At 62.9% G+C, this 56,904-nt stretch carries 55 protein-coding genes (2 of these 55 only partly in view); 33 read left to right on the top strand and 22 right to left on the bottom strand.

Features of this window, described 5'->3' with window-relative positions; translation table 11 throughout:
- Positions 1-202, top strand: the 3' end of a protein-coding gene (locus AC50X5_RS03185; RefSeq protein WP_494974687.1) for an MFS transporter. Its footprint begins 1,052 nt before the window's first position; only the last 202 of its 1,254 coding nucleotides appear in the window; the start codon falls outside the window, past its left edge; it ends in the stop codon at positions 200-202.
- Positions 203-205: 3 nt separating this feature from the next.
- On the opposite strand, the gene AC50X5_RS03180 is transcribed toward AC50X5_RS03185, so the two are convergent.
- Together AC50X5_RS03180 and AC50X5_RS03175 are read right to left on the bottom strand one after the other, a co-directional pair.
- Entirely contained in the window at positions 206-727 is a 522-nt protein-coding gene (locus AC50X5_RS03180) for an Lrp/AsnC family transcriptional regulator (protein WP_494974686.1), read from the bottom strand.
- A 30-nt stretch (positions 728-757) separates the two neighbouring features.
- Positions 758-1,981 carry an MFS transporter gene (locus AC50X5_RS03175; protein WP_494974685.1) on the bottom strand — a complete coding sequence of 408 codons (1,224 nt, stop codon included), beginning with the start codon at positions 1,979-1,981 and terminating at the stop codon, positions 758-760.
- A 94-nt stretch (positions 1,982-2,075) separates the two neighbouring features.
- Here AC50X5_RS03175 and AC50X5_RS03170 point away from each other — a divergent pair, with 94 nt between their 5' ends.
- The gene (locus tag AC50X5_RS03170) at positions 2,076-3,038 is read left to right on the top strand and encodes an N-acetylglucosamine kinase (RefSeq protein ID WP_494974684.1); all 963 of its coding nucleotides are present in this window, start codon (positions 2,076-2,078) and stop codon (positions 3,036-3,038) included.
- A 52-nt stretch (positions 3,039-3,090) separates the two neighbouring features.
- On the opposite strand, the gene AC50X5_RS03165 is transcribed toward AC50X5_RS03170, so the two are convergent.
- Positions 3,091-4,131 (bottom strand): pirin family protein, encoded by a 1,041-nt coding sequence (locus AC50X5_RS03165; protein ID WP_494974683.1) that lies wholly within the window; start codon positions 4,129-4,131, stop codon positions 3,091-3,093.
- A gap of 154 nt (positions 4,132-4,285) precedes the next feature.
- Between AC50X5_RS03165 and AC50X5_RS03160 the strand changes: the two genes are divergently transcribed.
- The 6 genes from AC50X5_RS03160 to AC50X5_RS03135 are packed head-to-tail and all read left to right on the top strand — an operon-like array spanning position 4,286 to position 10,010.
- Positions 4,286-5,398, top strand: coding sequence for an ABC transporter ATP-binding protein (locus tag AC50X5_RS03160; protein WP_494974682.1), 1,113 nt, complete (start codon positions 4,286-4,288; stop codon positions 5,396-5,398).
- Entirely contained in the window at positions 5,398-6,120 is a 723-nt protein-coding gene (locus AC50X5_RS03155; protein ID WP_494974681.1) for an ABC transporter permease, read from the top strand. The genes AC50X5_RS03160 and AC50X5_RS03155 overlap by 1 nt, the downstream gene beginning before the upstream one ends.
- The gene (locus AC50X5_RS03150; RefSeq protein ID WP_494974680.1) at positions 6,120-6,869 is read left to right on the top strand and encodes an ABC transporter permease; all 750 of its coding nucleotides are present in this window, start codon (positions 6,120-6,122) and stop codon (positions 6,867-6,869) included. The genes AC50X5_RS03155 and AC50X5_RS03150 overlap by 1 nt, the downstream gene beginning before the upstream one ends.
- Complete coding sequence (locus AC50X5_RS03145; RefSeq protein WP_494974679.1) at positions 6,866-7,825, top strand: ABC transporter substrate-binding protein; 960 nt, start codon at positions 6,866-6,868, stop codon at positions 7,823-7,825. Before AC50X5_RS03150 ends, AC50X5_RS03145 begins: the two co-directional genes overlap by 4 nt.
- Before the next feature lie 53 nt (positions 7,826-7,878).
- Complete coding sequence (locus AC50X5_RS03140) at positions 7,879-9,099, top strand: pyridoxal phosphate-dependent aminotransferase (protein WP_494974678.1); 1,221 nt, start codon at positions 7,879-7,881, stop codon at positions 9,097-9,099.
- A gap of 56 nt (positions 9,100-9,155) precedes the next feature.
- Positions 9,156-10,010 (top strand): polyphosphate kinase 2 family protein, encoded by an 855-nt coding sequence (locus AC50X5_RS03135; RefSeq protein ID WP_494974677.1) that lies wholly within the window; start codon positions 9,156-9,158, stop codon positions 10,008-10,010.
- Between the two features lie 29 nt (positions 10,011-10,039).
- Here AC50X5_RS03135 and AC50X5_RS03130 read toward each other — a convergent pair whose 3' ends face one another.
- Positions 10,040-10,252: an exodeoxyribonuclease VII small subunit gene (locus tag AC50X5_RS03130; protein WP_494974676.1), complete on the bottom strand. Its 213-nt coding sequence runs from the start codon at positions 10,250-10,252 to the stop codon at positions 10,040-10,042.
- 99 nt (positions 10,253-10,351) lie between these two features.
- A complete protein-coding gene (gene xseA / locus AC50X5_RS03125) occupies positions 10,352-11,602 on the bottom strand; it encodes an exodeoxyribonuclease VII large subunit (RefSeq protein ID WP_494975219.1) in 1,251 nt (416 codons plus the stop codon).
- A gap of 348 nt (positions 11,603-11,950) precedes the next feature.
- Between xseA and AC50X5_RS03120 the strand changes: the two genes are divergently transcribed.
- Positions 11,951-13,048: a 4-hydroxy-3-methylbut-2-enyl diphosphate reductase gene (locus tag AC50X5_RS03120; RefSeq protein WP_494974675.1), complete on the top strand. Its 1,098-nt coding sequence runs from the start codon at positions 11,951-11,953 to the stop codon at positions 13,046-13,048.
- Here AC50X5_RS03120 and AC50X5_RS03115 read toward each other — a convergent pair.
- On the bottom strand, positions 13,045-14,304 hold the full coding sequence (locus AC50X5_RS03115; RefSeq protein ID WP_494974674.1) for a DNA recombination protein RmuC: 1,260 nt from the start codon (positions 14,302-14,304) through the stop codon (positions 13,045-13,047). The genes AC50X5_RS03120 and AC50X5_RS03115 overlap by 4 nt on opposite strands.
- A gap of 100 nt (positions 14,305-14,404) precedes the next feature.
- On the opposite strand from AC50X5_RS03115, the gene ychF reads away from it, so the two are divergent.
- The 8 genes from ychF to typA all read left to right on the top strand — a co-directional run bounded on the left by ychF (position 14,405) and on the right by typA (position 26,885).
- On the top strand, positions 14,405-15,490 hold the full coding sequence (ychF, locus tag AC50X5_RS03110) for a redox-regulated ATPase YchF (protein ID WP_494974673.1): 1,086 nt from the start codon (positions 14,405-14,407) through the stop codon (positions 15,488-15,490).
- A gap of 72 nt (positions 15,491-15,562) precedes the next feature.
- Entirely contained in the window at positions 15,563-17,119 is a 1,557-nt protein-coding gene (locus AC50X5_RS03105; protein ID WP_494974672.1) for a hypothetical protein, read from the top strand.
- Positions 17,120-17,241: 122 nt separating this feature from the next.
- Complete coding sequence (locus AC50X5_RS03100; protein WP_494974671.1) at positions 17,242-18,987, top strand: ABC transporter family substrate-binding protein; 1,746 nt, start codon at positions 17,242-17,244, stop codon at positions 18,985-18,987.
- A gap of 266 nt (positions 18,988-19,253) precedes the next feature.
- Positions 19,254-20,933, top strand: coding sequence for a peptide ABC transporter substrate-binding protein (locus AC50X5_RS03095; protein WP_494974670.1), 1,680 nt, complete (start codon positions 19,254-19,256; stop codon positions 20,931-20,933).
- 126 nt (positions 20,934-21,059) lie between these two features.
- Positions 21,060-21,989, top strand: coding sequence for an ABC transporter permease (locus AC50X5_RS03090; protein ID WP_494974669.1), 930 nt, complete (start codon positions 21,060-21,062; stop codon positions 21,987-21,989).
- Entirely contained in the window at positions 21,979-22,923 is a 945-nt protein-coding gene (locus AC50X5_RS03085) for an ABC transporter permease (RefSeq protein ID WP_494974668.1), read from the top strand. The genes AC50X5_RS03090 and AC50X5_RS03085 overlap by 11 nt, the downstream gene beginning before the upstream one ends.
- 11 nt (positions 22,924-22,934) lie before the next feature.
- Complete coding sequence (locus AC50X5_RS03080; RefSeq protein WP_494974667.1) at positions 22,935-24,644, top strand: dipeptide ABC transporter ATP-binding protein; 1,710 nt, start codon at positions 22,935-22,937, stop codon at positions 24,642-24,644.
- A gap of 312 nt (positions 24,645-24,956) precedes the next feature.
- Positions 24,957-26,885, top strand: coding sequence for a translational GTPase TypA (gene typA / locus AC50X5_RS03075; protein ID WP_494974666.1), 1,929 nt, complete (start codon positions 24,957-24,959; stop codon positions 26,883-26,885).
- A 114-nt stretch (positions 26,886-26,999) separates the two neighbouring features.
- Here typA and AC50X5_RS03070 read toward each other — a convergent pair whose 3' ends face one another.
- A complete protein-coding gene (locus AC50X5_RS03070; RefSeq protein WP_494974665.1) occupies positions 27,000-27,248 on the bottom strand; it encodes a putative acetyltransferase in 249 nt (82 codons plus the stop codon).
- Positions 27,249-27,399: 151 nt separating this feature from the next.
- On the opposite strand from AC50X5_RS03070, the gene fdxA reads away from it, so the two are divergent.
- The 3 genes from fdxA to AC50X5_RS03055 all read left to right on the top strand — a co-directional run bounded on the left by fdxA (position 27,400) and on the right by AC50X5_RS03055 (position 30,295).
- Positions 27,400-27,726 (top strand): ferredoxin, encoded by a 327-nt coding sequence (fdxA, locus tag AC50X5_RS03065; RefSeq protein ID WP_463934555.1) that lies wholly within the window; start codon positions 27,400-27,402, stop codon positions 27,724-27,726.
- A gap of 6 nt (positions 27,727-27,732) precedes the next feature.
- Positions 27,733-28,887, top strand: a complete 1,155-nt coding sequence (gene dapC / locus AC50X5_RS03060; protein ID WP_494974664.1) for a succinyldiaminopimelate transaminase — start codon at positions 27,733-27,735, stop codon at positions 28,885-28,887.
- A gap of 124 nt (positions 28,888-29,011) precedes the next feature.
- Positions 29,012-30,295, top strand: a complete 1,284-nt coding sequence (locus AC50X5_RS03055) for a citrate synthase (RefSeq protein ID WP_463934553.1) — start codon at positions 29,012-29,014, stop codon at positions 30,293-30,295.
- A 118-nt stretch (positions 30,296-30,413) separates the two neighbouring features.
- Here the strand turns inward: AC50X5_RS03055 and galE are convergent, their stop codons facing one another.
- On the bottom strand, positions 30,414-31,427 hold the full coding sequence (gene galE, locus AC50X5_RS03050) for a UDP-glucose 4-epimerase GalE (protein ID WP_494974663.1): 1,014 nt from the start codon (positions 31,425-31,427) through the stop codon (positions 30,414-30,416).
- A 97-nt stretch (positions 31,428-31,524) separates the two neighbouring features.
- On the opposite strand from galE, the gene AC50X5_RS03045 reads away from it, so the two are divergent.
- Positions 31,525-32,145 carry a TetR/AcrR family transcriptional regulator gene (locus tag AC50X5_RS03045; RefSeq protein WP_494974662.1) on the top strand — a complete coding sequence of 207 codons (621 nt, stop codon included), beginning with the start codon at positions 31,525-31,527 and terminating at the stop codon, positions 32,143-32,145.
- A gap of 80 nt (positions 32,146-32,225) precedes the next feature.
- Positions 32,226-32,837: a hypothetical protein gene (locus AC50X5_RS03040; RefSeq protein WP_494975218.1), complete on the top strand. Its 612-nt coding sequence runs from the start codon at positions 32,226-32,228 to the stop codon at positions 32,835-32,837.
- Here the strand turns inward: AC50X5_RS03040 and AC50X5_RS03035 are convergent.
- Both AC50X5_RS03035 and dapD read right to left on the bottom strand, forming a co-directional pair.
- On the bottom strand, positions 32,834-33,688 hold the full coding sequence (locus AC50X5_RS03035) for a hypothetical protein (protein WP_494974661.1): 855 nt from the start codon (positions 33,686-33,688) through the stop codon (positions 32,834-32,836). The genes AC50X5_RS03040 and AC50X5_RS03035 overlap by 4 nt on opposite strands.
- Positions 33,689-33,692: 4 nt before the next feature.
- The gene (gene dapD, locus AC50X5_RS03030; protein WP_494974660.1) at positions 33,693-34,733 is read right to left on the bottom strand and encodes a 2,3,4,5-tetrahydropyridine-2,6-dicarboxylate N-succinyltransferase; all 1,041 of its coding nucleotides are present in this window, start codon (positions 34,731-34,733) and stop codon (positions 33,693-33,695) included.
- A gap of 50 nt (positions 34,734-34,783) precedes the next feature.
- On the opposite strand from dapD, the gene dapE reads away from it, so the two are divergent.
- Positions 34,784-35,938 (top strand): succinyl-diaminopimelate desuccinylase, encoded by a 1,155-nt coding sequence (dapE, locus tag AC50X5_RS03025; RefSeq protein WP_494974659.1) that lies wholly within the window; start codon positions 34,784-34,786, stop codon positions 35,936-35,938.
- 105 nt (positions 35,939-36,043) lie between these two features.
- On the opposite strand, the gene AC50X5_RS03020 is transcribed toward dapE, so the two are convergent.
- The 4 genes from AC50X5_RS03020 to AC50X5_RS03005 form a co-directional block, all read right to left on the bottom strand.
- A complete protein-coding gene (locus tag AC50X5_RS03020) occupies positions 36,044-36,895 on the bottom strand; it encodes an amino acid ABC transporter permease (RefSeq protein ID WP_494974658.1) in 852 nt (283 codons plus the stop codon).
- Positions 36,892-37,542, bottom strand: a complete 651-nt coding sequence (locus AC50X5_RS03015; protein WP_494974657.1) for an amino acid ABC transporter permease — start codon at positions 37,540-37,542, stop codon at positions 36,892-36,894. Before AC50X5_RS03015 ends, AC50X5_RS03020 begins: the two co-directional genes overlap by 4 nt.
- Positions 37,543-37,630: 88 nt before the next feature.
- Positions 37,631-38,515 carry a glutamate ABC transporter substrate-binding protein gene (locus AC50X5_RS03010; protein ID WP_494974656.1) on the bottom strand — a complete coding sequence of 295 codons (885 nt, stop codon included), beginning with the start codon at positions 38,513-38,515 and terminating at the stop codon, positions 37,631-37,633.
- Between the two features lie 63 nt (positions 38,516-38,578).
- Entirely contained in the window at positions 38,579-39,334 is a 756-nt protein-coding gene (locus AC50X5_RS03005) for an amino acid ABC transporter ATP-binding protein (protein WP_494974655.1), read from the bottom strand.
- A 116-nt stretch (positions 39,335-39,450) separates the two neighbouring features.
- On the opposite strand from AC50X5_RS03005, the gene AC50X5_RS03000 reads away from it, so the two are divergent.
- The 4 genes from AC50X5_RS03000 (at position 39,451) to AC50X5_RS02985 (ending at position 42,264) form a co-directional block, all read left to right on the top strand.
- Positions 39,451-40,236, top strand: a complete 786-nt coding sequence (locus AC50X5_RS03000) for an LOG family protein (RefSeq protein WP_494974654.1) — start codon at positions 39,451-39,453, stop codon at positions 40,234-40,236.
- A gap of 45 nt (positions 40,237-40,281) precedes the next feature.
- Entirely contained in the window at positions 40,282-40,632 is a 351-nt protein-coding gene (locus AC50X5_RS02995) for a DivIVA domain-containing protein (protein ID WP_494974653.1), read from the top strand.
- 19 nt (positions 40,633-40,651) lie between these two features.
- Positions 40,652-41,869 (top strand): putative hexosyltransferase, encoded by a 1,218-nt coding sequence (locus AC50X5_RS02990; RefSeq protein WP_494975217.1) that lies wholly within the window; start codon positions 40,652-40,654, stop codon positions 41,867-41,869.
- A gap of 227 nt (positions 41,870-42,096) precedes the next feature.
- Entirely contained in the window at positions 42,097-42,264 is a 168-nt protein-coding gene (locus AC50X5_RS02985) for a DUF3117 domain-containing protein (RefSeq protein WP_009357720.1), read from the top strand.
- A gap of 72 nt (positions 42,265-42,336) precedes the next feature.
- Here the strand turns inward: AC50X5_RS02985 and AC50X5_RS02980 are convergent, their stop codons facing one another.
- Positions 42,337-42,969 (bottom strand): O-methyltransferase, encoded by a 633-nt coding sequence (locus tag AC50X5_RS02980; protein ID WP_493984422.1) that lies wholly within the window; start codon positions 42,967-42,969, stop codon positions 42,337-42,339.
- A 243-nt stretch (positions 42,970-43,212) separates the two neighbouring features.
- Here AC50X5_RS02980 and sigE point away from each other — a divergent pair, with 243 nt between their 5' ends.
- From sigE to AC50X5_RS02965, 3 genes are all read left to right on the top strand, one after another.
- Positions 43,213-43,830: an RNA polymerase sigma factor SigE gene (gene sigE / locus AC50X5_RS02975; RefSeq protein ID WP_463934540.1), complete on the top strand. Its 618-nt coding sequence runs from the start codon at positions 43,213-43,215 to the stop codon at positions 43,828-43,830.
- 8 nt (positions 43,831-43,838) lie between these two features.
- Positions 43,839-44,885: a hypothetical protein gene (locus AC50X5_RS02970; RefSeq protein ID WP_494974652.1), complete on the top strand. Its 1,047-nt coding sequence runs from the start codon at positions 43,839-43,841 to the stop codon at positions 44,883-44,885.
- 70 nt (positions 44,886-44,955) lie between these two features.
- The gene (locus tag AC50X5_RS02965; RefSeq protein WP_494974651.1) at positions 44,956-45,357 is read left to right on the top strand and encodes a twin-arginine translocase TatA/TatE family subunit; all 402 of its coding nucleotides are present in this window, start codon (positions 44,956-44,958) and stop codon (positions 45,355-45,357) included.
- A gap of 38 nt (positions 45,358-45,395) precedes the next feature.
- Here AC50X5_RS02965 and AC50X5_RS02960 read toward each other — a convergent pair whose 3' ends face one another.
- Genes AC50X5_RS02960 through AC50X5_RS02950 form a run of 3 tightly spaced genes read right to left on the bottom strand, consistent with a single transcriptional unit; the run spans position 45,396 to position 48,519 of the window.
- On the bottom strand, positions 45,396-46,523 hold the full coding sequence (locus AC50X5_RS02960) for an Mrp/NBP35 family ATP-binding protein (RefSeq protein ID WP_494974650.1): 1,128 nt from the start codon (positions 46,521-46,523) through the stop codon (positions 45,396-45,398).
- A gap of 9 nt (positions 46,524-46,532) precedes the next feature.
- A complete protein-coding gene (locus tag AC50X5_RS02955) occupies positions 46,533-47,243 on the bottom strand; it encodes a DUF1003 domain-containing protein (protein ID WP_494974649.1) in 711 nt (236 codons plus the stop codon).
- Entirely contained in the window at positions 47,236-48,519 is a 1,284-nt protein-coding gene (locus AC50X5_RS02950) for a magnesium transporter MgtE N-terminal domain-containing protein (RefSeq protein WP_463934535.1), read from the bottom strand. The genes AC50X5_RS02955 and AC50X5_RS02950 overlap by 8 nt, the downstream gene beginning before the upstream one ends.
- 78 nt (positions 48,520-48,597) lie before the next feature.
- On the opposite strand from AC50X5_RS02950, the gene AC50X5_RS02945 reads away from it, so the two are divergent.
- Positions 48,598-49,473, top strand: a complete 876-nt coding sequence (locus AC50X5_RS02945; RefSeq protein WP_494974648.1) for a YflT domain-containing protein — start codon at positions 48,598-48,600, stop codon at positions 49,471-49,473.
- Positions 49,474-49,545: 72 nt separating this feature from the next.
- On the opposite strand, the gene AC50X5_RS02940 is transcribed toward AC50X5_RS02945, so the two are convergent.
- Positions 49,546-51,126, bottom strand: a complete 1,581-nt coding sequence (locus AC50X5_RS02940) for an aminopeptidase P family protein (RefSeq protein ID WP_494974647.1) — start codon at positions 51,124-51,126, stop codon at positions 49,546-49,548.
- 70 nt (positions 51,127-51,196) lie between these two features.
- On the opposite strand from AC50X5_RS02940, the gene AC50X5_RS02935 reads away from it, so the two are divergent.
- Positions 51,197-52,042, top strand: a complete 846-nt coding sequence (locus tag AC50X5_RS02935) for a PHP domain-containing protein (RefSeq protein ID WP_494974646.1) — start codon at positions 51,197-51,199, stop codon at positions 52,040-52,042.
- 8 nt (positions 52,043-52,050) lie between these two features.
- Positions 52,051-52,659 (top strand): MarC family protein, encoded by a 609-nt coding sequence (locus tag AC50X5_RS02930; protein WP_494975216.1) that lies wholly within the window; start codon positions 52,051-52,053, stop codon positions 52,657-52,659.
- 22 nt (positions 52,660-52,681) lie between these two features.
- Here AC50X5_RS02930 and AC50X5_RS02925 read toward each other — a convergent pair whose 3' ends face one another.
- The 3 genes from AC50X5_RS02925 to AC50X5_RS02915 form a co-directional block, all read right to left on the bottom strand.
- A complete protein-coding gene (locus tag AC50X5_RS02925; RefSeq protein ID WP_494974645.1) occupies positions 52,682-53,554 on the bottom strand; it encodes a DNA-methyltransferase in 873 nt (290 codons plus the stop codon).
- A gap of 5 nt (positions 53,555-53,559) precedes the next feature.
- Complete coding sequence (locus AC50X5_RS02920) at positions 53,560-55,374, bottom strand: DEAD/DEAH box helicase (protein WP_494974644.1); 1,815 nt, start codon at positions 55,372-55,374, stop codon at positions 53,560-53,562.
- A 288-nt stretch (positions 55,375-55,662) separates the two neighbouring features.
- On the bottom strand, positions 55,663-56,904 hold the 3' portion of the coding sequence (locus tag AC50X5_RS02915; RefSeq protein ID WP_494974643.1) for an RNB domain-containing ribonuclease. It continues 255 nt past the right edge of the window; 1,242 of the gene's 1,497 nt are visible here — the last part of the coding sequence; the start codon falls outside the window, past its right edge; its stop codon occupies positions 55,663-55,665.

The following is a 56,904-nucleotide window of genomic DNA, read 5'->3' as shown; positions in this document are numbered from 1 at the left end:
AGAAGCTGCCAACCACGCCCGGATCATCAGCAGCGTCTACGTCATCACCTACCTGGGCAGCGCCCTCCCGGTGCTTGGCCTGGGCTGGACGGCGGGACTCTTCGGGCTGCCGGCATCGATCAGCGTTTTCGCCGGCCTCTGCGCCGTGTCCGGCCTGGTGCTGGCGGTCATTGCCTGCCGCCGGAACGCATCGCGGATGTAGGCTCTACTCCTGCGCGCTGTGCTCCGGCAGTGGCCCGTGGTTGCCCTGGATGTGCTCGAAGACCAGCGTGGTTTCCGTGTGCCCCACTACAGGATCCGTGGCCAGGTTATCCAGAACCCAGTCACGCAGGTCTTCCGTGGTGGCCACGGCGATGTGCAACAGATAGTCAACGGAACCTGAGGTGTGGAACGTGGACAGCACCGCGGGAAGGTGCGGCACCCGGCCGGTGAAGCGATCGATCTGGTCCCGGTCGTGGGCGCGCAGCCGCACGGCGACCAGTGCCTGCACGGACCGGCCGATGGCGGACAGCCTCAGCTTTGCCTCATAACCCTGGACAATCCCGCGTTCGGTCAGCGCACGGGTCCGCATCAGCGCGGTGGATGGGGCGATTCCCACCAGTTCCGCTAATTGCTTGTTGGAAATCCGAGCGTCCGACACAAGGGCGGCCAGCAGCTTTTCGTCGATGGCATCCAGTGGTTCGTGGTTAACGGACCCCGGTTTGCCAGGCCTCACATTGCCGTTCATGGCTCCTCCTAGGGATCTTCTCTAGTCATCCTAGATGGAAGGGGGACGTGCGGGATGGACGACGGCGGAGATCACCGCGCTGCACGCCGTCAGGGCCAGTACAGTCCATACCAATGCAGCCCAGCCCAACGCCTGAAAGAGCAGGCCGCCCGCCCAGCCCACAACGCTGGAGCCGAGGTAGTACGCAAGGTTGTAGAGCGAGGCGGCCTGCGCGCGGCCGTCTGTGGCGATGGCACCCGTCCATCCCGAGGCGATGCTGTGGGCGGCAAAAAATCCGGCAGTGAACAACACCAGCCCGGCCAGGATGGCCGGCAGCGGCGAAAGCATGGTGATGGCCAGGCCGCCCATCATGAGCCCTGTTCCGGCAAGCAGCACACTGCGGCGGCCGAAACGCAGTGTGAGGGACCCCGCCCAGCGGGAGGAGAGTGTGCCCGAAAGGTAGGCGAGGAAGATCAGGCTGACCACGGTGACGGGCAAGCTGTAGGGCTCAGCTCCCAGCCGGAATCCCAGGTAGTTGTAGACCGCCACGAAGCCTCCCATGAGGAGGAAAGCCTGCAGGTAGATAGCCAGGAGCCGGCGATGATGCAGCTGCCTGCCCAGCAGTGCGAACGCCGATCGCATCCCTCCGGCCGGCGATGCGATGAATCCCCGCGCCCGCGGGATCAGCAGCAGGAAGGCCATTGCTGCTGCCGCCGCCAAAACTGACACGGCAAAGGCAGCCGCCCGCCAGCCCCACAGCTCGCCAACGGGACCTGCCACAATACGTCCGGCCAGCCCGCCGACTGTAGTTCCTGCCACGTAGCCCCCGGCAGCTGCCGCGGCATGGACGCGACTCACCTCCTCGTTAAGGTAGGCGATGGCCAATGCCGGGATTCCGCCCAACGCCATTCCTTCGAGCAGGCGCAGCACCAGCAGGAAAGGCAGGTCCGGAGCAAACGGAACCAGCAGTCCCAAAGCTGTGGCGGCACAAATTGCGAAGGTCATAGCCCTCACCCGGCCGATCCGGTCAGCCAGAAAAGCCCATGGCAGGACGGCGGCAGCGAGTCCCAGCGTTGCGGCCGAGATGCTCAGCCCCGCATCGGCCGCGGAACTCCCCAGGTCTGCGGCCAGAAGCGGCAGGAGGGCCTGCGGCGAATACAGCTGGGTGAAGGTGGCAACCCCTGCACAGGCCAGGGCGGCAAGGATCCGTGCGTAGCCCGCGGAGCCCTTGGCGTGCCCGTCCCAGGCAGAAGGGCTGGCAGGCGGCTGAGGCATGATGACAACACTACTTAAGCCCGTGGGCGGTCCGGCAAAACGTCACGGCCCGCTTCATGCGGTCCCGGGTGGTCTGTTTCAGTAGTCTTGGACCGTGAATATCCAGCAAATTCCCGACGGCGGCACGCAGGCGGCCGGAAAAGTTACCGGTGCCGTGATCGGACTCGACATCGGAGGCACCAAGACCCGCGGCGTCCGCTTCGAAGGGGGCGTCGCCGTCGCCGACGAATCGACCGGCAGCTCCAACGTCCAAAACGTCACCCCTGAACAGGCAGCGGCAAACCTCGCTGAGCTGTTCGGCAGGATCGGCGGCGGCGAAGTTGACCGGGTATATGCCGGGTCAGGGGGGATCGATACCGAAGAGGATGCGGCTGCGCTCGCCACGTTAATCCGGGCGAACGTACCGGACGCCCGCATCACGGTGGTCCACGATTCCCGGCTCCTGCTCGCCGCGGGACGTTCCAGCACTGGTGTGGCCGTCATTGCGGGAACAGGATCAGCGGCCTGGGGAAGAAACGCCCAGGGCGATGAAGCCCGTGCCGGCGGCTGGGGATACCTGTTGGGGGACGAAGGCAGCGGATACTGGCTGGGCAGGGAGGCCGTGCGGCACAGCCTGCGCCGGATGAACCAGGGCGCAGCCCCGGACCAGCTGACGGAAGCGCTGTTGGCTTCGTGTGGGCTGGACGAACCGAACAAGCTCATTGCCCTGTTCCACTCCCCGGATACCGGGCGCCGCTACTGGGCTCAACAGGCCCGCCATGTGGTTGAGGCGGCCGCCGCAGGACACGAAGACAGCCGGCAGCTTCTGCAGCAGGCCGGCAAGGACCTGGCCGGACTGGCCTATGGCACGCTGTCCCAGCTGGGCATCAGGGGACCGGTGATCCTTGGCGGGGGGCTGGGCATGAACGTTGAAGTTCTCCAGGAGGCCTTCCGTGAAGGCCTGGATCATCACGGCATCATCGACGTGCGGATCCTGGACCAGGAACCTGTCTTTGGTGTCCTGGACTTGCTTCGGGCGGAACAGGAAGAAAAAACGGCCGCTGCCGGGCGCCCGTGACCGAGGCCGGAGCCCGGCTGCAGCCATGTACCGGCTGCAGCCCGGTAGCGGTTCAGGTCCGCGGACCCCTGGTGCGGGGCGTCAGGCGGACTCCCGGCAGCGGAGGTGCCGGGATGCGCCCGGCTTCCCTGCCGGCGTCGGGCCCGTGTCCTTCGACGTAACCGAACCGGGCAGCGGCAGCGTGCTGCGCATTGAACTCCGCCTGGCCTTCCCAGTCCAGGCGCGCCTGCTCCACCTCGTCGTGGGTACGGCCCACAAAGTTCCACCACATCAGCAATTCTTCTTCGAATGGTTCACCACCCAGCAGCAGGAACCTGGTGCCCGGCACGGCCTGCGCCTCCATCGAAGTACGGCCGAGGCCGAGGTAGGCGAGCGGTCCCGGCTGGACGTCCTGACCGTCGATAACCAGTGCGCCGTCCAGGACCACCACGGCGTGTTCGAAGTTTTCGGCCAGAGGCAACAAAAAATCACCGTCGGCAACGACGTCCGCGCCGACTATCGGTGAGTACATGGTGGCGGGAGAGGTGACTCCAAGGAGTGTCCCCACGATGACGGTGGCGTGGAACCCGACCCCGGATGCCTCCGGCAGGACCTTGTGCTGTTCGAAGGCAGGTTCGCGGTGGCGCTCGGAGTCCGGAAGCGCTACCCACAGCTGCAGGCCGCGCTGCAGGGGAAGCAGCTCCCCGCCGTCAATGGAAGGCTCGGCAACAGGTGGCAGTACCGCGAATTCGGAGTGGGACACGCCGCGTCCGGCAGTCATAATGTTGAGCTCGCCGGGCCGGACCACCACATCGCTGCCCACGCTGTCGCGATGCCGCACCTTGCCCTCCAGCGGCCAGGTCACGGTTTGCAGCCCGGTGTGCGGATGCGGCAGGACGGACATGGCCGTCCTGGCAGGGCCGAAGCTGTCCAGGAAGCACCACGCACCCACCGTGGGCAGGCCACGCTGCGGCAAGGTGCGCCGGACGTCCATGGCCCGGACTCCGCCCAACGGAACCTGCCGCTCCGGCCACAGTTCGACGCATGGGCCCGTCACGTGAGTGCTCCCGGGAGGGCATACCTGGTGCCGGGGACTGCTTTCCAAATTGGTCATGCCTCAACTCTATGCCGACCCATCCGCCACAGGGCAGGTCTCCGAATGGTTACTGTTGGACTACCCGCTGCACTTTGTCGGGGGTTCTGGCTAGTCTGTCTAAAGCGCTCTGTTGTGTTCCGTCCGATGCCGTCAACAGTTAGGAACGCGGGTAATGGCCCAAGCCATGATTGAGTTCCATGGGGTCACCAAGCGGTACCAGGGTGGCCAGCCTGCCGTCGACGCCTTGACCATTGCTATCGACAAAGGCTCAATCACGGTCTTTGTGGGACCGTCAGGCTGCGGCAAAACCACCTCCTTGCGGATGATCAACAGGATGGTTGAACCGACGTCGGGTTCCATCACCGTGGACGGCAAGGATGCGCTGAGCGTGCCGCCGGCGCAGCTGCGCAGGTCCATGGGTTACGTCATGCAGTCCTCCGGCCTGATGCCACACAGGACGGTATTGGACAACATTGCAACTGTGCCAAGGCTCAATGGCGTACCCAGGCAGGCGGCGCGGAAACGGGCCGCAGAACTGCTCGACGTCGTCGGGCTGGCGTCCGCGCTTGGCAAGCGTTACCCCTCGCAGCTGTCCGGCGGACAGCAGCAGCGGGTCGGTGTGGCCAGGGCGCTCGCCGCCGACCCGCCGGTGCTGCTCATGGATGAGCCGTTCAGTGCCGTGGACCCGGTGGTGCGGGAAGAACTTCAGCAGGAGCTGCTCCGGCTCCAGCGGGAGCTGGCCAAGACTATTGTTTTTGTCACGCACGACATTGATGAAGCCACCATCCTGGGCGATAAGGTGGCAGTCTTCGCCCTGGGCGGGATCCTCGCACAGTACGCCACGCCCGAGGAGATCCTCCGCGCTCCTGCCAATGATTTCGTCGCCTCCTTCGTGGGGCGTGACCGTGGGTTCCGGCGCCTGGGCTTTACCTCCGCAGACGCCGTCACCATCCATCCGGCAGACCTCATCACCCTGCCCGGAGGGGAAAGCTCCGGGGGAGTTCCGTCAACTGAAGTGCCGCCTTCCAGAGCCTGGCGCCTCGCCGTTGATGCTCGACGGCGTCCGCTCGGCTGGGTGCCGCCCGGAACCTCAAAGGTCGTGGCGGGCGGTTCTCTCTTCAGCAAGGGGGACTCCCTGCGCCGTGCACTGGACTCGGCGCTTTCTTCCCCTTCCGGGCTGGGTGTCGCAGTGGATCCGGATGGCGCCTTCGCCGGCGTTATCAAGGCTCCCGAGGTGCTGCAGGCGATTGATGCCGAGCGGCGGCGGCGGGAAGCGACGCTCTGATGGACTGGGCAGACTGGCTGATCGACAACCGCGCACTGGTGCTGGACAGGGCCGTGCAGCACCTGGTGCTGGCCGTGATCCCCATGATGGCGGGACTGCTGGTTTCCGTGCCTCTGGCCCGGCTCGCCCTGACCTCTGCGTCGCTCAGATCCATCATTCTGACGGTCAGTTCGCTGCTGTACACCATTCCTTCCCTTGCCCTGTTCATCATCCTGCCGTCAGTACTCGGGACGCGGATCCTGGACCCCTTGAACGTGGTCGTTGCCCTGACCATCTACGCCATTGCGCTCCTGGTGCGGGCCGCCATCGACGCCCTCGATTCTGTGGACGACGACCTGAGGGAAGCGGCCACAGCCATGGGTTACAGGCCGTTCAGGCGGTTCCTCACGGTAGATCTTCCGCTGTCGCTTCCTGTGCTGTTCGCAGGGTTGCGCGTGGTCTCGGTCAGCAATATCTCGCTGGTCAGCGTCGCCGCCCTTCTGGGGGTCGAGAATTTGGGTCGCCTCTTCACTGACGGTCTTCAGCGGAATTTCCCCGCTGAAGTGGTTATCGGAATCGTCGCCATCGTTCTGCTGGCACTGCTTATGGATGGCGTCCTCGTGGTCCTGGACCGGCTGCTGACCCCCTGGACGCGGGTTTCCGCTGCCAGCAGCAATGCTGCTTCCGGAAAGCCCTCCGCCGCCTACCTTGCCGAAACTCCTGTCCACAGCGGGGCGGGCTGATGAGCAGCATCTTCACGGATACCATCGACTGGCTGGCCGACCCGCTGCATTGGACCGGCAGCGGCAGCATTCCGCTCCGGTTGGGAGAGCATCTCCACTACAGCGCACTGGTGCTACTGATCGCCAGCTTCATTGCCATCCCACTGGGTCTGTACATCGGCCACACGGGCCGGGGGAAGGTTGCTGCCGTAGCTATCGCCGGTGCCCTTCGCGCCCTGCCCACCCTGGGACTGCTGGTCCTGTTTGCGCTGCTGGCAGGCACCGGGTTGATGCCGCCGGTCTGGGCGCTGGTCATCCTTACCGTCCCGCCGCTTCTCGCCGGCACCTACGCGGGAATTTCCAGCGTTGACCCTGCGGTAGTTGATGCTGCCAGGGCTGTGGGCATGACCGAACTGCAGATCCTGGCCACGGTCGAGGTTCCCAACGGACTGCAGGTGATGCTGGGCGGCATCAGGACTGCCGTGCTGCAGGTCATCGGCACCGTGTCCGTCTTTGCCTACCTGCCCCTGGGCGGCTTGGGCCGCTACCTTTTCGATGGCCTGCTGCTGCAGGACTTTCCGCGCATGCTGGCAGGATCGTTGCTGATAGCCGCGCTGGCCATCGCCCTGGACCTGCTGCTGGCATTGCTGCAGCGGCTGGTCATTTCGCCAGGTCTCAGATCGCCAACCAAAGGCCGCCGCCACCAGGCGGCCAACGTCCCACCGGCAGCCACATCAAAGGCAGCCGCTGTCTCAGGAGGAACCCCATGAAATATCCCCACACCGCAACCATCACGCGCCGAGGCCTTGGCGGACTGGCCGCCGGTTTTGGCGTTGCCCTCGCCCTGACCGCCTGCGGCGGCGGGGACCCGCTGTCCACTCCCACCAGCGCGGGAAGCGCTTCATCCTCACCCGGCGCCCCGCTGGTAGTCGGATCGGCAGACTTCCCCGAAAGCCAGATCATCGCCGAGATCTACGCAGGCGCACTTAACGCTGCCGGCGTCACGGCCAGCACCAAGCCGAATATCGGATCCCGGGAGATCTACATCAAGGCGGTCCAGGATGGCTCCGTGGACCTGGTCCCCGACTATTCCGGCAACCTCCTCTCGCACGTGGACCCGGAGGCGGCCGAAGTGTCCGCTGAAGACGTTTTCAAGGCCCTGCCGGACACGATGCCTGAGGGGTTGGCCGTGCTGGAGGCAGCCAAAGCGGAGTCCAAAGATGCCATGGTGGTGACCAAAGCAACGGCCGAGAAGTACAAGGCCAAGTCCATCGAGGACCTCGCCGAGCACTGCCCGGAGCTCACCATGGCCGCGCCGGCCACCTTCGAGACCCGCGCCTACGGGTTGCCGGGGCTGAAAAAGAACTACGGCTGCGAGCTGAAGGAGCTCAAGCCCTTTTCCGATGGCGGTGGTCCCTTGACGCTGCAGGCATTGCTGAGCGATGAGGTCCAGGTTGCAGACATCTACACCACGACCCCGTCCATCGAGGACAACGACCTGGTAGTCCTCGAAGACCCGAAGAACAACTTCAAGGCCCAGCAGGTTCTGCCCCTCTACAACACGGCGAAGATGACCAACGAGGCTAAAGAAGCGCTCAATGGAGTTTCCAGGGTCCTCACCACAGAAGACCTGGTGGACCTCAACCGTGCGGTCAGCGGAAGCCAGAAACAGGATTCCAAGGATGCCGCTGCGGCATGGCTGAAGGAAAAGGGCATCGTGAAGTAATGACGTGAGGCATCTCTCACGGAAGTACATCACCGGTATGGCATATTTGATGGATGGCAGAATTCAGGCAGTCCACCAAGCTCAATAATGTTCTTTACGACATCCGTGGACCCATTCTTCAGGCCGCCCAGCAAATGGAGGCGGAGGGTCACCGGATCCTCAAACTGAACATTGGAAACCCGGCGCCGTTCGGGTTCGAAGCACCTGACGCCATCCTGGTGGACATGATCCGCCACCTGCCGCATGCCCAGGGGTACAGCGATTCCCGCGGTATCTTCTCTGCCCGTACCGCGGTGTCGCAGTACTACCAGACGCGCGGAATCCAGAACATCCACGTCGACGATATCTACCTCGGCAATGGCGTCAGCGAGCTCATCACCATGTCCTTGATGGCGCTGCTCAATGACGGCGATGAAGTCCTGATACCCACCCCGGACTACCCGCTGTGGACGGCGTCGGTGGCCCTTGCCAGCGGCAAACCGGTGCACTATCTATGCGATGAGGAATCCGGCTGGCAACCGGACCTTGAAGATATCGAAGCCAAGATCACGCCCCGAACCAAGGGGATCGTGGTCATCAACCCGAACAACCCCACGGGCGCGGTGTACCCGGAAGAGACACTCCGCAAGATTGTGGCACTGGCGGAAAAGCATGGCCTTATAATCTTCGCGGACGAAATCTACGAGAAGATCCTGTACGAGGACGCTGTTCACATCAACATGGCGGCGCTCACGGGCGACCATGTTCTATGCCTGACATTCAGCGGGTTATCCAAGGCCTACCGGGTTTGTGGCTACCGGGCCGGCTGGATGGCAATTTCGGGGCCAAAGAAGGATGCCTCCGACTACCTTGAAGGCATCAGTCTCCTGGCGAATATGCGCCTTTGCGCGAATGTGCCGGCTCAGCACGCCATACAGACCGCTCTGGGCGGGTACCAGAGCATCAACGATCTGATCCTGCCCGGAGGCCGGCTCCTGGAGCAGCGGAACAAGGCCTATGATCTGCTCAACGCCATTCCGGGCGTCAGCACACAGCAGGCAAGAGGTGCGCTCTATCTCTTCCCGCGGCTGGATCCGGAGGTCTACCACATCCGGGATGACGAAAAGTTTGTTCTGGACCTCTTGAGGGAACAGAAAATTCTTGTCTCGCACGGCCGCGCCTTCAACTGGGTACGCCCCGATCACTTCCGCATGGTCACGCTTCCCAACGTGAAAGACATTGAAGAAGCAATCGGCCGCATGGCGGACTTCCTGAGCAGGTATCAGGGGAACTAACCTTTGTGCACGGGCACACGCCCTGCAACCAGCATTGGCTGAAAGACGAGGAACCCATGACCGAAGTGGTGGAGTTTGCGAAGGACCCGGCCGAAACCCTCCGGGTAGGTGACGGGTTCCAGTTGGCTGCAGTGGACCCCGACTCGACGCCGGGCTACCTGGGAAACAAGGCCGACGGCCGTCTTCTCCTCGGAGCTCTGGACGGAAAACTTACCGAGCTTCAGGAACGTCTTTATGCCCGTGGAAAGTTCGGCGGCCCGGAACGGCTGTTGTTGATCCTCCAGGCCATGGATACAGCGGGTAAAGGCGGAATCGTCAGTCACGTGATGGGTGCCATGGATCCGCAAGGGGTGCAGCTCAAGGCCTTCAAGGCGCCTACGGAGGAAGAAAAGGCCCATGACTTCCTGTGGCGGATTGAGAAGGAGACCCCCGCCGCCGGGATGGTGGGAGTCTTTGACCGCTCGCACTATGAGGATGTGTTGATTCACAAGGTGCGCGGCCTGGCCCCCCAAGAGGAGATTGAACGCCGCTACCGAGCCATCAATGAATTCGAAGAGCGGCTGGTGGAGGCCGGCACCAGGATCATCAAGGTCATGCTGTACATCAGCCGCGACGAACAAAAGGAACGGCTCCTTGCCCGGCTGGACGATCCCGCGAAGCACTGGAAATACAACACCGGGGACCTCAAGGAACGCGCATTTTGGGGCGACTACATGGCCGCATACCAGGCAGCACTCGAGAACACGAACACCCCGGCCGCACCGTGGTACGTGGTCCCCGCCAATAAGAAATGGTACGCGCGCATCGCCGTCCAGCACCTGGTCCTGGACGCCCTGGAGGACATGAAACTTGAGTGGCCGGTCGCCGAATTCGACGTGGCGGCGGAACGCCAGCTAGTGGAGAAGTCCTGACCTAAAGCCCTAATTCCACACGGCTGGGTTCACAACGGCTGGTCGCGGGCGGCGGCCAGGCGCTTCCGGGCGCCCTCCAGCCATTCCTCGCAACGCTTGGCCAGCGCTTCGCCGCGCTCCCAAAGCGCCAGCGAATCCTCAAGGCTGGCGCCGCCTGCTTCGAGCCTGCCCACCACGCTGACCAGTTCCTCCCTGGCTTGTTCGTAGCTCAAATTTCCGATGTCATTGGTTGGTTCAGTCAATGGCCTGATCCTCGCTTTCGTTGCCGCTGCGCTCGGGCTTGCGGTTGGGACTGATGGTTGGAAATTCGCGCTGCTGGCCAACATGCGCCGCAGTGGTGGTCAAGGTTGAGGCGGACGCCCGTGGGACGTTGCAGTGAGGCGTCCCTCAGCCACCCGGATGGCCAAATGCGCACCGCCGGGAGCCTGCCCCGGGTTCCGTACCACGTCCAGGTGCGTGCTGCTGCCCGCAGCAGCTTCCGCAGGCGTCCCCACCAGGACAACCGCGTACCCCCGGTCCAAGGTCTTTTGTGGTGATAATGCGCGGACCTGCGCCTGGAGGTGCTGCAGTTGGTCGCCGGCCCGGGCAACGAGTGCATTGACAGCCGCGGAGGACCGGCGCAGGAGACGTTCGATGTCCTCGGACCGCGCGGTCACCATGCCTTCCGGACTGGCAAGGACGGGGCGGGAATGCAGCGAATGCAGCCTGTCCCTTTCACGCTCAAGTGTTCGTGCCATGGTCCGGCGCAGCTGGTCCCGGCACTGCCGCACCTTGGCCAGTTCCTCGCTGACGTCGGGCACCACGCGCTTTGCGGCATCGGTAGGCGTACTGGCACGGAGGTCAGCGACGTCGTCGAGCAGGGGCCGGTCAGCCTCGTGCCCGATGGCACTCACCACGGGCGTGACCGCCGCCGCCACAGCCCTGATAAGTTCCTCGCTGCTGAACGGCAGCAGATCCTCCAGTGCACCGCCGCCGCGGGCAATCACGATAACGTCGACATCCTCGCGGGCATCAAGTTCCCGCAATGCACGGACGACCTGGGATACGGCAGTGTTTCCCTGGACGGCAACCTCCCGTACCTCGAACTCCACGGCGGGCCAACGCAAGGCGGCGTTACGCAGCACATCCTTCTTGGCATCGGAGTCGCGCCCGGTGATCAGGCCGATGCGGTGCGGGAGGAGGGGAAGCGACTTCTTGCGGGAGTCGGAGAACAACCCCTCCGCACCCAGTGCCTGGCGCAGCCGCTCGATGCGCGCCAGCAGATCGCCCAGCCCCACAGGGCGGATGTCGCGGACCTGCATATTCAGCCGTCCGGTCTTGACCCAGAACTCAGGCTTCAGCAAGGCAACTACGCGGGAACCTCGTTCCAACGGGAGATCCTGCCGGTCAAGGACAGTTGACCACACCGAGGCGGGCAGGGAAATCTCAGCATTGACGTCCCGCAACGTCAGGTAGGAGTTGCCGCCGCGCCGGTTGAACTCAATGACCTGGCCCTCCACCCAGGCTGCCGGAGTCCTGTCGATATGCATCTTCAGCTTTTGGGACAGCAACTGCAGAGGCCAGGGATTATCCGGGGTGGTGTCAGCAGCCATCGCCGGAACCGTAGTGGCTATTGGGCCTGAGGATGCTGACCCGGCATCAGCGACGGCGGAATCGTCGCTGGCTGGAGTCTGAGGCATAGATAGTCCTTTTCGGGCAGGTCTGTTCGGCGTGGTGCTGTTATCTACGTCTACCATGCCACGCCGACATCTCCGGCGGCCAAGCCCTGAATTGGCCCTCAGGCACAACCAGCCGGGGTTACTGACACGCGCACCGCTGGCGTACCCGATGGCAGTGGGCCGCAGCAGCCTTCCTGCCGAACCTCCTGGCCGCCCGCCGCAGTTGCGGGTGCTGCGGCCTTCAGGCCCGGGCGCCTGCGGCAGAGCCGGTAGAATGGAGGAATGACTTCCACAGCTGTTTCCCTGTCGATGCCTATGGTTCCCCGCAAGCGGCGCTCGCCGGAGGAAGTCCAGTCGGCGGCTCCCGTGGCCGGACCCAAAAAGGTCCTCCTGGCGGCACCCCGGGGTTACTGTGCCGGCGTGGACCGGGCCGTCATCGCCGTCGAAAAAGCCCTCGAGCACTACGGGGCACCCGTCTACGTCCGCAAGCAGATTGTGCACAACGTCCATGTAGTCACCTCGCTCGAGGCGCAGGGGGCAATTTTCGTCGAGGAGACGGACGAGGTCCCTGAGGGCGCCCTGGTCATTTTCTCTGCACATGGCGTATCCCCGGCAGTAGTCGAGTCTGCCGAGCAGCGCGGCCTGCGCACCATCGACGCCACGTGCCCGCTGGTCACCAAGGTCCATAAGGAGGCCGTGCGGTTCGCGAAGGACGACTTCGACATCCTGCTGATCGGCCACGATGGTCATGAAGAGGTGGAAGGGACCGCCGGTGAGGCACCCGAGCACATCCAGATCATCAATGGCCCGCACGAGGTGGACAAGGTCACCGTCCGAGATCCCGAAAAGGTCATCTGGCTTTCACAGACCACGCTGAGCGTTGACGAAACCATGGAAACCGTCCGCCTGCTCAAGGAGCGTTTCCCCACCCTGCAGGATCCGCCCAGCGACGACATCTGCTACGCCACCACCAACCGCCAGGTGGCGATCAAGAAGATTTCCCCGCAGGCTGATCTCGTTATTGTTGTTGGCTCGGCAAACTCGTCGAACTCGGTACGCCTGGTTGAGGTCGCCCTCGAATACGGCGCCAAGGCCTCTTACCGCGTGGACTTCGCGAACGAAGTGGACGAGGCCTGGTTTGAAGGCGTAGCCACCGTGGGCGTGACCTCGGGTGCTTCGGTCCCTGAGGTGCTGGTCAAGGATGTCCTGCGGCTGTTGGCTGACTATGGTTATGGTTCGGTTGAGGAAGTGGTCACGGCGGAGGAGGACCTCCTGTTCTCGCTGCCGAAGGAACTTCGCGCCACGCTCAAGCAGGCCGGCGACTCCACCCGCAATCTGGGCGGCCGCCGGTCGCTCAGCGAGGACGCCAAAAAGAACTAAGCTGCGTTCTCAACGTCTTCGGTATCTTCGGGGGCCGTTGCAGTGGCTGGTGTTTTAGCAGCAAGCTGCAGTTCCGGTGCGCTCAGCGATCGGGGAGTGGTCTCTACCTTTGCGGGAACAGCCAGCCCAATTTCTTCGAGGGCGCTGAGCTTGCGTGCCGTTGGCAGGACCCTGGCCTCCAGCGTCCCCACCAGCGAGTTGTAGCGTTCCACTGACGTTTTAAGCGAGGCTCCCAGCTTGCCCACATTCTCGCCGAGAGTGCCCATGCGTTCGTAGAGCTGCTTTGCCAAGGTGAACAGTTCTCGGGCATTGTCCGTCAGGACGTCCTGGCGCCAGGTAAATGCCACAGATTTCAAAACCGCGAGCAGCGTGGCAGGGGAGGCCAGCACCACGCTCCGCGAGAGGGCATGGTCCAGGAGTCCCGGATCAGCCATCAGCGCGGCGGACAGGATGGACTCCGCCGGAACAAAGCAGATCACGAGCTCGGGCGAGTTGCCGGGCACATCCCAGTATTTTTTGGTGCTCAGGGCATCTACGTGTGACTTGAGTGCCTTCGCGTGGGCAGCAAGCAGCGCGTTCTGCTCATTGGCCGGGGTCCAGCGCTGACCCTGGCCCCCTGTGGAGCCGGCTTCCTGGGCCTGCAGGTAGGAGGAGAGAGGAACCTTCGCATCCACTACCAGTTGCTTGTCGCCGGGCAACTTAACCACCAGGTCCGGCCGGACGGTTGATTCCGTGCCGGCACTGTGGAACTGCTCCACGAAATCCACGTGCCGCAGCATCCCGGCAGCTTCTACAACACGCCGAAGCTGAACCTCGCCCCACTGGCCGCGGGCACTGTTGGATCGGAGCGCTGATTCGAGGGAGTGTGTTGAGCGGAGGAGTAGTTCATCGGAGAGCCTGGCTTCCTGGAGTTGCTGGGCCAGTTGCCCGTACTGCTCCACCCGGTCCCGTTCCAGGAGTGAGACCTGCTTCTGGACTGCGGAGAGTTTTTCCGCCACCGGAGCCAGCGCCCGTAATACGTCGGTGTCACCGCGACGGGACTGTTCCAACTCGACGTTGCGCTGGCCCAGGAGCCGCCGTTCGGCGTCCGCGGCGGCCAGTTGGGCGGTCACCTCGGAGAGGCGCGCCGAAACGGCGTCGAAGTCTTCCTCCAACCCCTGGTGGCGGCGGCGGAAGGCGAAGTATGCGGCGGCGGCGCCCAAAAGAGCCCCGACGATCAGCATCAACACCGAAAGAATGATTCCTGTTGCGTCCATGCCTTTACTCTGGCATGACCCTCAGACAATTCCGGTGACCATGCCCCACCAGCCGCAGTCCGCGGCAGTGCGGCCCCTCTTACGGGTAGAATCAATGCTCGTGGCTCTTACTATTGGCATCGTCGGACTGCCCAACGTCGGCAAATCAACTCTCTTCAACGCACTGACCCGCAACTCGGTGCTCGCGGCGAACTATCCGTTCGCCACGATCGAGCCGAATGTCGGCGTCGTGAACCTGCCCGACCCGCGCCTGCAGAAGCTCGCGGAGATCTTCGGTTCCCAGCGCGTGATGCCGGCTGCCGTGGCGTTCGTGGACATCGCAGGCATCGTCAAGGGCGCCTCTGAGGGTGAAGGCCTGGGCAACCAGTTCCTCGCCAACATCCGCGAGGCCGAGGCGATCGCCCAGGTGGTCCGCGTGTTCGATGACCCGGATGTGATCCACGTTGACGGCAAGGTGGACCCGCGCTCAGACATGGAGACCATCAATACAGAGCTGATCCTCGCGGACCTGCAGACCATCGAGAAGGCCATCCCGCGCATCGAAAAAGAAGTCAAGATCAAGAAGCGTGAGGCCGCCGAGCTGAACGCGATCCTGGCTGCGCAGAAGGTCCTGGAGCGCGGCGACACCATTTTTGCCTCGGTTAAGAGCGACAAACTGGAGATGGAGCACCTCAAGGAATTGAGCCTCCTGACCGCCAAGCCGTTTATCTACGTCTTCAATGCGGATGAAGGAATTCTGGGCAGCCCGGAGAAGCAGGAAGAACTGCGTGCACTGGTGGCGCCGGCTGACTCGATTTTCCTGGATGCAAAGCTGGAATCGGACCTCGTGGAACTGGACGAGGAAGAAGCCCGCGAGATGCTGGAAATGAACGGCCAGGATGAATCGGGCCTTGACCAGCTGGCGCGCGTCGGGTTCCACACGCTGGGCCTGCAGACTTACCTCACCGCCGGGCCCAAGGAAACGCGTGCCTGGACCATCCACCGTGGCGATACCGCACCACAGGCCGCCGGTGTCATCCACACGGACTTCCAACGCGGCTTCATCAAGGCCGAGGTGGTCTCGTTCGACGACCTCATTGAGGCCGGCTCCATGGCTGAGGCCAAGGCCCGCGGCAAGGTCAGAATCGAAGGCAAAGAGTACGTGATGTCCGACGGTGACGTGGTGGAGTTCCGCTTCAACGTGTAGCCAACCGCGTCACCGTAAATAAACCCTGAGGGTCTTCGCTTGAGTGCACAACCCGGCAACCCAGGAGGCCCCTTGCCTCGATTTCTGCGTGCGTCGTCCTTCTTTGCGGTGCTGGTGGTTCTGTCGATCCTCCTTGGATATGCAGCGGCAGAGCCGCAAGCAGCGCCTCGCTTCACTGATCCGGTGGCGCTTTATGACTCCTCATCCGCCGTAGTTGCCGTAGCTGCTGCATCCGGCAGTCTGGACTACACCGTAGGTTCCCCAGAGGGTCAGACCGTGAGGACCGGTTCTGTTCCTGTCGTGGCAGGTGCAGCCGCCATCGACCTGGTTGGATTGGGTCCGGGCTATTTCCAACTCACGGTTTCCAACCGTGGCGGCCACAGCAGCACGGCACTGGGGATTGTGGATGACCTGTCGAGGACGCCTGCAGCGTCGCTATTCGGGACTACTACCCACCCGGCCATCCATGACCCCTCGCTGGACCACGCTGCTGCTGCAGGCGCGGTAGGAGCCAACCTTGTCCGTCTCGACTGGAGATGGGAAGACGCAGTAACCGACAACCGCTCGGTCTTTTCCTGGGATCCTGCCACCGAGGGGGAAATCGACCGTCTGTTGGCTCGAGGTATCCGCCCCACCCTGGTGCTGGCGTACCACGGCCGCTGTGATGACGGGCGTACACCATCCTCCAGCGGGTGCATCAATGAATACGTGGAATTCGTAGGCGCTACAGCACGCAAATACGGTGCAAGCGTCCAATACGCGGTCTATAACGAATTCAATGCCAGCACCAATACCGGTAGCTGCGGTACCTCGCCGCATTGCTACCTGTTGCTTCTTCAGCCCGCAGCCCAGGAAATCAGGCGGGTAGCTCCAGGAGCCAGGGTGAGCGGGCCGGCGCTGGGGGGTGTGGACGACTGGTGGACCGTCGGGGGCAGCGCGTATACATGGTTCCAGCAGTTTGTTGCCCTTGGCGGCCACACACTTGTCGATGACATCAGCATCCACAACTACTCGCTGTCCTCCGCTCCTGAGGGGCGCAGCGAACTTGCTGTTGCACACGCCAGGGCGATACTCGGCGCAGCCGGTTCAGCCCAGCCCTTGGTGTTTGAAGAAGGGGGTTACAACACCGTGGCCGGTGGCCACCCCGAATCAGTCCAGGCCGCTTTCCTGGTGCGCGACTCTGCAGCCGTGCTGGCAGCCGGCGCCAACAGGTACATGCATTACAACCTGATAGACAACTGGAATGTGTCCGGCAACCCGGAAGCCAGTTTTGGTCTTTTCCATCATCCGGACACCGGTGGCGGCAGGCTCGAACCAAAGCCTGCCGCGATCGCCCAGGCCGTCCTGTCCCGGTTTCTGGATGGTGCCATTTCGCAGGGAGCGTTTTCCGTGGGCGCGGATGCACGGTCCTCAAGTTTTCAGTTACCGGATGGCTCGTTTGGGCACGTTGTCTGGTCGACCGAGACTCTCCACACGCTCCTGATCCGCGGAGGCGGACCAAGTTCGGCAGTAGACATTTATGGAAAAGCGATTCCCCTCCACTCCGACGGTGATGCCGTCTCGGTAGGAATCGGAGGGGTACCCATCCTCCTCCGCACACAAACCGCCGGTGCCATGAGCATCCTTTAGTCGTCCCGTCGCTATAGGCCGCTCTCCCGTACTCTTGAACCAGGTTCATTGCGTGTTCCCGCTCCTGGAGTGCCGGGGGCGGATGTCGTGCGCCTCTCGATGGGGACGGGAAAGGAGTCAGCATGCGGCTGAGCAGGATCGGGTGGCTGCTGCCAGCGGCCTGCGCCGCGGTGCTTGTCATGGGCGGCTGTTCGCCGGCAGACCTGGGTGCGCCAAGCCAGGATGAAACCAAGTCAGGTGGCAGCGTCACCGTGCTGGAGATGAATGCCCTCTCCTCCTTCAACCCCGCCAGTGCCGCCGGTAACACCGACATCAACGTAAAAGTCGGGCACCTCACGCACGCCGGGTTCTTCACCATTGACGATGCCGCCCGGGTGGTACGAAACGAGCAATTTGGCCGGTTCGAGAGGGTGTCGGAGGACCCGCTGCGGGTCCGCTACACGGTGAACGACGGAGTTCAATGGTCCGACGGCGATCCCGTCGACGCAGGCGACCTCCTCCTGGCGTGGGCAGCCGGCTCAGGCTATTACGACGACGCGGATGCCGCTGCGGGGACCGGAAGCAGATACTTCACCACTGCAGCAGACACCACCGGCCTCCGGTCGACGTCGTTCCCCGAACTGGGGGAGGACGGCCGCTCCATCACGCTCACGTACGCCTCCGGTTTTGCCGACTGGGAAACGGCTTTCGACGTCGGTGTCCCGGCCCACGTCGTGGCACTCAAGGGCGGCCTGACGGACGAGCCTGCCCTGATTCAGCTCCTGGAGGGGCTGCCAAAGGGAGACCCCGTCCGGCCCGTGGTGAAGCCGGACCTGGCACGGGTGGCCAGCTTCTGGAATGCGGGCTTCGAATCCACCACGCTCCCGGAAGACACCTCACTGTATCTTTCCAGCGGGCCTTTTGTGGTCCAGGAAGTCGAACCCGGGGTGTCAGTCCGGTTGGTGCGCAACCGGGCGTTTGCCTGGGGGCCAAAGCCCCACCTTGACGAGGTGATAATCCGGTTCGCGGGTTCTGCCGGCGCCGCCGGAGACGCGCTTGCTGCCGGGCGGGCGGATGTGGCTACGGTCCCGTTCTCCGCAGCGGGACAGTTCAGCAGCCTTGCCTCGGATTCCATGACCGTAACGGAATTCGACCGCTTCGCCTACGAGCACCTTGATCTCGCGTTCCAGGGCGTTTTTGCCGAGGAGAGCGTGCGCCGGGCCTTCCTGAAGACGGTACCGCGGCAGGACATCGCAGATGCGGCGTTGGGCACCGGTGCCAAGCTCCAGGACTCGTATGTGTTCTACCCGTCTTCGGCCAGGTATCCGGATACTGTCGCAGCCAACGGCTCGGCTGGCTACTTAGAGGTTGATATCGACGGCGCCCGTACCCTCCTGGACGGGGCCACCCCCACCGTACGGATCCTGTACAACCGTGACAATCCAGAGCGCGCACGGGCGTTCGAGCTGATCCGGGATTCGGCGGCAGACGCCGGGTTTAACGTCGTCGACGGCGGACTGGCCGGCGCTGAGTGGGGCGCTGCCCTTGGCCGGGGAAGCCATGACGCCGCCCTCTCGGGATGGATCGGAACCGGTGTGGGCGTCAGCCACCTGCCGCAAGTGTTCCGCAGCGGTTCCGGAAGCAACTTCAACAGTTTCTCCAACCGTGATGTTGACCGGCTGCTGGAGCAAGCTGTCAGAAGCACCGACCGCGCAGAACAGGATTCCCTGCTGGCGGAGGCAGACGCTGAGATATGGAAGAGCGCCTACGGCCTGCCACTGTTTCAGGCACGGGGCGTAACTGCCCACATGAACCGGCTCGCCGGTGTCGGCCCCGGCCCCGGCCCGTTGGGGATCTGGTGGAACGTTGCGGACTGGCATCTGACCTGACCTGCTGGCGTGCCCGACACCGGCCGTTGGAGCCCGGCAAACCTGCAAGCATACCAGCGGGTAACATCCGTTTGGCAAGTCAATTCAGGCCCCGTATGGCTGCCGGAAACCTTCTGGTCACGGTTTGGCAACGGCGTACCAGTATTTGGACTTTGTGCGGCTAGGCTACTTGCATATGTAGGCCAAGTCACAGCTAAGCCTGTGGCCAGCCTGCGGGGAAGCAAAAGATTTCCCCTGAAAATCTCCCACAACTCATAGGAGGCGGAATGCGTTTCACGCGCACTTCCAAAGCTTTGGGCATTATGGCAATCGCGGCCGCCCTTGCCCTTTCAGGCTGCGGTGCCGGCGGTGGCACTGACACTGAAGCGTCGGTTGACCCGGCCAAGATCATTAAGGCGTACAGCAACGAGCCGCAGAACCCGCTGCTGCCGGCCAACACCAACGAGGTCTACGGCGGCCGCGTAGTGGAGCTGCTCTTCGAGGGCCTGCGCACGTATGACGCCGACGGCAAGCCGGTCAACTCGCTCGCCGAGTCCATCGAAACCGAGGATTCACAGACCTGGACCATCAAGGTGAAAGACGGCGCAAAGTTCACCAATGGAGAGGCCATCACGGCCAAGACCTTCGTGGACTCCTGGAATTTTGCTGCCCTGAGCACCAACCTCCAGAACAACGGCTTCTTCTTCGAATCGATCGAAGGCTACGCCGACGTCAGTGCTGTCACCACCTCTACGGATGCTGAAGGCAAGTCAGTTGACACTCCGGCTCCTACCGCGGAGACCATGTCCGGCCTGAAGGCAGTCGATGACTCCACCATTGAGGTCAAGCTGAGCCAGCCGGAGGCCGACTGGTCCCTGCGTCTCGGATACTCCGCCTTCTTCCCGCTGCCCTCAGCGGCACTGGCCGATCCCAAGGCGTTCGGCGAGAACCCGATCGGCAACGGCCCGTACAAGATGGCCAAGGAGGGCGCCTGGCAGCACGACAGCCAGATTGAACTCGTCAAGAACGAAGACTACAGCGGCCCCCGCGAAGCCAAGAACGGTGGCGTGACGTTCAAGTTCTACACCGATCCGGGCCCCGCTTACACGGATCTCCAGGGCGACAACCTTGACGTTACGGACGTTCTTCCGTCCAACGCCCTGGCCACCTACACCACCGATTTCGAGGGCCGCAACGCTACCAAGCCCGTTGCCACCAACTCCACCCTGAACATCCCGGGTTACAACCCGAACTTCCAGGGTGAAGCCGGCAAGCTGCGTCGCCAGGCTTTGTCCCACGCCATCAACCGTGAAGAAATCGCCAAGGTAGTCTTCAGCGGTACCCGTACCCCGGCAAAGGCCTTCGCTCCGCCGGTGATCGAGGGATTCACCGAAGACATCCCGGGTGCCGAGGTCCTTAAGTTCGACGCCGCCAAGGCTAAGGATCTGTGGGCCCAGGCTGACGCAATCCAGCCGTACGACGCTTCAAAGCCGCTCCAGATTGCTTCCAACACCGATGGTGGCAACAAGGAATGGATTGAAGCCGTAGCCAACGGTTTCAAGAACAACCTGGGTATCGAAGCCGAGATCCAGCCCTTCGCCAAGTTCGCTGAAGTGCTCAACCTCCGCAAGTCCCAGAGCCTGCCGGGCCTGAGCCGTGCCGGCTGGCAGGGCGACTACCCGTCGCTCTACAACTTCCTCGGTCCGGTCTGGGCAACGGGTGCTTCCTCGAACTACGAGAAGTACTCCAACCCTGAGTTCGATGCCCTCCTGAAGGAAGGCCTCGCTGCCAAGTCGCCGGAAGAGGCCAACGCCAAGTTCAACGAGGCCCAGGCCATCCTCTTCGAGGACCTGCCCGGACTTCCCTTGTGGGATCAGGCACGGCCCATCGTATGGAGCAACAACGTAGTGAGCGCCGAGACCGGCTGGAACGGTGGAGTTCTCTACTACAACATCGAAGCCAAGTAACCTCAGTTATCTGGTTTGCCGATCGGCAAGTGGGGGCCCGGCGTGTGCCGGGCCTCCATTCGTCTGCCCTCGGCAGGAAGGCACTCATGAGATTCCACCGTTTAGCCCCCGGAAGCGGGTGGCCCCGTGCTTAGCTACATTCTTCGCCGGCTCCTCCAGGTAATTCCGGTCTTCCTGGGGACCACCCTCCTTGTTTATTACATGGTTTTTGCCTTGCCGGGCGACCCCATCGCTGCCCTCTTTGGCGACCGGCAGCCTCCGCAGGCCGTTATTGACGCACTGCGGGAGCAATACCACCTCAATGAACCGTTCTGGGTTCAGTACGGGCTCTTCCTGAAGAGCCTCTTTACCTTTGATCTCGGCGTCGATTTCACGCAACAGCCGATTGCCGACACCCTCGCCAGGGTCTTCCCGGTGACGGCCATGCTGGCTGTCGAAGCACTCATTATTCAGGCCGTGTTCGGCGTCCTTTTTGGCGTTTTTGCCGGTCTCCGCAAGGGCAAGTGGTTTGACTCCACAGTGCTGGTTGCCTCGCTGGTGGTCATCGCCGTCCCCACTTTCGTCCTGGGCTTTGTTTTCCAGTTGGTTTTCGGCGTTCAGCTTGGCTGGGCCAAGCCAACGGTAGGGGCGAACGCGGGTTGGGGAGATCTGATCCTTCCAGCCGTCGTTTTGGGCCTTGTCTCCTTCGCGTACGTGCTGCGCCTAACGCGCGCGTCCGTCATTGAGAACATGAATGCAGACTATGTTCGAACTGCCACCGCCAAGGGATTGTCCCGTCCCCGCGTGGTGATCGCCCATATCCTCCGCAACTCCATGATCCCGGTGGTGACGTACCTGGGCGCCAACCTGGGCGGGCTGATGGGCGGCGCCATTGTCACTGAGGGCATCTTCAACGTCCCAGGGGTAGGTAATAAGTTGTTTCAGGCAGTGCTGAGAGGCGAAGGACCCACAGTCGTTGCGATTGTGAGTGTCCTGGTCCTCGTATTCGTCCTGGCCAACCTCCTGGTTGACCTCCTGTACGCCTGGCTTGATCCGAGGATTCGCTATGACCACTAATTCACACCACTTTGTGGCGCCGGTGGAGGAAACCCCTCTGCAAGCCACGGACTCGGCGATCAAAGACCAGGCTCCGCTGAGCCTCTGGGCAGAAGCCTGGAAGAACCTGCGGCGCCGGCCTTTGTTTATCATTTCGTCGATCATGATCCTGATCCTCGTGGTCATCGCCCTGTTCCCGGGCATGTTCACGAACGTGGCCCCGAACGAAAACTGCCAGTTGGCGAACTCTTTAGGGGCCCCTGCACCGGGGCATCCCTTCGGATTCACCTACCAGGGCTGCGATGTCTTTGCGCGTGTCATTTACGGGACGCAGGCCTCTTTGGCCGTGGGTATCCTTTCCGTACTCTGCGTCTTGGTCATCGGTGTGACCTTGGGCGCCTTGGCAGGCTTCTATGGTGGCTGGCTGGACGCCGTCCTTGCCCGCTTGGGCGACATATTCTTCGCACTGCCCCTGATCCTCGGTGCCCTGGTTCTGACCCAGCTGCCTATGTTCCGGGAAAACAAGAGCGTCTGGACCGTTGTGTTGGTGATTTCACTGCTGGCGTGGCCGCAGATGGCACGCATCACCCGTGGCGCCGTCATTGAGGTCCGTAATGCCGACTTCGTCACGGCAGCCCGCGCCCTCGGTGTTTCCAAGTTCGGTTCGCTGCTGCGGCATGTGCTGCCGAACGCCCTTGCTCCGGTCATCGTGCTCGCAACGCTGGAACTCGGCGTCTTCATCGTCGCCGAAGCAACCCTTTCGTTCCTCGGTATTGGCTTGCCGCCAAGCATCATGTCCTGGGGTAACGACATCGCGGGTGCGCAGGTGGCAATCCGCACCAACGTGGCGATCCTGCTGTATCCCGCCGCTGCATTGTCCATCACCGTGCTGAGCTTCATCATGCTTGGCGACGCGGTACGCGATGCCCTGGATCCGAAGGCCCGTCAGCGATGAGAGATAACACCATGACATCTGATATCCGCATCGAAGAGTCCGGTTCGCGGCAGGCAAAGCCGCTCCTTGAAATCCGCGATCTTGCCATCACCTTTAAAACAGGCAGTGGTGAGGTCAAGGCGGTCAAAAACGCCCATCTCACCATCATGCCGGGCGAAACTGTTGCCATTGTGGGTGAATCCGGTTCCGGAAAATCGACGACGGCGCTTGCCGCCATCGGTCTTCTGCCCACCAACGGCAGGGTCTCCGGCGGGCAGATCCTGCTCGACGGCGAGGACATCGCCAACGCCTCCGAGAAGCGCATGATCGAGCTCCGCGGCAACACGATCGGCATGGTCCCGCAGGACCCCATGTCGAACCTCAATCCCGTTTGGAAAATCGGGTACCAGGTCAAGGAAACGCTGCGGGCCAACGGTAAGCCAAGCGGACCGGACGACGTCGCCAGGGTGCTGGCCCAAGCCGGCCTGCCGGACGCGCACCGCCGTGCGAAGCAGTATCCGCATGAGTTTTCCGGCGGTATGCGCCAGCGTGCGCTGATTGCCATTGGCCTGTCCTGCCAGCCGCGCCTCCTGATCGCGGACGAGCCCACCTCGGCACTGGATGTGACAGTCCAGCGGCAGATCCTGGACCACCTGGACACCATGACTACGGAACTGGGCACCTCGGTGTTGCTGATTACCCACGATCTGGGTCTCGCGGCCGAGCGTGCGGACAAGGTCGTAGTGATGTACCAGGGCAACGTGGTTGAAGCCGGACCGTCCCTGGAGCTTCTCCGGAACCCGCAGCACCCCTACACCCAACGCCTGGTGGCTTCGGCGCCGTCGTTGGCCTCGCGCCGAATCCAGGTGGCCAAGGAACAGGGCATCGAAACCGATGAACTGCTGGCGCCGACCGACGGCCAGACCGTGGCCGCTGCGGACGAGGTGCTCAAGATCGAGGACCTCACCAAGGTGTTCAAACTGCGCTCGGGCTTTGGCCGCAGCACCGACTTCACGGCTGTGGACAAGGTGTCCTTCGGCGTCAAGCGGGGAACCACGACGGCGATTGTGGGTGAGTCGGGCTCCGGTAAGTCCACAGTGGCTCAAATGGTGCTGAACCTGCTGCAGCCGACCTCCGGCCGGATCGTCTTCGATGGGGTGGATACGTCCACCCTCGGCAGGAAGGAACTGTTCGCGTTCCGGCGCAGGGTGCAGCCCATCTTCCAGGATCCGTACGGTTCACTGGACCCGATGTACAACATCTTCCGTACCATCGAGGAGCCGCTTCGCACGCACAACGTGGGGAACGGGGCCAGCCGGGAAAAGAAGGTCCGTGAACTCCTGGACCAGGTGGCACTGCCGCAGTCCATGATGCAGCGGTTCCCGAACGAGCTCTCCGGAGGACAGCGGCAGCGTGTGGCCATCGCACGGGCGCTGGCTCTGGACCCGGAGGTCATCATCTGCGATGAGGCCGTGTCGGCGCTGGACGTGCTGGTGCAGGCGCAGGTGCTGAACCTGTTGGCTGAACTCCAGTCCAACCTGGGCCTGACCTACCTGTTCATCACCCACGACCTCGCCGTGGTCCGGCAGATCGCGGACCACGTGTGCGTGATGGAGAAGGGCAAGCTGGTGGAGACAGGTGCCACCGACGATGTTTTCGAGTCCCCGCAGATGGAGTACACGAAGGCCCTGCTCAATGCGATCCCCGGTGCCAGCCTGATGCTGCCGCCTGAGGTCGCCTGACAGTTATCAGCCAGACAACAGTGGAGCCGGTACCCGTCAGGGCGCCGGCTCCACTGCTGTGTTGCTTTGCGGGTCCTAGAGCCGGGATGAGGCCACGGATGCAAAAGAACCAGTGATCTTGATCACTAATTGACGCCATGGTGCAGGAATGGCGCGGGGCAGGAATCCGGCAATTTCTGATTTTTAGGCCAATAATTGCCGTAGCCGTTAGAATGAGGGAAGGTGCCCTGTGCTAAGGGGCCGATCCGTCGTGCGTTCCAGTTGGAAATGTCGCGATACTTTACAGCTGACCCACGAATCGAGTCATTACGCATGTCTGAAACCACCACCAACACCGCCGCAAACACTGCGTCACGCAGTGATTTGCGCAACGTCGCGATCGTGGCCCACGTTGACCACGGCAAGACCACTTTGGTCGACGCCATGCTCAAGCAGACCAACTCCTTCGCCGAGCACAATCACCTTGAGGACCGTGTCATGGACTCCGGTGACCTCGAGCGTGAAAAGGGCATCACCATCCTGGCGAAAAACACCACCGTTGCCTACAACGGACCTTCGTCCAAGGGCGAGACCATCACCATCAACGTGATCGATACCCCGGGCCACGCCGACTTCGGTGGCGAGGTGGAGCGCGGACTGTCAATGGTGGACGGCGTTGTCCTGCTCGTCGACGCTTCTGAGGGCCCGCTGCCGCAGACCCGCTTCGTGCTGCGTAAGGCCCTGGCCGCGCACCTGCCCGTGATCCTGCTGGTCAACAAGACCGACCGTCCCGATGCCCGCATCGAGGAAGTCGTCCACGAGTCCATGGACCTGCTGCTGGGCCTCGCTTCAGACCTCGCCGACGAAGTACCGGACCTCGACCTGGACAAAATCCTTGAAGTTCCTGTTGTCTACGCCGCCGCCAAGGTTGGCCGCGCCTCCCTTGAGCAGCCTGCCGACGGCAGCGCGCCGGAGAACGAGGACCTGGAGCCGCTTTTCAAGACCATCATCGAGCACATCCCGGCGCCCACCTACAACCCGGACGGTGTCCTGCAGGCCCACGTCACCAACCTGGACGCTTCACCGTTCCTGGGCCGCCTTGCGCTGCTCCGCATCTACAACGGAACGCTGCGTAAGGGCCAGACCGTGGCCTGGGCCCGCGCCAACGGTGAACTCAAGAACGTCAAGATCACCGAACTCCTCGCCACCAAGGCCCTGGACCGTGTTCCCACGGAGTCCGCAGGCCCCGGTGAAATTGTCGCCGTCGCCGGTATCGAGGAAATCACCATTGGTGAGACCCTCACCGACGCCGACAACCCGCAGCCGCTGCCGCTGATCACCGTTGATGATCCCGCGATCTCCATGACGATCGGTATCAACACCTCTCCGCTGGCCGGCAAGGTCAAGGGCGCCAAGGTCACCGCCCGTCAGGTCAAAGACCGCCTGGACAAGGAACTGATCGGTAACGTCTCCATCAAGGTTCTGCCCACCGAGCGTCCCGACGCCTGGGAAGTCCAGGGCCGTGGCGAACTGGCCCTCGCCATCCTGGTTGAGCAGATGCGCCGTGAAGGCTTCGAACTGACCGTCGGCAAGCCCCAGGTGGTCACCCGTACCATCGACGGCAAGATCCATGAGCCGATGGAGCACATGACCATCGACGTCCCCGAGGAATACCTCGGTGCCGTGACCCAGCTGATGGCTGCCCGCAAGGGACGTATGACCAACATGGCCAACCACGGAACCGGCTGGTGCCGGATGGAATTCATCGTTCCTGCCCGTGGCCTGATCGGCTTCCGCACCAAGTTCCTCACGGACACCCGCGGCGCCGGCATCGCCTCCTCCATCTCCGAAGGCTACGAGCCGTGGGCCGGCCCCATCGAGTACCGCACCAACGGTTCGATGATTGCCGACCGTGCCGGTGTGGTGACGCCTTTCGCCATGATCAACCTGCAGGAACGCGGCTCCTTCTTCGTCAAGCCCACCTCTGAGGTGTACGAGGGCATGATCGTCGGCGAGAACTCGCGCGCCGACGACATGGACGTCAACATCACCAAGGAAAAGAAGCTCACCAACATGCGAGCCGCTTCCTCGGACACCTTCGAAAACCTGACGCCGCCGCGCGACCTGACCCTCGAAGAGTCCCTCGAATTCGCCCGCGAGGACGAGTGCGTCGAGGTTACCCCGGAAGCTATCCGCATCCGCAAGGTCATCCTGGATACCAACGAGCGCTCCAAGGCCAACCGCCAGCGGGCCAAGGTCTAGCCAGCCACTCAGCAACCCTGAGTAGCTCCAGCTGAAGCTGCCGGAGCGGCAGGCGGATAAGACCCGCCGTCGTTCCGGCAGCTTTTGGCTTTTAATCCGGTTCTATACGCGGAGTCAGGGACGGGGAGCGCGCGGCGCCTGGCGTTCCGGGGGAGGGGGAACCGCTTTGGCGGCCACAACCTCAGAAAGCGCAATGTCGACGTCGGCTTTCCGGGTCTGCACCGTGCAGACGCTGGCATCGCATTTCAACAGGAGGCCCAAGGCGTCCGTGAATCCCTCTCCGAAGCGGTAGCGGACCACCACCCGGGTGCCTGGGGCGGCGGATGCCAGGAAAACGCGGGGGCTCGTGGGGGCAGGATTCACGTGTTTATCCTAAGCCGCGTTCATACTAAGACGCAGGGATGGGTTCGTTGGAACAGACTGGGAGATAATAGGCTCAGTAGGCAAGAATGCGGCGGAAACGCTGGACGAGACAACCGGTCGAAGCCGGAAACAACCTGGAGAGGCAAGGGACGTGACGTACGTAATCGCGCAGCCGTGTGTAGATGTCAAGGACAAGGCCTGTATTGAAGAGTGCCCGGTCGACTGCATCTACGAAGGTGAGCGTTCGCTGTACATCCACCCGGACGAATGCGTTGACTGTGGTGCCTGCGAGCCGGTTTGCCCCGTAGAGGCTATCTACTATGAAGACGACACCCCCGAAGAATGGGCGGACTACTACAAGGCCAACGTGGAGTTCTTCGATGACCTGGGATCGCCCGGTGGCGCGGCCAAGCTTGGCAACACCGGCAAGGACCACCCCATGATTGCCGCCCTCCCGCTGCAGAACCAGGACCACTGAGCCAACATGGCTGAGGCAACCGGGACTGCGTCATTCGGGCTGAACCTGCCGGACTACCCGTGGGAGGCCATGGCACCTTATCTGGCTAAGGCTTCAGACCACCCTGGTGGATTGGTGAACCTGTCCATCGGTACCCCGGTGGATCCGACGCCGGCACTCATCCAGGAAGCCCTCCGTGCCGCGACAGACGCACCCGGGTATCCCACCGTGCACGGCACGCCCACGCTTCGCCAGGTCATCTGCGCCTGGTTTGAACGCCGCCGCGGCGTCCCGAATCTGGATCCGCGCGACGTTATGCCCACTGTCGGTTCGAAAGAACTCGTGGCCTGGCTGCCGCTGCTGCTCGGGCTGGGCAAGGGGGACGTCGTGGTTCGTCCTACCGTCGCTTACCCCACGTACGACATCGGCGCCACGCTTGCGGGGGCTACCTCGGTGGCAGCAGATGACCTCGACTCACTCGATGACGCCACCCGCGCCCGGGTACGGCTTGTATGGGTCAATTCACCTGGAAACCCCACGGGCAGCGTCCGCAACGTTGATTCGCTGAGGGACCTGGTGGCCGGAGCACGGCAGTTGGGTGCTGTGGTTGCCTCGGACGAATGCTATGCGGAACTCGGTTGGGGGGAGTGGGACGTCCAGCGCGGCGGCCAGCCTGTACCCAGCATCCTGGATCCTCGCGTAACCGGCGGTTCCAATGAAGGCCTGCTGGCCGTCTACTCGCTCAGCAAGCAGTCAAACCTGGCAGGTTACCGAGCGTCATTCGTCGCCGGCGCACCGGATCTGATGGCCAACCTGGTCAACAGCCGCAAGCATGCCGGCATGATTGTGCCTTATCCGGTGCAGGAAGCGCTCCGGGTGGCGCTTGGCGACGACATCCATGTGCAGGAGCAGAAGGACTTGTACCGCTCGCGCCGCGAACGCCTGGTTCCCGCACTGGAAACCTTCGGCCTGACCATCCATGAGTCCCACGCCGGTCTGTACCTGTGGTGCACCGCCGGCGAGGATACCTGGACCACAGTCGACCGCCTGGCCTCGCTCGGCATCGTCGTCGGGCCGGGGGTGTTTTATGGCCGCGCCGGCGAGGGGTTTATCCGGGTAGCTCTCACCGGAACTGACGAGCGGATTGATGAGGCCGTAGCGCGGCTGATATCAGCGCAGTAACGAACGTGTGACTCGGGCCACTTCAGCGCGTAGTTTAGATGAATCCGGTGGTTTTGAATTAGTGGACACCTGCACTCGCGCTGTAGTTTAACAGTGACTATCAAAGCCTCATGAAGGGGACTCCATGACTGAGAACAACAGCGCTACCCTGCATCACGCAGGCGGGGAGCTCAAGCTCCCGCGCATCCAGGTTGTAGAAGGAAACGAAGGTTATGACGTTTCCAAGCTGCTGAAGCAGACGGGCGCAGTCACTTTCGACCCCGGCTTTATGAACACCGCAGCAACCACCTCTGCCATCACCTACATCGACGGCGATGCCGGGATCCTGCGGTACCGCGGCTACCCCATCGAGCAGCTGGCCGCAAACTCGAGCTTCCTCGAAGTTTCCTACCTGCTGATTTACGGGAACCTGCCCACCCCCACGGAGCTGGAGGCGTTCGATCAGCGGATCCGCCACCACACCCTCCTGCACGAAGAGCTCAAGGGTTTCTTCAGCGGCTTCCCCCGGGATGCCCACCCGATGCCGGTGCTGTCCTCGGCAGTATCTGCGCTGTCCACGTTCTACCAGGATTCCCTTGATCCCAACAACGCTGAACAGGTAGAGGTTTCCACCATCCGCCTGATGGCCAAGCTGCCGGTCATTGCCGCCTACGCGCACAAGAAGTCCATCGGGCAGCCCATGCTCTACCCGGACAACTCCATGAACCTGGTGGAGAACTTCCTGCGCCTGAGCTTCGGTCTGCCGGCTGAGCAGTATGAGCTGGATCCGGTCGTCGTGAAGGCCCTGGACCTGCTGCTCATCCTGCATGCGGACCACGAGCAGAACTGTTCCACGTCTACGGTCCGCCTGGTTGGGTCCTCCGACGCCAACCTCTTCGCCTCCGTTTCCGCTGGAATCCACGCTCTTTCCGGTCCGGCCCACGGCGGCGCCAACGAAGCCGTCCTGAAGATGCTCCGCCAGATCCAGGCTGAAGGCACCAAGCCCGAATCCTATATGGAAAAGGTTAAGAACAAGGAGGACGGCGTCCGCCTGATGGGCTTCGGCCACCGCGTCTACAAGAACTACGATCCGCGGGCCAAGATCGTCAAGAACACCGCCCATGAAATCCTGAGCAAATTGGGCGGCAACGACGAGCTGCTGGACATTGCCCTGCGCCTGGAAGAGAAGGCGTTGAACGATGACTACTTCATCGAGCGCAAGCTGTACCCGAACGTGGACTTCTACACCGGCCTGATTTACAAGGCGATGGGCTTCCCGGAAAAGATGTTCACTGTTCTCTTCGCCATCGGTCGCCTTCCGGGTTGGATTGCGCAGTGGCGCGAGATGGCCAGCGACCCGCAGACCAAGATCGGCCGCCCCCGCCAGCTTTACGTGGGAGAGCCGGCCCGGGACTACCCGGCGCGCTGACGCCCCGGGTGATCGAGCTTGTCAAGATCCGGTTTCGACAAGCTCAACCACCGGTTGTTACAAAGCGGCCGCCCACCTCCTGGAGGTGGGCGGCCGTTGTTATTGCTGCAAACGTTGGTCAGGACGCATAACCCATCGGGTTGTTTTTCTGCCAGCGCCAGTGGTCCTCGCACATCTGTTCCACCGTTTTGGTGGTGGCCCAACTGAGGTCGGCAAGGGCGGATGAGGCGTCGGCCCAGAAAGCGGGGAGGTCGCCGTCGCGCCGGCCGGTGATCTCGTACGGGATAGATCGACCAACGGCCTTTTCGAACGCGTGCAGCATCTCGAGCACCGAGGTGCCCCTGCCCGAGCCCAGGTTCCAGCGAAAGACGCCACTACGTTCCGCAACGTGGTTGAGGGCTGCTACGTGTCCGTCCGCAAGGTCGACGACGTGAATGTAGTCGCGGAGGCACGTTCCGTCAGGGGTGTCGTAGTCGCCGCCGAAGACCATGAGCTTGTCCCGCCGGCCCACCGCAACCTGGGCGATGAACGGCACCAGGTTGTTGGGGATGCCTTGCGGGTCCTCGCCAATCAGGCCGGAAGGGTGGGCGCCTACCGGATTAAAGTAGCGCAGCAGGGCGATGTGCCAGCGGCTGTCGGCGGCTCCCAGATCGGACAGGACATCTTCGATCTGTTCTTTGGTCCGGCCGTAGGGATTGTCCGCGCCGATCTCCATCTTCTCCACGTAAGGGACGGGGTTGTGTCCGCCGTAGACGGTGGCGGAGGAGCTGAAGACGATGGACCGGACCTGGTGCCGGTCCATAACGCGGAGCAGGTTCAGCGTGCCCACCAGGTTGTTGTAGTAATACTTCAGAGGTTCGCGCACAGACTCACCGACGGCCTTCAGGCCGGCGAAGTGGATGACGGCGTCGATGCCGGCCCCGGCGAAGACCCGCTCCACAGCGGACTCGTCGACGAGATCAACATCGTGGAACTCCGCTGTCTTCCCGGAGAGCTTGGCCACCCGGCGAAGGGATTCCTCGCTTGAGTTCACCAGGTTGTCGAGGACGATGACGTCGTGTCCGGCTTGTTGCAGGGACAAAACGGTGTGCGAGCCGATGTAGCCTGTGCCTCCGGTAACCAGAATCTTCATATCTCAAAACTATCCCATCTGATGGCTGTGATGCCGCCAGGCAAGGGCAGCCGGTGTGGTGCGACGGCTGGAAGCACATTTGTGCTAAAAAAAGGGGGTGCCCAAAATAGTTGATGCCCAGGCCCGCAGGCAGGACGTAGTGGATGCAGTGTGGCGGATCACCGCCAGCGACGGGCTGGAACGGGCATCTTTGCGTGAAGTTGCAGACGAAGCCGGGCTGGCGGTTGGTTCGGTCCGGCATTATTTCACTGGCAGCGAGGAACTGCACCGCTACGCCTTTGCCGCCGTGGTGGACCGTGTCCTTCGTCGGCTCTCCATCGCCGAAGGGGAAGTCCTGGCGCAGAAGCCTGGCAGTGCGGCCCATCGTGAAGCTGTTTTAACACTTCTGGGTGAATTCCTTCCCCTGGATGAGGAACGGGCGATGGATGCCTGTGTATGGATGGCCTTCAAGAGCGCTGCCAGAATCAGGCCAGGCTTAACGGCTGAAGCAGACCGCAGCCACCGGTCGGTCGCGGCCGTGGTGGGCCGGGTCATCCAGAGGCTGCTGCCGGGGGCCGGGTTTGGTGATCGGCTGGTTGTGGAAGCCGAACATCTCCTGGCAGCCCTGGACGGTCTTTGTTTGCACGCACTGCTGCAGCCGGAGTGGATGTCCGCCGCGATGTGCCGTGATGTCCTGGAATCGCATTTGGCAGGAATTGGAGCTCGTTCCAGCGGCTAACCGCCGCCGGGTGGGAATACACTGGGAAGCGCGCGCGGACTGATGAACCCGTCAGGAATCCAGGCGGCCTAGGAGGGATGATGCATCAACGCGAGGGTGAGGGCTGGCGGATCACCATGGATACCTCTGGCCCTATGATGATCGCCCTCTACATACGTGATGTCGCCGGGCTGGAAGGAATTGGCCAGCCTGCCTTGTGCCCTGCTTCGCCAAAAATCCGGGCGGCGGACCACTCCCACCTGACAGCAGACGTCGGCGGGCAGAGCACCCTGCGGACGGAATGGGAGGCTTGGTGGCATCAACTGCTCAAGGCGTACCCGAAGTGCGATCCTGATCTCTCCCCGCCGGACTTCGCTTCATTTGGCAATTCGCCTGCATTGCAACGGGTCCTTAGGGCGCACTTCGGTGCGGCCCTCAGCTGGACGCGGGACCGCCGTAGCGAGTATGCCGAGCTGGAGGCGGAACGTGAGGCAGCGGGAGCCCAACTGCTCCTGGATGACCTGGTTGAGGACAGGCTGATGGAACTTGGCCGTGGCGCGCGCGACTTTCAGCTGGACATCATGGAGCTGCCGTTGAGCGAGCCGCGTGCGTGGTACCTCGAACCTAACCGGATCATCATGAGCCAGGATCTCTTGAACCAGCCTGAACTGTTCCGCAGTTACGTGCAGCCGGTGGTGGAACTGCTCGCCTAGGTGCCTTCGCCGGCAGCCAGGCGAAGGGTGACGGTGCCGGCTCCTACGCCCGCGCCGCTTTGCTGCCAGCCGGTTCTGCTGGCCCGGTCCCAGGTCTGCCCGTCAACGTCCACACCTGTGATGCCAAGGTCCTTGGCACTGGCCACGGCCCATTGCGCCACTGACCAGGCATAGGGCGTCTGAATCTGCAGGGCACCGTCGGCTTCAGTTGCTGTGACGGTGCCGTAACTTGCCTCAAGTGCCTGAATAACCGCGGCAGAATCGCCGGCGGCCTCGGGGGAGCGGAGCGTGCAGCCAACGGAGGCCGGGGCTTGGCCTGTCAGTCCTGATGCGAAGGCCCGGCCCATGCCCTCGTGCTCCGCGTACGCGCTCGGGTAGGCAGAGCGTTGCACGCGCTGCGCGGCCGCGGTGATCGGCAGATCTTCATAACCCGGAATGGTCACGAGGACGTCATAGAAAGCATTGGCCGCGTAGTACGGATCCATCACCTGGGCTTCGGTGCCCCAGCCCTGCGAAGGACGCTGCTGGAACAATCCCCGGGAGTCGGGGCCAACCTTGTCGCCGTAATCGATATTGCGGAGCTTCGATTCCTGCATGGCTGTGGCCAATGCGATCGCGGCCGCCCGGGGCGGCAGGCCTCTTCTCACTGCGACGGCGGAAATCAACGCGGCATTGTGGGCCTGATCGGTGGCGAGCTCCGCTTCGAGGGATCCGACGACGGCGGTGCAGCGCTCCGAGACCCACGTTTCGGAGCGCTGCAAAAAGCTGATGGCGATGTATACCCCGCCGACGGCCAGAACCAGGACGAGGACTAAGATCAGTGCCCGGCGGATGCTACGTCGTAGGGGCACGTGATCAGTTGGCGTGCAGAGCGTCGTTCAACTCGACGGTCTGGCCCTTGCGCGGCAGTGCCTCGACAGCGCCGTTCGTGGAGTTGCGGCGGAAGAGCAGGTTGGGAACGCCGGACAGTTCCACAGCCTTGACGATTTTGGTGGTGTCCTCGCCCACTTCGTCCTTGGGGCCTGGTACGCGGACCCGGGTACCGGCCGTGACGTAGAGGCCGGCTTCCACAACACTGTCGTCACCGATGCTGATTCCGACGCCGGAGTTGGCGCCCAGCAGGACGCGCTCACCGATGACGATCTTTTCCTTGCCACCACCGGACAGGGTGCCCATGATGGAAGCGCCGCCGCCCACATCAGTACCGTCACCGGCGACAACACCGGCGGAGATCCGGCCTTCAACCATGGAAGTGCCGAGGGTGCCGGCGTTGAAGTTCACGAATCCTTCGTGCATCACGGTGGTGCCTTCGGCCAGGTGGGCACCCAGGCGGACGCGGTCGGCATCAGCAATGCGGACGCCGGCAGGGACAACATAGTCCACCATGCGCGGGAACTTGTCTACGCCGTAGACGGTCAGGGCGCCGCGTTTGCGCAACCGGGCACGGGTCAGCTCGAAGCCCTCAACGGCGGCCGGGCCGAAATTGGTCCATACAACGTTGGGGAGCTTGCCGAAGATACCGTCCAGGTTAATGGTGTTCGGCTTGACCAGGCGGTGGGAAAGCAGGTGCAGGCGCAGGTAGGCGTCAGCTGTGTCTGCTGGAGCCTCATCCAGGTTGATCTGGACGAAAACCACTTTCTGCTCTGTGCCGCGGTCGGTGTCGGAACCGGCTGACGCAATCTCCTCCAGGACATTGTCCGCATTCTCTACGCCCCGCAGGCTCTCCGCTGCGACACCGAGGGCAGGCGCCGGGAACCAGACGTCCAGGACCGTCGATTGGGCGGCAGTACCGGTGCCGGTGGTGGCAATGGTGGCCACACCAAAACCGTAGGCGGAGCGGGAATCGGCGGCTGCGGTCTGGTTTTCGGGCACGGTGGAAGCGGCAGTCTCAGTCATGGCATCAGTCTATCGAGAGCCGGTGGCAAGACTCGAACTAGACTGGCAACGTGACTGCCCACGCTGCCCCACTGAATCCTGTTCCGAACCGCCCGGGCGTTCCGCCCCTTGACCTCAGGCAGGACGTGGCCCTGCTGACGGCGGCCGTGATTGACGTCGAAAGTGTCTCCGGCAACGAAGGTCCGCTGGCTGACGCCATTGAGGCTGCACTGCGCGAGCTGCCCGGCCTGAACGTCCTCCGGGACGGCGATGCAATCATTGCCCGTACTGAGCTTGGCCGTGCTGAGCGGGTCATCCTGGCCGGGCACCTGGACACTGTGCCGCTGCCCACCACTCCGGGGGCTTTAGGTACTGTTCCCTCCAACTGGGAGTCCGGTACCCCCGGTGAGGGCGTCCTTTACGGCCGCGGCACCACCGATATGAAAGGCGGCGTTGCTGTCCAACTGGCCCTTGCGGCACGACTGTTCGACGGCGGCACGGAGCCGGTCAAGGACGTCACCTTTGTGTTTTATGACCACGAGGAAGTGGAAGCGGTGAAAAGCGGCCTGGGCCGGCTGCTCCGCAATCATCCGGAACTCCTTGGCGCCGATTTTGCCATCCTCCTGGAACCTACGCATGGCACCGTGGAAGGCGGCTGTAACGGGACCAGCCGCTTCGAGGCGACCACCAGCGGTGAGGCTGCCCACTCTGCGCGCGCCTGGATGGGCAGCAACGCCATTCACGCCGCCGCGCCGATCCTGGCGCGGCTGGCTGCCTATGAGCCGTTGACCGTTAACGTGGACGGTCTGGACTACCGCGAGAGCCTGAATGCAGTCAAGATCCATGGCGGCACAGCCGGCAATGTCATCCCGGACAAATGCGTGGTGGAGATCAACTACCGCTTCGCGCCGGACAAAACCCCTGACCAGGCCGAAGCCCACGTCCGCGAACTGTTGGACGGTTTTGACGTGGTCCGCACAGACGCCGCGGCCGGTGCACGCCCGGGGCTGAACCACCCCGCTGCGGCGTCCTTCGTCGCCGCTGTTGGAGCCAAGCCCAAGCCAAAGTACGGCTGGACGGATGTAGCCCGCTTCAGTGAACTGGGGATTCCTGCCGTCAATTTCGGCCCCGGCGATCCATTGCTCGCCCACAAGGACAATGAACACGTCGACGCCGATGCCATCCGGAAATGTCTGGCGGCCCTGCAGACATGGCTGGCAGGCTGATATCAGACCAGTCCGACTGGAAAAACAAAGTGGTCCGGAACCCGAAGGTTCCGGACCACTTTTGCCTTTCCGGGTGCTTTGAATTTCCGCGGACGGGGCCGGTCCCTAGCGGGGCCCTGCCTGGGGCATCTGCAGGTCCACAGTCTTGATGGCTGGAGCCACACCACCTGCGGCCTTCGTGGAGCCGCGGCGCTCGATCCAAACGGCCAGTCGTGACACCGCGATGTTGATGGCAATGTAGATGCCCGCGGCCACAAAGAAGATGGGGAACAGGTACTGGCTGCCGAGGAAGTCGGCCATTACCTGGACAGCCCGCAGAAGTTCAGGGTAGGCAACGATGTAGCCAAGGGAGGTGTCCTTGAGCAGGACCACCAGTTGCGCCACCAGGGACGGCATCATCCGACGCACCGCCTGTGGCAACTCGATGAGCATCCTGGATTTGAAACTGGTCAGGCCGATTGCCAGGCCTGCTTCGCGCTGACCCTTGGGCAGGGACTGGATGCCGGCCCGGATGATTTCCGCGAAAACGGCCGAGTTGTAGAGCACCAAACCGGTCACGACTGCAATGAACGGGGACGTGGCAAACACCAGCAGCACAAAGAACATCATGAGGACAACAGGCATGCCGCGGAGGAACTCCAGGACCACGCGGGTGGGGATCCGGATCCACGGGACCAGCGAGATGCGAAGCAGGCTCAGCAGCAAGCCCAGTGGGAACGCAATAACGGCGGCCAGGGCGGCCGCACTGAGTGTTGCGCCGATTCCGTTGGCAATCAGGGTCCAGACGTCTCCGCGAGTAAAAATGGCCCAGCGTCGGCCTTCAAAAATGCCCTGCTGGGCAAGGGTGAAGACGACGAAGGCGAGGAGTCCGAGAATCAGGACAGCACCAAAGACGGAGGCGATGACGGAGAAGCGGCGGGCCTTGGGGCCTGGGGCATCGTAAAGAACAGAAGTCATCGGGCAATCGCCACCTTTCGTTCGACGGTGCTGGCAAGGATGCCCAGCGGAACAGTAAGGAGCAGGTAGAAGAAGGCAACGCCCAGCAGTACTGCCAGCACCTGGTCGCCGTTTGCATTGGCGAGTTGGCGGCCGTAGCCGAACAGCTCCAGCACATAGAAGGCACCTGCCACCGACGAGTTCTTGACCAAGGCGATGAGGATGTTGATCATGGGCGGAATCACCGTCCGGAGTGCCTGCGGCAGGATGATAAGGCTCAGGACCTGACCGAACTTCATGCCGATACTGCGGGCGGCCTCGGCCTGTCCCACGGGAACGCTGTTCACGCCGGAGCGGACAGCCTCGGCGATAAATGCTGAGGTGTAGGTGCTGAGCGCGATGATGGCCGCGATCTCAAACTGTTCGAACGTCACACCAAGGCGGGGCAGGACCACTGCGGCAAAGAAGAAGGCAATAGTCAGTGGCGTGTTGCGAAGGATCTCGACATAGACGGTACTGAAACCCCGGAATGCCGCGACGGGAGAGACGCGGGCTGCCGCCACAAGGGTGCCGAGCACCAGGGCGATGACGCCGGAGACAACGGAAAGATAAAGAGTGCGGAGAAAGCCATCCCAGTATGCGGGAAGGTTTTCGATGATGACGTCCATGTGATCCTTCAGCGGTGTCGTGGACTGGAACGGAAATGACAAGCAGGTGCCGGACAGGAAACCCGCCCGGCACCTGCTGTGGGGTCAATCAGTATCGGTTGAGCTCAGGAAGGTCCGGCGCCGTCTTGATGACCGAGCCAGCGGTAGCTTCCCATGCCTTCTTGTACGAGCCGTCTTCCTGGAAGGTTTCGAGCTGATCGTTGATCCAGTTACGGAACTCGGTGTCTTCCTTCTTCAGGCCAATACCGTAAGGCTCCTTGGTGAAGGTCTCATCCGAAGCAAGCTTGAAGGCGTCAGGCTCCTTGTCCACAAAGCCGGCCAGGATGACGTTGTCAGTGGTGACAGCTTCAACCTGCTTGTTACGCAACGGCTCCAGGCAGGCGGAGTACGTGGCGACAGGAACAAGTTCTGCTCCGTACTTCTCAACGATGGTGCCGGCGGGGGTCGAGCCCGTCACGGAGCAGACCTTCTTGCCTTTGACGTCTTCAGGCGTCTTGATCGAGTCATTATCCTTGTTGACCATCAGGGCCTGGCCGGCCTCGTAGTATGGCCCGGCAAAGCTGACAACTTCCTTGCGCTTGTCATTGATGGTGTAGGTGGCGATGACGATGTCCACCTGGCCCTGCTTGATGAACTCTTCACGGTTGGCCGAAACAGTCTCGGACCACTCGATTTTGTCCGCGGGAATGCCCAGCTTGCCGGCAATCAGCTTGCCGATTTCGACGTCGAAGCCCACCGGCTTGCCATCCAGGCCGACCTGGCCGAAGAGTGGCTGGTCAAACTTGGTACCAATCTTGATGCTGCCGGCCTTGGAGAGCTTTTCCATGGTGGTTCCGGGAGCGAACGTCGGAGCTTCTTCGACAGGAGCCGTTTCGGCCGGAGTGCCTCCGCCGCCACAGGCGCTGAGCGTCAGGGCCATGGCCGCACCGGCTGCGAGGAGGACGGATTTCCGCCTTGAGATAAATGCCTTCATGACATTCCTTTCATTGGGTGGCCGCTTGTGGCGGCCTGGATGCGATGTGGACGAGTTGGGGAATCAGTGGGTGAGGAGCTTGGACAGGAAGTCCTTGGCGCGGTCGGTCTTCGGGTTGGTGAAGAACTCCTCGGGCGTAGCGTCCTCGATGATTTCTCCGTCAGACATGAAGACGACGCGATCGGCGGCCTTGCGGGCAAAACCCATCTCATGGGTGACCACAATCATGGTCATGCCTTCCTTCGCCAGTTGGACCATGACGTCCAGGACCTCGTTGATCATCTCGGGGTCCAGTGCAGAGGTGGGCTCGTCGAACAGCATCACCTTCGGTTTCATGGCCAGGGCCCGGGCGATGGCCACTCGCTGCTGCTGGCCGCCGGAAAGCTGCGCCGGAAGCTTCGGGGCCTGGTGCCCCACGCCGACGCGTTCAAGCAGGGCCATGGCATCCTGATCGGCCTTCGCCTTGGCTGTGCCCTTGACTTTGATAGGGCCCAGGGTCACATTCTCCAGAATGCTCTTGTGCGCGAAGAGGTTGAAGGACTGGAAAACCATCCCGACGTCGGCGCGAAGCTGGGCGAGTTCCTTGCCTTCTTCCGGGAGCACCTTGCCATCGATCGAGATGGTGCCGCTCTCGATGGTCTCGAGGCGGTTGATGGCGCGGCAGAGCGTGGATTTTCCGGAGCCGGAGGGTCCGATGACCACTACAACCTCGCCCTTGCGGACCTGAAGATTGATGTCCTTGAGTACGTGCAACTGGCCGTAATGCTTGTTGACGGCGTTCAGGGAGACGAGGGCATCGCCGGGCACATAAGTAGTCATAGAAAGAATCTAGCGAACAATGTCGCCTTATGACGGCAATCACTCCTACTTCCTACCGAATCGTGACTGAAGAGATACCGGCGGTGCATGGGCGGGCAGCGCGCTAGCCTAGAGCAATGAGCAATATTCCAGACCCTTCCAGCCCTTCCCAGCCCCGACGGAAAGGGCCGCTGGAACTTCGGCGTAAACAGGCCGCGGTGGAGATGTCGGATCAGCACCTGCTGGACACCAAGGGGCCAGGCCAGTTTGTACACACCGATCCCTGGCGTGTGCTGCGGATCCAGAGCGAATTCGTCGAAGGCTTTGGCGCGCTGGCGGACCTCGGTCCAGCCGTCAGCGTGTTTGGTTCCGCACGGACCAAGCCTGGTACCACCTATTACGACATGGCCGTTGAAGTAGGCCGTCACCTCGCCGAGTCGGGAGTAGCTGTCATCACCGGAGGTGGCCCGGGATCCATGGAGGCAGCCAACCGGGGCGCCGTGGACGGCAACGGAGTGTCCGTCGGTTTGGGCATCGAACTGCCCTTTGAACAGGGTCTTAATCCCTGGGTAGACCTTGGCGTCAACTTCCGGTACTTCTTCGCCCGCAAGACCATGTTCGTCAAGTACGCCCAGGGATTCATAGTCCTCCCCGGCGGACTGGGCACGCTTGACGAATTATTTGAAGCAATGGTGCTGGTGCAGACCCGCAAGGTGACGTCCTTTCCGATCATCCTCCTGGGCGTCGAATTCTGGACCCCCATGATCGATTGGCTGCGCGGAACACTCGTCGCTGAAGGCATGGTGTCGGAACAGGACCTCGACCTGATCCAGGTGGTGGATGATCCGGCGGAGGCAGTCCGCTGCGTCCTGCAGGGCAGCGTGCGCCCCTCGTCTTTGAACGGAGAGAATCCCCCGGAGTGATCAGACGGCCCTAAGGAGTGATCAGACGGGCCGATTTCTGGCACGATGGAGCACGTGAGCTACTTTCTGGTTTTCCTCGCCGTTGTGCTGTTGGGTGCCATTGCGTGGCTGGGGGCCGGCATTCGCAGGCCGGGCGCTGTTCGCGACGTCCTTGATGACGCACTCGGCGAGCCCGTTGCGAACCTTCCCCCCGTCCTGTTGCCGGCAGAGGTAAGGCCTGCTGACATTGACCGGATCAGGTTCTCACTGGGCCTCCGGGGCTATCGGATGGACCAGGTAGACCAAGTGCTGGACCGGCTGCGCGATCAACTCGCTTCCCGCGATGCAGAAATCGCGCGGCTGCAGCAGTTGCAGGAGGACAAGCACACTGCCATGAAGGACGTCCTTGAGCATTGAAACAGATGACGGCCAGGCGGTGAGGCAGCCCGTCCGCGTAACCACCGCCGCACCGCTGCTTGCCGCCGTGAAGCGCTGGCCCTGGTGGGTCCAGGTCCTGGCCGTCTTCGTTGCCGCCCGCCTGGTCAGTGCCTGCATCTTTTCAGCCGCCACGCTTCAGCAAGGTGCTGGACCCTGGGGGCCGGCGCGCCCGGGCTACTGGGACTTCATCAACATCTGGGACGCCCGCTGGTACGGCAGGATCTTCAGTGACGGCTATCCGTCTGTCCTGCCAACAGACGAGGCAGGAAACGTCCGCGAGAACAGCTGGGCGTTCTATCCGCTGTTCCCGATCCTGGGCAGGGGACTTTCGGCCATCACCGGGCTTCCGGCAGCCGCGTCCCTGACAATTATTGCCATGCTCTGCGGCCTGGGTGCCGCCGTCGTGGTTTATCTGTTGTTCCGGCAGAAAGCCGATCACGGCGATGCGCTGTGGGGAGTCGTTTTCTTCTCCACCTTCCCGGTATCAGCCATTTTCCAAGTGCCCTACGCGGAGTCCTTGAATACCCTGCTCCTGGCCGCGGCGCTGCTTCTGGTTATGCGGCGCATGTATCTGGAAGCGGCGCCGGTGGTGGTTCTGATGTGCCTGTCCAGGCCGGTGGGGGTGGCGTTCGCCGCCATGATCGGGATTCTGCTGCTGATCCACCTCTACAGCTGGTGGAAGGCAGGGAAGCCACGGGACTCGGTCGGCGGGCTTTTCCGGCTGGCAGTCCTGGTGCTTGTCAGCGGCGTGTCGGCAGTGCTCTGGCCCATTATGGCCTGGATGACCACTGGAGACTTCCAGGCTTACACCAAGACCGAAAGTGTCTGGCGCGGTGGTGACCTGGTGCCGTTTATGCCCTGGTTCCACATGGGCGCGGGGCTCTTCGGTCCCGTGGCCGGAGCGCTGGCGCCCTTTGTGCTGGTGGCGGTATTCGCCTGGCTGATGTTCTGCCCTCCAGTGGTCCGGCTCGGCGTCGAACTGCGGCTGTTCTGTGCGGCCTACATGGCGTACCTTCTGGTCTTTCTGCACCCGCAGACCAGCACTTTCCGGTTGCTGATCCCACTGTTTCCGTTGGCGCTCGGTGCTGCCTTTCTTTCCCGTTCGCGTGCTTACCGCGGGCTGCTGACTGTGATGTTTGTGATGCTGCAAATCGTTTGGATCGTATGGTTGTGGGTGTGGGCCCAACTGCCCGGCGGCGGCGATTATCCGCCCTGACCGGGAGTGATACCTGTCCGGGCCGCCCCGGAATGCCGCACCGGGAATGTCCATCGATTAGCCCCTGCTGCGGAATTACGGGATAATAGGTGCAAGCAAGGACACGACATCCAGCAATGTTCGGTGATGGCTGCGGCATGGTCCGCAGCTGCGGCCGCGCGTCGCTTGAAGTGCGGACACAGCCCGACCGGGCTGGAATGTCCTGGGACTATTGGAGGGAATTCCTCATGGCGGCTATGAAACCTCGCACCGGCGACGGCCCTATGGAAGTCACTAAGGAGGGCCGCAGTCTCATCATGCGCGTCCCGCTCGAAGGCGGCGGGCGGCTCGTGGTGGAACTGAATGCTGCCGAGGCGGCCAACCTCAAGGAATGCCTGGTGGGCGTCACCGAATAACCAATCAGCAAAAAGCAGGGTCCGTGGCAATCGCCGCGGACCCTGCTTTTTGCTGATTTCTCTGCAGCGACACTACTTCTTTACGGCTACCAGGAGCCCGTCTCCGGTGGGCAGCATGGCCGACGCCAGACGCTCGTCATCGCGGATAGACCTGCCAACCTGGCGGAGCACTGTAGTGCTGGCATCCCGGGCGGCCGGATTGGCCACGCGGTCCTTGTCCAACGCGTCATTAATGATCAGGAGTCCGCTGGCCTTCAGGAGCCGGATGGCCTGGTCCACATAGCCGGGCAGGCCGGGCTTGTCCGCATCGATGAAAACGAGATCGTAGGCGGCATCGGTCAACCGGGGCAGGACATCGCCGGCCCGCCCGGAAATGGTCCGGGTCCGGTTGGCGGGGCTCCCTGATTCCAGGAAGGCTTCGCGGGCAGCCCGAAGATGTTCAACGTCAACGTCAATGGTGGTCAGTACGGCCTGCGGGCCGAGACCGCGCAGCAGACAGACTCCCGAAACGCCGGCGCCGGTGCCGATTTCGACGGCGGTCTGCGCCTTTGAGGCTGCGGCGAACACTGTGAGGGCAGCGCCTACACCACGTCCGATCGGCGTCACGCCAAGCTCAAAAGACCGTTCCCGGGCGCGCATCAGAATCTCATCCTCGGCAGGCAGATCTTCTGCGTAGGACCAGCTGGTGGACTTATCGGCGCTCATGGGTGTTCGCTTTCTGGGCGGGTGGGGACATGGTGGTTCCAGCGTACTGTGTCCCGGTGCAGCTGCCCTGCAGCCGCCCGCTGCGGCGCGCGCGATGATACTAACGTAGTGACAGAGGTTACTGGATTCAGGAAATTCCCAGCGAAACCTGCCATGATAAATATCCGGTCAGCCAAGTGGTGATCGGCGCCGAATAACAGATGTAACTATCCGGGCGTTAGCAATCCACGAGGGGAGTGGACGATGTCATCATCAGTTGTGGCACCTGTCCCTGCAGCACAAGAGATCACCAGTGAGTGGGTCCGCCCCACCTGGGAAGAAGTGGTCACCAACCACTCAGCGAAGGTATACCGCCTCGCCTACCGGCTGACCGGCAACAAATTCGACGCCGAGGACCTGACCCAGGAAGTTTTTGTCCGTGTTTTCCGGTCGTTGGAGAACTTCCGGCCCGGCACCATTGACGGCTGGCTGCACAGGATCACTACCAACCTCTTCCTTGACCAGGCGCGCCGAAAGAGCCGGATCCGGTTCGATGCGTTGGCAGAGGACGCCGAGTCGCGGATCCCCGGCCGCGAGCCCGGGCCGGAGCAAAGCTTTGAATTGAACAACCTGGACCTGGACGTCCAGGCCGCGCTGGAGGAACTGCCGCCGGACTTCCGTGCCGCCGTCGTGCTGTGCGATCTCGAAGGCCTGTCCTATGACGAAGTGGCGGAGGCACTTGGGGTGAAACTTGGCACCGTGCGCTCAAGGATCCACCGCGGACGCACCATGCTCCGAGAAAAGCTGGCACACCGCGACCCCCGTCCGCTCCATTCCCGCAAGCCCCGGCTTGCGATGCCCCGCATCGCGGGACTTCGCTGATCGGCGCCATGGGCCCATTCAGCAATTCGCTGCGGAAGCACCACCGTGGTGCTGAACACCTGCGCACCTGCACTGAGTGTCGGGCGGCGGTGGAGCGCGAGCGGCGGTATCTGGAGCGGCTGCGGTCGGCCGAAATTCCGTCCGCCAGCACCGATTTCACTGCCCGGCTCCTGGAGCGCACCCATGTCCTCGCCGCCGCGCGCGAGCCTGTCGGCGCACAGGGCAGCCTGGCACTACGGATTGTTGCCGCCTCTGCCTCGGGCGCCCTCGCTGCAGCAGGGGTTCTCACCGCTACGGCGTTGCTCCTGGGCGGGGAACAGTCGCCGCAGGCTGAACGTCCGACGTCGGCCACTGCCGTCAGTCCCAAGTCGTTCGTGTCCGGTGGTGTCGCGGCAGATGCTGGCTCAGGTACCGCTGCCGGCGGACGCGCCGGGGATTCTGTTTCTTCCCCTGCTGACCAGTCCAGGGAACTCACAACAGCGGACCTGGCTGCCCTCCGGGAGGCAGGCTGGGCATGCCCCGAGCTAACGTCGGCGGGATTCCGGCTCGTATCCGCCAAGGCGGTGTCGCGGCAGGGTGCGCCGGCTGTTGAGTTCCGTCTGTCCAAGGGCGGGCAGGGCGTCACGGTGGTGGAGCAGCACGCTGGTGCAGGCGGCCTTGGAACCGCTGAGCCGATCAATGTCCAGACCGGACGTCCGGCGTCAGAGGACGGTTTTGTAGCTGCGCCCGGGATTCCGGGGGGCTCCACAGCGGCGCCGGGGAGCGGGTCCGAGGCCTGGGTGCGCGCCAGTAATCCCGTGGCCGTGATCTATCGGTCACGTAACGCTACTTTCAGCTACTTTGCCGATGCCGGACCGGGCTCCCAGCTCGGCCCTGACCATGCCGAAGCTCTGCAGGAGTTGGTCCGGGCCGGCTTGGCCGCAGAGCGGGGCGTTTCTGCGGGAGTCCCGGCGGGGCCTGACACCGCACCAGCTACGGAAGAACCGCCGAACGATTCCCTCAGTGACCGCCTTGGCCGCGGTTTCAGGGTAATGCTGGGCCTTCCGGCCCAGTGAAAAGATTGCCTGCAGGCACTGATTCAGCCTGAATCGTCACTTGTGCCCAAGAGAGGGTAATCTTCCTAGGGTGTTTGGAATCAACGGCGCGGAGTTCTTTCTTCTGCTGATCATCGGCATCCTGGTGATCGGCCCCCAAAGGCTGCCCGAATACACCCAGAAGCTGACCAACCTTGTCAGGGAAGTGCGGCGGATGGCCTCCGGGGCGCGGGAGCAGATCAAGGACGAAGTCGGCATCGACATTGATGACGTCGACTGGAAAAAGTACGATCCCCGCCAGTACGATCCGCGCCGGATTATCAAGGAAGCCCTGCTGGACGACGCTCCGGCCGCAGTTGCCACCCCGGCAGCCGTGTCAGCCGCTGCTGTTATTGCCTCGCAGGATGCCGCCAGGCCGGCCGCGACTGCGGAGCGTGTGATTCCGCGCCTGGCCGAGGGCGAAAGCCCCCCGTTCGACGCCGAAGCTACCTGACACTCTTAGCGCCCTTGCGGAGCCATGGCCGCCGGTAACTAGCGCGGCTGCAACCCGAGCTTTATATCAGCAAGCCCGCGTGGTCTGGCAGCCAACTGTTCTGCGATGCCGGCCAATGCCTTTGCCGCTGCTGTTTCCGGCTCGGCCAGGACGATCGGTGTTCCGGCGTCCCCGCCTTCCCTCAGCTTGATGTCAAGGGGGATCAGCCCAAGCAGCGGGACATTTCCGCCGACGGTAGCCGACAGCCGCTCCGCAAGGAGTGTTCCGCCACCGCTGCCAAACAGGTCCATGCGGCTTCCGTCCGGCAGATCCAGGTAGGACATGTTTTCCACTACACCGGCAATCTTCTGCCCTGTCTGGGTGGCGATGGCGCCAGCCCGTTCAGCAACGTCCGCTGCAGCTGACTGCGGAGTGGTTACCACCAGGATTTCGGCCTGGGGCAGCAGTTGCGCGACCGAAATCGCGATGTCGCCGGTGCCGGGCGGCAGGTCCAGGAACAGGGCATCCAGATCGCCGAAGTACACGTCCGTGAGGAACTGTTCCAACGCCCTGTGAAGCATCGGTCCGCGCCAGGCTACGGGCTGGTTCCCGGTGACGAACATGCCGATTGAGATGACTTTGACGCCGTAGGCCACCGGAGGCAGGATCAGGTCATCCACCCTGGTAGGGGCTTGCGTGATGCCCATCAGCGCAGGGACCGAGAAGCCGTGCACATCGGCGTCCACAATCCCCACCCGGAGACCGCGTGCGGCCAGGGAACAGGCCAGGTTTACGGTCACGGACGATTTGCCGACTCCGCCTTTTCCGCTGGCCACTGCGAAGACCTTGGTAAGGGATCCCGGCTGGTTGAAGGGGATGCCGCGCTGGCCGCCCGCACCGCGGAGGAGTTCCTTTAGGGCGTCGCGCTGCGCCTGGCTCATCACCTTAAGTTCGACGTCCACACCCGTCACCCCCGGGACGGCCGCCAATGCATCACGGGAATCAGCCGTTATGGTGTCCCTGAGGGGACAACCGGAGATGGTGAGCAGAACAACCAGGCTCACGTGGCCGCCGTCGGAAATCTCCACAGACTCCACCATGCCCAGCTCGGTGATGGGACGCCTGAGTTCCGGATCGATGACGGTTGCCAGGGCGGCGCTAACGGCCTCTTGCAGGGGGGTGCTCACGGACGAGGCTCAGCTTTCGGTGGGGTCTGCGGGCGGTGCGGATTCTGCATCTGGTTTGCGGACCCTGGGGATCTGCTGCGTGCGGGGATTGCGCCGGTCCCGTTTGTCCTTGACACGGTCTCTGTGCTTTTCGCGCGGAGCATCCGGTGCGCCGCTGCTGTGGGATGGATCGTGGTGCTGCTGTTCCTCCTGGGCTTCCAGCAGGTCCTCCAGAAGGGACCTCAGCTCTGCACGGACGTAGTCCCGCGTGGCCACCTCGCGCAGGGCAATCCGCAGTGATGCGAGTTCTCTGGTGAGGTATTCAGTGTCGGCAAGATTGCGTTCAGCGCGCTGGCGGTCCTGTTGGAGGGAGACCCGGTCCCGGTCGTCCTGCCGGTTCTGCGCCAGTAGCAGCAGCGGCGCTGCATAGGAGGCCTGCAGGGAAAGCATCAGCGTCAGCAGCGTGAAACCCAGATCACGTGAGTCAAACTGCCAGTTGGAAGGAGCAATCGTGTTCCAGGCCAGCCAGAAGACGCAGAACAGCGTCATGTAGAGGAGGAACTGCGGCGTACCCATGAACCGGGCAAACCCCTCTGTGTGATGGCCAAAGACATCGGGGTTGGGAGAGAACTTGGGCAGCAGGCGCTGACGTGCGCTCAGTGGGGTGTCCAGGCCCTCGCCACGATTTTTCTGGTGGCGGTGGGAATCGCGTGAGCCCTTGGATGAATTCGGTTCAGCCAATGCGTCCTCCGAGTTTCCTTATAGGGGTTTCGCCCTCGTGGGCGCGCCAGTCATCGGGCAACAAGTGATCCAGGACGTCATCAACAGTCACCGCCCCCACAAGGTGACCGTCCTCATCGACGACGGGAAGTGAGTTCAGGTTGTAGGTGGCCAGGCTCCGGGCGACTTCGCTGATATGGGCGTGGTCTGACACCGGTTCCAGGTTCTTATCCAGCAGATTACCCAAGGGCTCGGGCGGCGGATAACGAAGCAGCTGCTGGATATGCACGACGCCAAGGAACCGGCCGGTGGGTGTTTCCAGCGGCGGTCTGGTGATAAAGATCGAAGATGCGAGGGCCGGGGAGAGCTCTTCGCGACGGACGTGGGCCAGAGCCTCGGCTACCGTGGCTTCGGGCGGCAGAATGACGGGTACCGGGGTCATCAGGCCGCCGGCGGTGTCTTCGTCATACTCCAACAGGCGCCTGACATCTTCGGCGCCTTCGGGTTCCATCAGCTGCAGAAGTTCCTCAGCCTGGGCGGTGGGAAGCTCGGCCAGAAGGTCGGCCGCGTCATCCGGGTCCATCTCCTCCAGCACATCCGCGGCTCGCTCCACGTCCAGGGCGGAAAGGATCTCCACCTGGTCATCTTCCGGGAGTTCCTGCAGGACGTCGGCCAGTCGCTGGTCCTGAAGTTCGCTGGCAACTTCAAAGCGGCGTTTATCGCTCATTTCGTGGAGGGCCTCGGCGAAGTCAGCCGGTTTAAGGTCCTCGTGGGTGGCGACGAACTGTGTGGCCCCCTGCGGTTCGGTGCGTGATCCGTGGACAGCATCTGCCCAGTCGATGATCAGGGTTTCGTTGCGGCGCAACCTGCTGAGCGGCGACAGGCTGTGACCGCGCCGGACAAATAGCTTGCTGACCATCCAGTCGCGTGAGCGCTGCTGGTCCATGGCGATGTCTTCGATGGTGGCGTCACCGCTGCCGTCAGTCAGCGTGACCCGGCGGTCAAAGAGTTCGGCCACAACCAGCATTTCCGCGCCGCGTTGTTCAAAGCGGCGAAGGTTGACCAGACCTGTGCAGATGATCTGGGTCTGGTCGATCGAGGTAATCCGGGTCATTGGCACGAAGACGCGCTTCTTTCCGGGAACTTCGACGACGATGCCCACTACGTGCGGGGCCCCGCGGGTGCCTCGGGAGAGCACAACAACGTCCCTCAACCGGCCCAGGCGGTCGCCAAGCGGGTCAAAGACGTCCAGGCCGAGGAGACGTGCAACAAACACACGCGAAACATTGGTGCTCACTTCTACAGGCTACCGAGTCTGCTCTCTTTTAGCTGAATCTGCAGCGGATACTCAGGTCCATGGGCAAGAATGGGTGGTATGTCAAACATTTTTGGTACTCCCAGGGCCGGCGGGCCCGCCGGCCCTGATGAGTCCCGGACCGTTCCCACCGGCGACACCGTAGGCACCTACTCGTCATACCTGGATGCACAGAAGGCTGTTGATTATCTCGCGGACCAGGCGTTTCCGGTGCAGATGGTCTCCATTGTGGGTAATGACCTCAAAATGGTGGAGCGCGTCACCGGCCGGCTCAGCTACCCCCGGGTGGCGTTGTCCGGGGCACTGAGCGGCATGTGGTTCGGCTTGTTCGTCGGCGTCCTGCTGTCCTTCTTCTCGACGTCACCGGGATACTTTTCCATCTTGACCTCGGTCCTGATGGGTGCGGCGTTCTTTATGCTGTTCGGTATCGTCACCTACGCCATGCAGCGTGGAAAGCGCGACTTCACCTCCACCAGCCAGGTGGTGGCCACCACCTATAACGTGGTGGTTTCCCCCGAGTCGGCACATGAAGCGCGCCGGTTGTTGCAGCAATTGCCTATGACCCCCACTGAGGCCGGAGCAGGCGGGCACGCTTCAGCGCAGCCCTGGCAGCAACCTGGCCAGCAGCCCTGGCAGCCCCCGGTCCAGCACCCAGGGCAGGCTCCGGAACGGCCGTCCGGATGGACTGACCCCTACGGCCAGCAGCAGGGTCGGGACCAGGGCCACCAGCCTCCCGTTCCTGGCGCACCACAATCCGGTGAGCAGCAGCAGCCGCAGCCCGCTCCCGAGCCCCGCCGCGCCGTACGTTACCCCGATCTCCCTGATGGACGCCCCCAGTACGGGGTCCGCATCACGGACGTCAAGAAGCCGGAAGATGACGACCGCGGCGAAGGTGAAGGCCCACGCGAGGGCGGGACTCCGCAACAGCACCAGTAGCGGGCACATAAAAAGGGACGGCGGCTGCCGTCCCTTTTTATGTGCCCGATTCAGCTGTCTGGTGGGGCATCGTTACTTCCCGGCGTCTGCTTCGCGTTGGATGCCCGCCATCCAGTCCTCGACGGCGTCGGGCTTCCGGGGCAGGGCGGCGCTGAGATTAACCGGTCCATCGGCGGTCATCAACACGTCGTCTTCGATCCGCACACCGATCCCGCGGTACTCCTCGGGGATGGCAAGGTCTTCGTCTTTGAAATACAGGCCTGGTTCGATGGTGAACACCATCCCCTCGGACAGCACGCCATCGAGGTAAAGTTCCCGCTTGGCCTGCGCGCAGTCGTGGACATCCAGACCCAGGTGGTGGCTGGTGCCATGCGGCATCCAGCGCCGGTGCTGCTGGCCCTCTGGACTGATTGCTTCCTCGACGGACACGGGCAGCAGGCCCCACTCGGCCAACCGCTCGGCAAGAACGGTGGTTGCAGCAGTGTGGATGTCCCGGAAGAGGGCACCCGGCTGCGCTGCGGCGAATCCGGCGTCGGCTGCGTCCAGGACGGCCTGGTACACCTTGCGCTGGACATCACTGAAGGTACCGGTGGCCGGCAGGGTGCGGGTTACATCTGCCGTGTACAGGGAATCCGCTTCAACGCCGGCGTCCAGCAAGAGCAGTTCACCAGCCTTGACCCGGCCCGTGTTGCGGGTCCAGTGCAGGATGGTGGCGTTGTTCCCGGAGGCCGCGATGGTGTCGTAGCCCAGCTCATTTCCTTCTTCGCGGGCGCGGGCAAAAAAGGCGCCCTCCACCACACGTTCACCGCGCGGATGCGTCAGGGCGCGCGGTAGGGCACGGACGACGTCGGCGAATCCTTCCACTGTGGCGGCAACGGCGATCTGCATCTGCTCGATCTCCCAGTCGTCCTTCCGGAGCCGGAGTTCGGACAGGGCCTCCGGAAGCTTGTCATCGAGGGCATCCAGTGCCTCAAGATCCAGGTTCTCCGGGTCACGGGCGGTGTTGTACCGGGCTGTGTCCACCAGGGCGTCGATGTTTTCGTCCACCTTGCGCACCAAGCGGATGGAGATGCCACCGATTTCCGGGGCGCCCACGTCTTTAGTGATGGCCAGTTCCAGGCCGTCAATGTGGGCGGTGGGCAAGCCCAGGCGAGCCTCGAAATCAGCCAAGGTGGGACGCGGGCCAATCCAGAACTCGCCGGAGCGTGAATCTGCGTAGAACTGCTCCGTGTCCCGGCCGGCCAGCGGACGGAAGTAAAGCGTGGCGTGGTGGTTGCCGCCGTCGTCGCCGGTACCTTCCGCAACCGGCTCCAGAATCAGCACGGCGTCGGGTTCGTGGTCCAGTCCCAGGCCCGTGAGGTGCGCGAAGCCTGAGTGCGGGCGGAAACGGTAATCGCAGTCGTTGGAACGGACTTTGAGGGGTCCGGCCGGGATCACCAGGCGCTCGCCCTTGAACAGTTTGGAGATGCTGAGCCGGCGCCGTGCAGCATGGTCTGCCACTGCGTCACGGGGCGGCAGGGAAGGATCCGTTGGCGCCCAGTTGCTGGCCATAAACGCCTTGAAAGCAGGGGAATTTGGCCGCTGGGAGCGGTTGTTGACACGCTCCTCCAAGGGCTGGGTAGCGGAGAGGGAGGTGGTTTCTGCGTCATTCACCGTCCCATCGTCTCACCACGGCTCCGGGTGTGGCCAACAGTGGACCGGCGTGGTCAATTAGGCTTGGCTGGTGAAGATAGACCTGCATGCACACTCGAATGTGTCCGATGGTACGGAAACACCCGCCGACGTCATCGCATCTGCGGCCCGCGCCGGCCTGGATGTTATTGCCTTGACCGATCATGATTCCACCGCTGGCTGGGCCGAGGCGTCACTGGCTGCCGTCCGCGAAGGTATCGTACTGGTGCCAGGGATGGAGATTTCGTGCCGGACCGAACAAGGTATCAGCGTCCATCTGTTGAGCTACCTGCACGATCCCACCCACACCGGGCTCCTGGAAGAGATCACCAAGTCCAAGGACGCCCGACTCTCCCGTGCTGAGCGTATGGTTTCGCTACTTGCCGAGGACTACCCGCTGACGTGGGACGATGTCATTCACCAGGTGGCACCCGGGGCCACGATGGGACGTCCGCACATCGCCGATGCCCTGGTCGCCGCCGGCGTGGTGAGCGACCGGACGGAAGCATTTGCCTCCATCCTGACCTCGAAATCCCGCTACTTCGTCACGCATTACGCGCCCGAGCCGGCGCTCGCCGTCGAACTTGTCCGCGCCGCCGGTGGCGTGCCCGTGTTCGCGCATCCGGTGGCCTCATCGCGCGGCAGGGTGGTGGGGGAGAAGACCTACCAGGAGATGATCGACGCCGGACTGGCCGGGTTGGAGATCGACCACCGGGACAATCCCGAGGAGGGGCGGGAATTCCTTCGCGGGCTGGCGGCGCGGCATAACCTGCTGATCACCGGCTCTTCTGATTATCACGGGACGGGAAAGACCAACATCCTTGGCGAAAACACCACGGATCCCGAGGTGTTTGCCCGTATTGAAGCCATGGGCACGGGCACCACGGTGGTTCGCTGATGGACTGGATTGACCTGCAGCTGCTGGCGTCCGTCGTCGTTACCCTCTTTGTCATCATGGATCCACCGGGAACGGTGCCCATCTTTATGTCCCTGACCGCTCAGATGAGCGCAAAAGACCGCAACCGTTCCGCCCTGCAGGCCCTGCTCGTGGCTACCGGCGTGATCGTAGCCTTCGCCATCTTCGGCCAGTCCATCCTGAACTACATGCACATCTCGCTGGCCGCGCTCCAGGGCGCCGGCGGACTGCTGTTGGTGCTGATTGCGCTGCAGCTCCTGACGGGTTCAACCAGCGGCGAGGAGAATGCGGCCAAATACAAGAACGTGGCGTTCGTCCCCTTGGGAACCCCGCTGATGGCCGGACCGGGCGCGATTGTGGCCGTGATGGTGTTTGTGCAGCAGTCTTCGACCCCTCCCCAATTCCTGGCCGTAGGCCTGGGCATAACGGCCACCCTGGCCTCGCTGTACCTGGCCATGCGGTTTGCCGGAGTGGTTCAGCGGGTCCTGGGCGAGAACGGCGTGGAGCTGGTGACCAGGATTGCCGGACTGCTGCTTTCCGCCATTGCCGTACAGATGATTGCCGACGCCGTCCACGCCTTTATCCAGAGCTGGTCCTGAACCCCGGAATCCGGTGACCGACTCAGTCAGCCGGGAAGGACAGGATCTCAGCGTAGGAACCCAACCGCTTGGACATCACGTCGATGGCCGGCAGGTTCTGGTCCACGCAGACAAAGCGCCGGCCCAGTTTGGCGGCCACCGAGCCCAACGTGCCCGATCCTGCAAAAAAGTCAAGGCACCAGTCGTCCGGGCGGCTTGAAGCGGAGACAATGCGCCGCACCAGGCCCTCGGGCTTCTGGGTGGGATAGCCGGTCTTTTCCTTGCCGGTAGGAGAAACTATGGTGTGCCACCAGACATCGGTGGGCAGCTTGCCCAACTCGCGCTTGGCAGCCGTCACCAGACCCGGCGCCATATACGGCTCGCGGTCCACCTCCGCGTTGTCAAAGTGGTACCGCCCCGGATTCTTGACGTACACCAAAATGTTGTCGTGCTTGGTGGGCCACCGGTTCTTGGCCCGGGCACCATAGTCGTACGCCCAGATGATTTCGTTGAGGAAGCATTCGCGGCCGAAGATCGCGTCCAGCATGACCTTGGCATAGTGGACTTCCCGGTAATCCAAATGGAGGTACAACGTGCCGTCATCGGCCAGCAGGCGCCACGCCTCGACCAGTCGCGGTTCCAGGAAAGCCCAGTAGTCGCTGAAGGCGTCGTCGTAGCGGTGCAGGGCGCCCTTGATGGTGCTGTAGGACCGGCCCTTGAAGCCGACCCGGTCGCCGTCGCCATCCACCGAGTACACCATCTTGGTTTCCTGGCGCCGCTGGACCCTGCCGGTGTTGAATGGCGGATCCACGTAAATGAGTGTGAAGGCGCCGTCCGGCAGCGTTGGGAGGAACGTAGCGTTGTCCGCATGAACCACCAGGTTGCTGCCGTCCGGCGCCCAGACGGATTCGGCCATCCTTACTAGGGAGCCTCGGTGCTGCTCTGTCCGGCACCGTCCGATTCGCCGTTGGAAACCACTTCGCCATTACGACGACGGGTGCGGGTCCGGCTGCGGCGGGCGCGGGAGGGCTGTTCGGCGTCTGCCCTGGCAACGGAGTCAGCGAAAGTCCCCGCAGCAGCAGTGGAGGTGCCCTGGTTGGACGCGCTCGCTGCGGAAGTGCCCTCAGAGGCAATTTCCACGGAGGTGCTTTCAGCTGACGGACGACGCCGGCGCCCAGCGCCTTCTCCGTCACGTTCCTGGTTCCTGCCACGTCCGCTGTCACCGCTGTTCCGGCCACCGCTGCGACCGGCATCCCGGCCACCCTTGGAGTCCCCACGGTCGCCACGGCTGTCCCCACGGCGGTCTCCGCTGCGTGTGGTGCCACCGGCACCGGATCCAGCACGGGTGTTCTTCTTACCGGTTTCACCGAGGTCCTCGAGAACCTCGGCGTTAACGCCGGCCAGAACCCGCTTATCGCGAGGCAGGCGTCCCTTGGTGCCTTCGGGGATGTCCAGTTCTTCGAACAGGTGCGGCGAGGATGAGTACGTCTCCACAGGCTCTGGAACACTGAGCCCCAAAGCCTTGTTGATGAGCCCCCAGCGAGGCATATCGTCCCAGTCCACGAACGTCACTGCCGTACCCTTGTTCCCCGCACGGCCGGTACGGCCCACGCGGTGCAGGTAGATCTTCTCGTCTTCGACACACTGGTAGTTGATGACGTGCGTTACGTCGTCAACATCGATGCCACGGGCGGCCACATCGGTGGCCACCAGGACGTCCACCTTGTTGTTGCGGAAGGCCCGCAGCGCCTGTTCGCGGGCACCCTGGCCGAGGTCGCCGTGAATGGCGGCGGCAGCGAAGCCGCGGTCTACCAGTTCCTCGGCAACCTTGGCAGCGGTGCGCTTGGTCTTCGTGAAGATGATGGTGCGGCCGCGGCCGCGGGCCTGCAGGATGCGCGCAACAACTTCGATCTTGTCCATGCTGTGCGCACGGTAGATGAGCTGGCGGATGTCCCGCTTGGTCAGGCCTTCATCGTCCGGATCGGCGGCACGGATGTGCGTGGGCTGCGTCATGTAGCGGCGGGCCATGGCGATGACCGGACCAGGCATGGTGGCGGAGAAGAGCAGCGTCTGGCGGACCGCGGGAGTACCTGCGATCAGGGTCTCGACGTCCGGCAGGAATCCCAGGTCCAGCATCTCGTCAGCCTCATCCAGGATGACCATCTTGACGTTCTTCAGATTGAGGTGCTTTTGCTTGTAGAGGTCGATCAGGCGGCCTGGCGTACCAACCACAACTTCGACGCCCTTCTGCAGCGCATCAACCTGGGGCTCGTAGGCACGGCCGCCGTAGATGGTGGCGATCCGCGCGTTCCGCTTACGGGACGCAGTCTGCAGATCGTTGGCCACCTGGACGGCGAGCTCACGGGTGGGAACAATAACCAGGGCCTGCGGGGCTCCGGGCACGGGAAGCTTGTCAAAGCCGGCATCGTCACGGCCTACGACGCGCTGCAGGGCCGGGATACCGAAGCCCAGGGTCTTGCCGGTACCGGTTTTGGCCTGACCGATGATGTCGTGCCCGGAGAGCGCCACGGGCAGGGTCATGGACTGGATGGGGAACGGATGGGTGATGCCGGCGTCGGCAAGTGACTCGACGATGTCGGCGCGGACTTTGAAGTCCGCAAAGGTCAGTGCTTCGATTTCGTGCGGCTTTTCGTCGGAAATGATGGTTTCTTCCGGCTCAAGGATTTCCAGGCCGGACTCATCAGTCAAAAGCTGGTGGGTATGCAATTCACTCACAGTGGAGTTTCCTTATTCATTTGGGCTGCGCGGCCTGCTCAACGGTGCGGCCGGGTGGGCCGTTCCGGAGCACGCTCTGACACGCAGGCAATTCCAGTGGAAGCCGATCGCGGGCTATCTGATGCTGGCACTGGTGACCAACGGGTGTTTCTCAAGATCGCGTAGGGGCGGGCTTGTTGAATTTGTATTTTCTGCAAAATCAACGACCGGGCATCCATTTCTACCCTTCCAGTCTAGCCGTACGGGTAGGGATTACCTGACGACCCGGCATTTCGCCGCTCCGCAAGCTCAGTCCGCCAGCTCGAAATGAACCTGCCGGGCGGCAATATCTGCGCTGACCAGGCGGACGCGGACCAGGGTGCCGGATTCCATTTCGCCGAAGCAACGCGTAGTGACCGCTGGGTCAGCAATCTGGATAGTCCCTGACGGCCTGCCGTTGCCGTTGGACTTGCCGTTGCTGTTTGCGCCGTTACCATTGCCGCCGTTTGCCTTGGCGGGTTTGGAACCGGAGATGACTGTAGCGTCGAATTCCTGGCCGATGTGGTTGACCAGGAGGGCCGCCTCAACGGTATCCAGAGCCATCCGCTCCATCCTCCCGGCCAGCTGGTCCGAGGAGGCCATGATTGCCGGGAGCTCCGGAAGGGCCTCGCGGGCCCAGTGCGGGACTTCGCGTCCGTTGCTCAGGGCCTCACAGATCACCAGCACAAACCGGTCCACCAGCCGGCGCAGCGGAGCAGTGGTGTGGGCGTAGGGTGCACCGATGGCTGATTGCACGGAATTGTCGGGGACGGCGCCGTCGAAGGTGGTGTAGCCCGCGCCGCGGAACAGCATCCCCGCCGAATGCAGGACGGCCAGCTGTCGCGGATCAGCGGGATCCAGGGTACGCAGGTATTCGCCGTAACTGAGGGAATCATCCCAGGGCTTGCCCAAGGCGGTGGTCTGCCGCTTAAAGTGCCGCAGTGAGCGTTCGTCCGGTGCCGGCATGGTACGCAGTATCCCCACCTTGCCAGCCACCATCAGGGACGCCGCCGCCATACCTGTCATCAGCGAAAGCTGGGCATTCCAGTCCTCCACGGGAAGCTGTGGCGCGGCGGCAATCCGGTAACCGCCGTCGGGCAGTTGCACGATTTCCTGCTCTGGAATGTTCAGGCTGGCTCCGCCGCGGGCCCTTTCAAGTTCAACCCGCTTGAGGCCCACCTCTTTCAGGAGTTCGAGCACGGGACGGGCCGTGCCGGCATCGAGCTCCGCCTGCACTCCCGCGTAGCTCAGCTTGGCCCGGCTGCGCACGGCCGCCCGGCGTACGTTCATCGATTCGACACCGGCGTCCGCAGCCAACCCGAATTCCCAGACATAGGCCGCACACAGTTGGTCCGCCAGTAGGCTGCCGGCCTGCTCGCTGATGACCTCCGGATGGAGCGGAATCCGGCCATCGGGCGCGTAGAAGGTCTGTCCGCGGCGGCGGGTTTCCGCATCGAGCGGTCCACCGGCCGCGACGAAGGAAGGGACGTCCGCGATGGCGTAGAGCACCCG

This window comes from Pseudarthrobacter sp. MDT1-40-2, from assembly GCF_059383595.1.
This window is presented reverse-complemented; position numbering and strand designations above follow the sequence as displayed.

What these genes read in the sequence shown, in the direction of transcription:
- AC50X5_RS03180 (WP_494974686.1), bottom strand. Translation starts at nt 727, where the DNA reads ATGAACGGCAATGTGAGGCCTGGCAAACCGGGGTCCGTTAACCACGAA.
- AC50X5_RS03175 (WP_494974685.1), bottom strand. Translation starts at nt 1,981, where the DNA reads ATGCCTCAGCCGCCTGCCAGCCCTTCTGCCTGGGACGGGCACGCCAAG.
- AC50X5_RS03165 (WP_494974683.1), bottom strand. Translation starts at nt 4,131, where the DNA reads ATGACCAATTTGGAAAGCAGTCCCCGGCACCAGGTATGCCCTCCCGGG.
- AC50X5_RS03160 (WP_494974682.1), top strand. Translation starts at nt 4,286, where the DNA reads ATGGCCCAAGCCATGATTGAGTTCCATGGGGTCACCAAGCGGTACCAG.
- AC50X5_RS03155 (WP_494974681.1), top strand. Translation starts at nt 5,398, where the DNA reads ATGGACTGGGCAGACTGGCTGATCGACAACCGCGCACTGGTGCTGGAC.
- AC50X5_RS03150 (WP_494974680.1), top strand. Translation starts at nt 6,120, where the DNA reads ATGAGCAGCATCTTCACGGATACCATCGACTGGCTGGCCGACCCGCTG.
- AC50X5_RS03145 (WP_494974679.1), top strand. Translation starts at nt 6,866, where the DNA reads ATGAAATATCCCCACACCGCAACCATCACGCGCCGAGGCCTTGGCGGA.
- AC50X5_RS03140 (WP_494974678.1), top strand. Translation starts at nt 7,879, where the DNA reads ATGGCAGAATTCAGGCAGTCCACCAAGCTCAATAATGTTCTTTACGAC.
- AC50X5_RS03135 (WP_494974677.1), top strand. Translation starts at nt 9,156, where the DNA reads ATGACCGAAGTGGTGGAGTTTGCGAAGGACCCGGCCGAAACCCTCCGG.
- xseA (WP_494975219.1), bottom strand. Translation starts at nt 11,602, where the DNA reads ATGGCTGCTGACACCACCCCGGATAATCCCTGGCCTCTGCAGTTGCTG.
- AC50X5_RS03120 (WP_494974675.1), top strand. Translation starts at nt 11,951, where the DNA reads ATGACTTCCACAGCTGTTTCCCTGTCGATGCCTATGGTTCCCCGCAAG.
- AC50X5_RS03115 (WP_494974674.1), bottom strand. Translation starts at nt 14,304, where the DNA reads ATGGACGCAACAGGAATCATTCTTTCGGTGTTGATGCTGATCGTCGGG.
- AC50X5_RS03100 (WP_494974671.1), top strand. Translation starts at nt 17,242, where the DNA reads ATGCGGCTGAGCAGGATCGGGTGGCTGCTGCCAGCGGCCTGCGCCGCG.
- AC50X5_RS03095 (WP_494974670.1), top strand. Translation starts at nt 19,254, where the DNA reads ATGCGTTTCACGCGCACTTCCAAAGCTTTGGGCATTATGGCAATCGCG.
- AC50X5_RS03085 (WP_494974668.1), top strand. Translation starts at nt 21,979, where the DNA reads ATGACCACTAATTCACACCACTTTGTGGCGCCGGTGGAGGAAACCCCT.
- AC50X5_RS03080 (WP_494974667.1), top strand. Translation starts at nt 22,935, where the DNA reads ATGACATCTGATATCCGCATCGAAGAGTCCGGTTCGCGGCAGGCAAAG.
- typA (WP_494974666.1), top strand. Translation starts at nt 24,957, where the DNA reads ATGTCTGAAACCACCACCAACACCGCCGCAAACACTGCGTCACGCAGT.
- dapC (WP_494974664.1), top strand. Translation starts at nt 27,733, where the DNA reads ATGGCTGAGGCAACCGGGACTGCGTCATTCGGGCTGAACCTGCCGGAC.
- AC50X5_RS03055 (WP_463934553.1), top strand. Translation starts at nt 29,012, where the DNA reads ATGACTGAGAACAACAGCGCTACCCTGCATCACGCAGGCGGGGAGCTC.
- galE (WP_494974663.1), bottom strand. Translation starts at nt 31,427, where the DNA reads ATGAAGATTCTGGTTACCGGAGGCACAGGCTACATCGGCTCGCACACC.
- AC50X5_RS03040 (WP_494975218.1), top strand. Translation starts at nt 32,226, where the DNA reads ATGCATCAACGCGAGGGTGAGGGCTGGCGGATCACCATGGATACCTCT.
- dapD (WP_494974660.1), bottom strand. Translation starts at nt 34,733, where the DNA reads ATGACTGAGACTGCCGCTTCCACCGTGCCCGAAAACCAGACCGCAGCC.
- AC50X5_RS03020 (WP_494974658.1), bottom strand. Translation starts at nt 36,895, where the DNA reads ATGACTTCTGTTCTTTACGATGCCCCAGGCCCCAAGGCCCGCCGCTTC.
- AC50X5_RS03015 (WP_494974657.1), bottom strand. Translation starts at nt 37,542, where the DNA reads ATGGACGTCATCATCGAAAACCTTCCCGCATACTGGGATGGCTTTCTC.
- AC50X5_RS03010 (WP_494974656.1), bottom strand. Translation starts at nt 38,515, where the DNA reads ATGAAGGCATTTATCTCAAGGCGGAAATCCGTCCTCCTCGCAGCCGGT.
- AC50X5_RS03005 (WP_494974655.1), bottom strand. Translation starts at nt 39,334, where the DNA reads ATGACTACTTATGTGCCCGGCGATGCCCTCGTCTCCCTGAACGCCGTC.
- AC50X5_RS03000 (WP_494974654.1), top strand. Translation starts at nt 39,451, where the DNA reads ATGAGCAATATTCCAGACCCTTCCAGCCCTTCCCAGCCCCGACGGAAA.
- AC50X5_RS02995 (WP_494974653.1), top strand. Translation starts at nt 40,282, where the DNA reads ATGGAGCACGTGAGCTACTTTCTGGTTTTCCTCGCCGTTGTGCTGTTG.
- AC50X5_RS02985 (WP_009357720.1), top strand. Translation starts at nt 42,097, where the DNA reads ATGGCGGCTATGAAACCTCGCACCGGCGACGGCCCTATGGAAGTCACT.
- AC50X5_RS02980 (WP_493984422.1), bottom strand. Translation starts at nt 42,969, where the DNA reads ATGAGCGCCGATAAGTCCACCAGCTGGTCCTACGCAGAAGATCTGCCT.
- sigE (WP_463934540.1), top strand. Translation starts at nt 43,213, where the DNA reads ATGTCATCATCAGTTGTGGCACCTGTCCCTGCAGCACAAGAGATCACC.
- AC50X5_RS02970 (WP_494974652.1), top strand. Translation starts at nt 43,839, where the DNA reads ATGGGCCCATTCAGCAATTCGCTGCGGAAGCACCACCGTGGTGCTGAA.
- AC50X5_RS02945 (WP_494974648.1), top strand. Translation starts at nt 48,598, where the DNA reads ATGTCAAACATTTTTGGTACTCCCAGGGCCGGCGGGCCCGCCGGCCCT.
- AC50X5_RS02925 (WP_494974645.1), bottom strand. Translation starts at nt 53,554, where the DNA reads ATGGCCGAATCCGTCTGGGCGCCGGACGGCAGCAACCTGGTGGTTCAT.